Source organism: Nocardiopsis xinjiangensis YIM 90004, from assembly GCF_000341145.1.
In the GTDB taxonomy this organism is placed as follows: domain Bacteria; phylum Actinomycetota; class Actinomycetes; order Streptosporangiales; family Streptosporangiaceae; genus Nocardiopsis; species Nocardiopsis xinjiangensis.
Map to the genome: position 1 here is coordinate 1 of NZ_ANBE01000057.1, position 53,525 is coordinate 53,525.

Annotated in this window: 43 protein-coding genes, 1 tRNA gene and 1 pseudogene; 15 read left to right on the forward strand and 30 right to left on the reverse strand. The window is 70.4% G+C overall.

The window, feature by feature from the left end; translation table 11 throughout:
• The 6 genes from D473_RS27875 to D473_RS0122525 form a co-directional block, all read right to left on the reverse strand.
• The coding region (locus D473_RS27875; protein ID WP_033353865.1) for a hypothetical protein at positions 1 to 203 on the reverse strand (203 nt) is incomplete at its 3' end.
• 117 nt (positions 204 to 320) lie between these two features.
• Positions 321 to 1,709, reverse strand: a complete 1,389-nt coding sequence (locus D473_RS0122505) for a class II fumarate hydratase (protein WP_017611298.1) — start codon at positions 1,707 to 1,709, stop codon at positions 321 to 323.
• Between the two features lie 170 nt (positions 1,710 to 1,879).
• Positions 1,880 to 2,485, reverse strand: coding sequence for a DUF1707 SHOCT-like domain-containing protein (locus D473_RS0122510; RefSeq protein WP_017611299.1), 606 nt, complete (start codon positions 2,483 to 2,485; stop codon positions 1,880 to 1,882).
• Positions 2,486 to 3,865: 1,380 nt separating this feature from the next.
• Positions 3,866 to 5,251, reverse strand: a complete 1,386-nt coding sequence (locus D473_RS0122515) for a PhoH family protein (RefSeq protein ID WP_017611300.1) — start codon at positions 5,249 to 5,251, stop codon at positions 3,866 to 3,868.
• Between the two features lie 264 nt (positions 5,252 to 5,515).
• The gene (locus tag D473_RS0122520; protein WP_017611301.1) at positions 5,516 to 6,277 is read right to left on the reverse strand and encodes an isoprenyl transferase; all 762 of its coding nucleotides are present in this window, start codon (positions 6,275 to 6,277) and stop codon (positions 5,516 to 5,518) included.
• A gap of 92 nt (positions 6,278 to 6,369) precedes the next feature.
• On the reverse strand, positions 6,370 to 6,981 hold the full coding sequence (locus tag D473_RS0122525; RefSeq protein ID WP_193373314.1) for an RNA polymerase sigma factor: 612 nt from the start codon (positions 6,979 to 6,981) through the stop codon (positions 6,370 to 6,372).
• Positions 6,982 to 7,303: 322 nt separating this feature from the next.
• On the opposite strand from D473_RS0122525, the gene D473_RS0122530 reads away from it, so the two are divergent.
• The gene (locus D473_RS0122530; protein WP_017611303.1) at positions 7,304 to 8,677 is read left to right on the forward strand and encodes a serine/threonine-protein kinase; all 1,374 of its coding nucleotides are present in this window, start codon (positions 7,304 to 7,306) and stop codon (positions 8,675 to 8,677) included.
• 64 nt (positions 8,678 to 8,741) lie between these two features.
• On the opposite strand, the gene D473_RS0122535 is transcribed toward D473_RS0122530, so the two are convergent.
• From D473_RS0122535 to mca, 3 genes are all read right to left on the reverse strand, one after another.
• The gene (locus D473_RS0122535) at positions 8,742 to 10,787 is read right to left on the reverse strand and encodes a thioredoxin domain-containing protein (protein ID WP_017611304.1); all 2,046 of its coding nucleotides are present in this window, start codon (positions 10,785 to 10,787) and stop codon (positions 8,742 to 8,744) included.
• 115 nt (positions 10,788 to 10,902) lie between these two features.
• Positions 10,903 to 11,307, reverse strand: a complete 405-nt coding sequence (locus D473_RS0122540; protein ID WP_241474854.1) for a hypothetical protein — start codon at positions 11,305 to 11,307, stop codon at positions 10,903 to 10,905.
• A gap of 20 nt (positions 11,308 to 11,327) precedes the next feature.
• Positions 11,328 to 12,206 carry a mycothiol conjugate amidase Mca gene (mca, locus tag D473_RS0122545; protein WP_017611306.1) on the reverse strand — a complete coding sequence of 293 codons (879 nt, stop codon included), beginning with the start codon at positions 12,204 to 12,206 and terminating at the stop codon, positions 11,328 to 11,330.
• Between the two features lie 158 nt (positions 12,207 to 12,364).
• Here mca and D473_RS0122550 point away from each other — a divergent pair, with 158 nt between their 5' ends.
• Complete coding sequence (locus tag D473_RS0122550; protein WP_017611307.1) at positions 12,365 to 12,805, forward strand: DUF4307 domain-containing protein; 441 nt, start codon at positions 12,365 to 12,367, stop codon at positions 12,803 to 12,805.
• A gap of 147 nt (positions 12,806 to 12,952) precedes the next feature.
• Entirely contained in the window at positions 12,953 to 13,453 is a 501-nt protein-coding gene (gene greA, locus D473_RS0122555; protein WP_017611308.1) for a transcription elongation factor GreA, read from the forward strand.
• A 73-nt stretch (positions 13,454 to 13,526) separates the two neighbouring features.
• Here greA and D473_RS0122560 read toward each other — a convergent pair whose 3' ends face one another.
• Positions 13,527 to 14,843 (reverse strand): hypothetical protein, encoded by a 1,317-nt coding sequence (locus D473_RS0122560; RefSeq protein ID WP_017611309.1) that lies wholly within the window; start codon positions 14,841 to 14,843, stop codon positions 13,527 to 13,529.
• 141 nt (positions 14,844 to 14,984) lie between these two features.
• A complete protein-coding gene (locus D473_RS0122565) occupies positions 14,985 to 16,139 on the reverse strand; it encodes an FIST signal transduction protein (RefSeq protein WP_033353874.1) in 1,155 nt (384 codons plus the stop codon).
• Positions 16,140 to 16,273: 134 nt separating this feature from the next.
• Here D473_RS0122565 and D473_RS0122570 point away from each other — a divergent pair, with 134 nt between their 5' ends.
• Together D473_RS0122570 and D473_RS0122575 are read left to right on the forward strand one after the other, a co-directional pair.
• Entirely contained in the window at positions 16,274 to 17,734 is a 1,461-nt protein-coding gene (locus tag D473_RS0122570) for a sigma 54-interacting transcriptional regulator (protein ID WP_193373315.1), read from the forward strand.
• Between the two features lie 113 nt (positions 17,735 to 17,847).
• Positions 17,848 to 18,963: a VWA domain-containing protein gene (locus tag D473_RS0122575; protein ID WP_033353876.1), complete on the forward strand. Its 1,116-nt coding sequence runs from the start codon at positions 17,848 to 17,850 to the stop codon at positions 18,961 to 18,963.
• 90 nt (positions 18,964 to 19,053) lie between these two features.
• On the opposite strand, the gene D473_RS0122580 is transcribed toward D473_RS0122575, so the two are convergent.
• Together D473_RS0122580 and D473_RS0122585 are read right to left on the reverse strand one after the other, a co-directional pair.
• On the reverse strand, positions 19,054 to 19,866 hold the full coding sequence (locus tag D473_RS0122580; RefSeq protein ID WP_017611313.1) for a GntR family transcriptional regulator: 813 nt from the start codon (positions 19,864 to 19,866) through the stop codon (positions 19,054 to 19,056).
• Positions 19,867 to 19,874: 8 nt separating this feature from the next.
• A complete protein-coding gene (locus tag D473_RS0122585; RefSeq protein WP_017611314.1) occupies positions 19,875 to 20,606 on the reverse strand; it encodes a GntR family transcriptional regulator in 732 nt (243 codons plus the stop codon).
• Between the two features lie 272 nt (positions 20,607 to 20,878).
• On the opposite strand from D473_RS0122585, the gene D473_RS0122590 reads away from it, so the two are divergent.
• A complete protein-coding gene (locus D473_RS0122590; RefSeq protein ID WP_017611315.1) occupies positions 20,879 to 21,133 on the forward strand; it encodes a hypothetical protein in 255 nt (84 codons plus the stop codon).
• A 117-nt stretch (positions 21,134 to 21,250) separates the two neighbouring features.
• Here the strand turns inward: D473_RS0122590 and D473_RS0122595 are convergent, their stop codons facing one another.
• From D473_RS0122595 to D473_RS0122605, 3 genes are all read right to left on the reverse strand, one after another.
• On the reverse strand, positions 21,251 to 22,396 hold the full coding sequence (locus tag D473_RS0122595) for a cystathionine gamma-synthase (RefSeq protein ID WP_017611316.1): 1,146 nt from the start codon (positions 22,394 to 22,396) through the stop codon (positions 21,251 to 21,253).
• Positions 22,397 to 22,544: 148 nt separating this feature from the next.
• Positions 22,545 to 23,201, reverse strand: coding sequence for an acyltransferase (locus D473_RS0122600; RefSeq protein ID WP_017611317.1), 657 nt, complete (start codon positions 23,199 to 23,201; stop codon positions 22,545 to 22,547).
• A gap of 226 nt (positions 23,202 to 23,427) precedes the next feature.
• Complete coding sequence (locus D473_RS0122605) at positions 23,428 to 24,807, reverse strand: cystathionine beta-synthase (protein ID WP_017611318.1); 1,380 nt, start codon at positions 24,805 to 24,807, stop codon at positions 23,428 to 23,430.
• A gap of 246 nt (positions 24,808 to 25,053) precedes the next feature.
• Between D473_RS0122605 and D473_RS25275 the strand changes: the two genes are divergently transcribed.
• The 3 genes from D473_RS25275 (at position 25,054) to D473_RS0122620 (ending at position 27,866) form a co-directional block, all read left to right on the forward strand.
• The gene (locus D473_RS25275) at positions 25,054 to 26,109 is read left to right on the forward strand and encodes an SGNH/GDSL hydrolase family protein (protein WP_017611319.1); all 1,056 of its coding nucleotides are present in this window, start codon (positions 25,054 to 25,056) and stop codon (positions 26,107 to 26,109) included.
• A gap of 85 nt (positions 26,110 to 26,194) precedes the next feature.
• Entirely contained in the window at positions 26,195 to 27,415 is a 1,221-nt protein-coding gene (locus tag D473_RS0122615; protein ID WP_017611320.1) for an acetyl-CoA C-acetyltransferase, read from the forward strand.
• A gap of 199 nt (positions 27,416 to 27,614) precedes the next feature.
• Entirely contained in the window at positions 27,615 to 27,866 is a 252-nt protein-coding gene (locus D473_RS0122620) for a DUF4287 domain-containing protein (RefSeq protein WP_026127215.1), read from the forward strand.
• A 105-nt stretch (positions 27,867 to 27,971) separates the two neighbouring features.
• Here the strand turns inward: D473_RS0122620 and D473_RS0122625 are convergent, their stop codons facing one another.
• The 3 genes from D473_RS0122625 to pruA form a co-directional block, all read right to left on the reverse strand.
• The gene (locus D473_RS0122625; protein WP_026127216.1) at positions 27,972 to 28,811 is read right to left on the reverse strand and encodes a Bax inhibitor-1/YccA family protein; all 840 of its coding nucleotides are present in this window, start codon (positions 28,809 to 28,811) and stop codon (positions 27,972 to 27,974) included.
• Positions 28,812 to 28,927: 116 nt separating this feature from the next.
• Positions 28,928 to 29,854: a proline dehydrogenase family protein gene (locus D473_RS0122630; RefSeq protein ID WP_017611323.1), complete on the reverse strand. Its 927-nt coding sequence runs from the start codon at positions 29,852 to 29,854 to the stop codon at positions 28,928 to 28,930.
• Between the two features lie 179 nt (positions 29,855 to 30,033).
• Positions 30,034 to 31,662: an L-glutamate gamma-semialdehyde dehydrogenase gene (pruA, locus tag D473_RS0122635; RefSeq protein ID WP_017611324.1), complete on the reverse strand. Its 1,629-nt coding sequence runs from the start codon at positions 31,660 to 31,662 to the stop codon at positions 30,034 to 30,036.
• Between the two features lie 140 nt (positions 31,663 to 31,802).
• Here pruA and D473_RS0122640 point away from each other — a divergent pair, with 140 nt between their 5' ends.
• Positions 31,803 to 33,626, forward strand: a complete 1,824-nt coding sequence (locus D473_RS0122640; RefSeq protein ID WP_026127217.1) for a helix-turn-helix domain-containing protein — start codon at positions 31,803 to 31,805, stop codon at positions 33,624 to 33,626.
• A 39-nt stretch (positions 33,627 to 33,665) separates the two neighbouring features.
• Here the strand turns inward: D473_RS0122640 and D473_RS0122645 are convergent.
• From D473_RS0122645 to D473_RS0122660, 4 genes are all read right to left on the reverse strand, one after another.
• Positions 33,666 to 33,742, reverse strand: a tRNA-Leu gene (locus D473_RS0122645).
• A gap of 160 nt (positions 33,743 to 33,902) precedes the next feature.
• Positions 33,903 to 35,282: an NAD(P)/FAD-dependent oxidoreductase gene (locus D473_RS0122650; protein WP_017611326.1), complete on the reverse strand. Its 1,380-nt coding sequence runs from the start codon at positions 35,280 to 35,282 to the stop codon at positions 33,903 to 33,905.
• Between the two features lie 236 nt (positions 35,283 to 35,518).
• Entirely contained in the window at positions 35,519 to 36,493 is a 975-nt protein-coding gene (locus tag D473_RS0122655) for a Ppx/GppA phosphatase family protein (protein ID WP_017611327.1), read from the reverse strand.
• Positions 36,490 to 37,068, reverse strand: a complete 579-nt coding sequence (locus tag D473_RS0122660) for a DUF501 domain-containing protein (protein WP_017611328.1) — start codon at positions 37,066 to 37,068, stop codon at positions 36,490 to 36,492. Before D473_RS0122660 ends, D473_RS0122655 begins: the two co-directional genes overlap by 4 nt.
• A 188-nt stretch (positions 37,069 to 37,256) precedes the next feature.
• Here D473_RS0122660 and D473_RS0122665 point away from each other — a divergent pair, with 188 nt between their 5' ends.
• Positions 37,257 to 38,915 carry a catalase gene (locus tag D473_RS0122665; protein WP_017611329.1) on the forward strand — a complete coding sequence of 553 codons (1,659 nt, stop codon included), beginning with the start codon at positions 37,257 to 37,259 and terminating at the stop codon, positions 38,913 to 38,915.
• 108 nt (positions 38,916 to 39,023) lie between these two features.
• Here D473_RS0122665 and D473_RS0122670 read toward each other — a convergent pair whose 3' ends face one another.
• From D473_RS0122670 to D473_RS0122685, 3 genes are all read right to left on the reverse strand, one after another.
• Complete coding sequence (locus tag D473_RS0122670) at positions 39,024 to 39,383, reverse strand: FtsB family cell division protein (RefSeq protein ID WP_017611330.1); 360 nt, start codon at positions 39,381 to 39,383, stop codon at positions 39,024 to 39,026.
• Between the two features lie 183 nt (positions 39,384 to 39,566).
• The gene (gene eno, locus D473_RS0122680) at positions 39,567 to 40,850 is read right to left on the reverse strand and encodes a phosphopyruvate hydratase (protein ID WP_026127219.1); all 1,284 of its coding nucleotides are present in this window, start codon (positions 40,848 to 40,850) and stop codon (positions 39,567 to 39,569) included.
• Positions 40,851 to 41,049: 199 nt separating this feature from the next.
• On the reverse strand, positions 41,050 to 41,604 hold the full coding sequence (locus D473_RS0122685; protein WP_017611332.1) for a TetR/AcrR family transcriptional regulator: 555 nt from the start codon (positions 41,602 to 41,604) through the stop codon (positions 41,050 to 41,052).
• Positions 41,605 to 41,760: 156 nt separating this feature from the next.
• Here D473_RS0122685 and D473_RS0122690 point away from each other — a divergent pair, with 156 nt between their 5' ends.
• Both D473_RS0122690 and D473_RS0122695 read left to right on the forward strand, forming a co-directional pair.
• The gene (locus D473_RS0122690; protein WP_017611333.1) at positions 41,761 to 42,975 is read left to right on the forward strand and encodes an FAD-dependent monooxygenase; all 1,215 of its coding nucleotides are present in this window, start codon (positions 41,761 to 41,763) and stop codon (positions 42,973 to 42,975) included.
• A 119-nt stretch (positions 42,976 to 43,094) separates the two neighbouring features.
• Positions 43,095 to 44,534, forward strand: a complete 1,440-nt coding sequence (locus D473_RS0122695) for an FtsW/RodA/SpoVE family cell cycle protein (protein ID WP_026127220.1) — start codon at positions 43,095 to 43,097, stop codon at positions 44,532 to 44,534.
• A gap of 115 nt (positions 44,535 to 44,649) precedes the next feature.
• On the opposite strand, the gene D473_RS0122700 is transcribed toward D473_RS0122695, so the two are convergent.
• Entirely contained in the window at positions 44,650 to 45,387 is a 738-nt protein-coding gene (locus D473_RS0122700) for a MazG family protein (protein ID WP_017611335.1), read from the reverse strand.
• A 59-nt stretch (positions 45,388 to 45,446) separates the two neighbouring features.
• Positions 45,447 to 46,967: an adenylyl-sulfate kinase gene (gene cysC / locus D473_RS0122705; protein ID WP_017611336.1), complete on the reverse strand. Its 1,521-nt coding sequence runs from the start codon at positions 46,965 to 46,967 to the stop codon at positions 45,447 to 45,449.
• Positions 46,968 to 47,315: 348 nt separating this feature from the next.
• Between cysC and mfd the strand changes: the two genes are divergently transcribed.
• The gene (gene mfd / locus D473_RS0122710) at positions 47,316 to 50,912 is read left to right on the forward strand and encodes a transcription-repair coupling factor (protein ID WP_017611337.1); all 3,597 of its coding nucleotides are present in this window, start codon (positions 47,316 to 47,318) and stop codon (positions 50,910 to 50,912) included.
• A gap of 183 nt (positions 50,913 to 51,095) precedes the next feature.
• Here mfd and D473_RS0122715 read toward each other — a convergent pair whose 3' ends face one another.
• Positions 51,096 to 52,748, reverse strand: coding sequence for a cell division protein PerM (locus tag D473_RS0122715; protein ID WP_033353869.1), 1,653 nt, complete (start codon positions 52,746 to 52,748; stop codon positions 51,096 to 51,098).
• A 124-nt stretch (positions 52,749 to 52,872) separates the two neighbouring features.
• Here D473_RS0122715 and D473_RS0122720 point away from each other — a divergent pair, with 124 nt between their 5' ends.
• The gene (locus D473_RS0122720; protein WP_017611339.1) at positions 52,873 to 53,376 is read left to right on the forward strand and encodes a DUF1707 SHOCT-like domain-containing protein; all 504 of its coding nucleotides are present in this window, start codon (positions 52,873 to 52,875) and stop codon (positions 53,374 to 53,376) included.
• Between the two features lie 34 nt (positions 53,377 to 53,410).
• Here the strand turns inward: D473_RS0122720 and D473_RS27355 are convergent.
• Positions 53,411 to 53,525, reverse strand: a pseudogene (locus tag D473_RS27355) (succinate--CoA ligase subunit alpha); the annotation flags it as partial.

Here is a 53,525-nt window from a genome sequence, read left to right on the forward strand (position 1 = left end):
CCGGCGTCGAGCGGTTCGAGCCGGCCCGAGACCCACACCTGCTGGTCATGGCCGGAGGGGTAGAACATCACTGTGTTCTGGTCGATCTCGGCGTCGTCGACCTGCCGGCCCCGCGGGTAACCGACCTTCTCGAAGCGGCCTGGGGAATGGTTTTCCGGTACCCGTGTCGGATGCCTTCCGGAGCGGATCGGTTCCCGCGGCAAGGGTGGTCGCAGCCGTCCTCGTCGATGCGGTCGCAGCTCCCGTGGCGAGCGCAGGGCCCACGGCACACGACGGGGCACGCCGCGAGTGTGCGGCGTGCCCCGTGCGTATGGGACGGACTACTGGGAGTTGGTCATCTTCAGGACGTCGAGGGCCTCGTCGAGCTGGGCCTTGGTGAGCTTGCCGTCCTCGATGTAACCGCGCTCGAGGACCACCTCGCGGATGGTCTTCTTCTCCTTCAGCGACTGCTTGGCGACCTTGGAGGCCTCCTCGTAGCCGATGTAGCGGTTGAGCGGGGTCACGATCGAGGGGGAGGACTCCGCGTAGGTACGGCACTGCTCCTCGTTGGCCTCGATGCCGGCGACGCAGCGGTCGGCGAAGACCCTCGAGACGTTGGAGAGCAGGCGGATCGACTCGAGCACGTTGCGCGCCATCATCGGCAGCTGCACGTTGAGCTCGAAGTTTCCGCCGGCACCACCGAAGGCGACGGCGGCGTCGTTGCCCACGACCTGCGAGGAGACCTGGAGCATGGCCTCGCACAGGACAGGGTTGACCTTGCCGGGCATGATCGAGGAGCCGGGCTGCAGGTCGGGGAGGAAGACCTCGCTCAGTCCGGTCGTGGGGCCAGAGCCCATCCAGCGGATGTCGTTGGCGATCTTGGCGTAGCCGGTGGCGATGGTCCGCAGCTGACCGGAGAGCTCCACCAGAGCGTCGCGGGCACCCTGCGCCTCGAAGTGGTTGCGGGCCTCGCTGAGCGCAAGACCGGTGTTGGCGACGATCTCGGCGATGACCCGGCCGGCGAAACCCTCGGGGGTGTTGATGCCGGTGCCCACGGCGGTGCCGCCCAAGGGCAGCTCGGACACGCGCGGCATGACGGCCTCGAGGCGCTCGACGCCGTAGCGCACCTGGGCGGCGAAGCCGGCGAACTCCTGGCCGAGGGTGACCGGGGTGGCGTCCATGAGGTGGGTGCGGCCGCTCTTGACCACGGAGGCGAACTCGATCGCCTTGCGGTCGAGGGCGCCTTCCAGGTGCCGCAGGGCCGGGATCAGGTCGTTGGTCACGGCGGCCGTGGCGGCGATGTGGATGGAGGAGGGGAAGACGTCGTTGGACGACTGCGAGGCGTTGACGTGGTCGTTGGGGTGCACGTCCAGGCCGCTGCGCTCCTTGGCGAGCGAGGCGACGACCTCGTTGGTGTTCATGTTGCTGGAGGTGCCCGATCCGGTCTGGAAGACGTCGACGGGGAACTCGCCGTTCCACTTGCCGCCGGCGACCTCCAGAGCGGCCTCGCGGATCGCCTTGCCGTGTTCGTCGGAGATCACGCCCAGCTCGGCGTTGACCTTGGCTGCGGCGGCCTTGATCTCACCGAGGGCGGCGATGTGCGCATGCTCCAGACCCTGGCCCGAGATCGGGAAGTTCTCCACGGCACGCTGCGTCTGGGCCCGGAACTTGGCCTCGGCAGGAACCTTGACCTCACCCATCGAGTCGTGCTCGATGCGGAACTCACTCATTGCTACCCAACTCTCCTGGGAAAATCTGTGGAACAAAGCCTGCCAGACACGCGCGGCGCGCCGGGAACTCACCCGTGTTGCGCACGCCATGCCCCCATTCGTGCAGGTCACACCCTACGTACGGTATAGCCCCCGGGACAGGTGCCCGTACGCGGTCCCCCGCTACCGCCTCAGGCCCGTCCGCGGGAGGTGATGCGGCGCCTGCGGGCCAGGCCGAGGCGCCGGCGCCGACGGGGAGCGCGCACCCGCACCAGGCCGATCAGGGTCATCCCGGTGATCTCCAGGACGGGCGGCCGGGAACGGCCGGAGGCGCGCGCGGTGGTGGTACGCAGGCCGAGGAAGGATCGGCCGGTGATGCGCACCTCCACCCCCTCGGGCACGTCGATCTCCACCACGCCGAAGAGGGCGGTGATGTTGAGGCGCTGGTGGTTGCGCAGGAACAGGGCCTCGCGCAGGTCGATGTCCACACGTCCGGCCACCGCGACGACGTTCTCGTCGGGGTAGGCCACCCAGCGGCCCCGCCGGGTCAGGGTGCTCATCAGCGCCAGGACGGGTTGAGGGTCCAGCCGGATCGGTTGCCGGTCGGCGGGCAGCAGGTCGGCGGTGGCCTCCGGGAGTTCACCGAGGGTACGGGCGGTCTGGACCCGGTCGCTGCGTTCGGTGAACTCGTCCATGTCGATACGGCCGTCGGCGACGGCCTCACGCAGGGCGTCCAGGACGCGGGCACGGTCGCTGTCGGAGGCACGGAGCTGCTCGGGCGGGACTTGCTCACTCACAAGGCACCAGCTTAGGGCGTGGCGGTCGGGCACAGCCCGACCCGGTCCCTCTCCGCGAGCCCGTCCGGGGCTCCCCGCAGGCGTCGGGTCCGCTCAGCCACGCGAAAGGCTCAGCCCAGCACACGTGCACGGTGCAAGACCTCCCCCGCCACAAGAAACCCGGACGCCCAACCATGTGAAGGGCTCGGCCCCAGCGCACGTACACGGTGTTGGGACTCCCGGTCCACAAGAGACCCGGATGCTCAGCCACGTGAGGGGCTGAGCCCCAGCGCAGGTGCACGGTGCAGGTTCTCCCCTCCCCCACAGGTGACAGGTTTGCTCAGCCACAGCCCTCGCGCGGTGCGTCGCCCCTTGGGCCGAAGGCCCCCCTTGCGCGTTCCGCGCGGTGGTCTCCCCAGCCCTCTGTACGCGGTCTCTGGACGCCCGGAGCCCCTCGACCACTCATGCACGGGGGACGCGTGAGCCCGCGCCTTGTCCTTGGCCTGGCCCGGGGCAAGGCCCCTCCCCGAAGGAGTGGGAGAAGGCAGGCGCAGAGCCGCACGCCAAGGGGGGTTGGACCCCAGCCACAGACAGAGCCCGACCCCAGGAACGGAGGCACGGGGCCACTGACGGGAACCACGAACACCCCTGAAAAAGAGAAGAGGAAGAGCCCGAAGAGAAGAGAGCTCGGAGGCAGGGAGGCCTGGCACCGTGCACCTGCCTTGGGGCTGGGCCCCTCGTGTGGTTGAGCAGAGACACCCCCTGGGGCGGGGGTCCGTCTCTGGCTCTTCCCTCTCCTGTGGGGAGGGGCCCTCCCCCGGTCGAGCCCAAAGACACGGTGCGGGCTCACGCGCTTCTGTGCCCGGACGGCTGGTGGGCTCCGGGCGTCCAGAGACCGCGTACAGAGGGTTGGGGAGGCCACCGCGTGGTACGCGCGGAGGCTCCGGGGTTTCCGTGGCACCGGGGGCGCGCACCCCGCGTCGACTGTGGCTGAGCAAACCTGTCACCTGGGGGGAGGGGAGAACCTGCACCGTGCACCTGCTCTGAGGCCCAGCCCTTCGTGTGGCTGAGCATCCAGGTTTCTTATGGCGCAGGGGAACCTGCACCGTGCACCTGCCCTGGGGGCTCGGCCCTTCGTGTGGTTGGGCATCCGGGTTTCTTATGGCTCAGGAGACCCAGCACCGTGCACCTGCTCTGAGGCCCAGCCCTTCGTGCGGTGGAGCACGGACACCCCTTTGGAGCGGGGGTTCATCGAGGTGGGTCGGGTGAGTCCGGCGCCAAGGGTCGCAGCGCACCCCCGAGGCGCCCCACACTCCCCGCGAAGAAGCGTGTGTGGGGGTGGCGCCGAAACGGGGGCGGCCCGCCCCGAGGGTGCGCGGGGCGGGCCGGTCGGTGCGCCGATCAGTTCTCCAGCATCTCGGTGACCAGAGCGGCCACCGGGGAACGTTCGGAGCGGTTGAGGGTCACGTGGGAGAACAGCGGGTGGCCCTTGAGCTTCTCGATGACGGCGACGATCCCGTCGTGGCGCCCCACACGGAGGTTGTCGCGCTGGCCGATGTCGTGGGTGAGCACGACCCGCGAGTTCTCACCCAGACGGGAGAGCACGGTCAGCAGCACGTTGCGTTCCAGCGACTGGGCCTCGTCGACGATGACGAACGCGTCGTGCAGGGAGCGGCCGCGGATGTGGGTGAGCGGCAGGACCTCCAGCATCCCGCGGTCGACGATCTCCTCGATGACGTCCTCGTTGGCCACCGAGGACAGGGTGTCGTGCACCGCCTGGCCCCACGGGGTCATCTTGTCGTTCTCGGTCCCTGGAAGGTAGCCGAGTTCCTGGCCGCCGACGGCGTAGAGGGGGCGGAAGACCATGACCTTGCGGTGGCGGCCGCGTTCCATGACCGCTTCCAACCCCGCGCACAGGGCGAGGGCGGACTTACCGGTGCCGGCGCGGCCGCCGAGGGAGACGATGCCGACCTCCTCGTCGGTGAGCAGGTCGAGGGCGATGCGCTGCTCGGCGCTGCGGCCGTGCAGCCCGAACACGTCACGGTCGCCGCGCACCAGCTTCACCGACTTGTCGGGTTGGACCCGCCCCAGCGCCTTGCTGCGCTCGGAGACCAGCACCAGCCCGGTGTGGCAGGGCAGGTCGCGGGCCTCCTCCATGTCACTGGAGCCGGACTCGAAGAGTTCACCGATGTTGTGGGCCGGCACGTCGAGTTCGGCCATGCCGGTCCAGCCGTGCTCGATGGCCAGCTCGGCCCGGTACTCGTCGGCGATCATTCCGATGGAGGACGCCTTGATCCGCATGGGCAGGTCCTTGCTGACGAGCACGACCTCCCCGGCCTCACTGTCCTCCTCACCCTCGGCCTGCTCCTCCAGTTCGATCTGGAGATTGCGGGCCACGGTGAGGATGCGGGTGTCGTTGTCACCCAACCGGAATCCGGCCGGGAGCACACCCGAATCACTGTGGTTGAGTTCCACGCGGAGGGTTCCACCGTCTTCGTTCACCAGGACGGGAACGTCCAGGCGGCCGTTGTCGACCCGGAGGTCGTCCAGACGGCGGAGGGCCTCGCGGGCGAAGTACCCCAGTTCGGGGTGGTGCCGCTTGCTCTCCAACTCGGTGATGACCACGACGGGGATGACGACCTCGTGCTCTGCGAACCGGGTCATGGCCGACGGATCGGCGAGCAGGACGCTGGTGTCGAGCACGTAGACGCGTGCCCCCTCCATGCCTACCGGGTGGAGGTCGGCGACGGACTGGGTGTCACGGCGATCGGTCGAGGTACTAGCCACTCGTTCTCCCCTTGGGTGCCGCGGGGGCACCCCGCTGTCACGGGATCATGGAGGACCGGGACCGGGCCCACGAGGGCCGGGTCCGGCCCTCCTCGTCGAATATCCGCGTTGACGCAGGGATTCAATGAGACGGGGCCTCCCGAGCGGGTGGCCGCTCGCCACCCGCGCTCACCGACGCTACGCGCCGACCGACCCGTTTTCCAGTGTTCGATCCCCCGTCGCGGTGAACACCGTGTGAAGACGGGGGTGGGGAAAGGAAGGGGGTCAGTGGCCGTAACGCCGGTTGCGCGCGCCGTACGAGCGCAGTGCACGGAGGAAATCCACTCTGCGGAAAGCGGGCCAATAGGCCTCGCAGAAATAGAATTCCGAGTGCACGCTCTGCCACAGCATGAAGCCGGACAGACGTTGCTCCCCCGACGTGCGAATGAGCAGGTCGGGGTCGGGCTGGCCGCGCGTGTAGAGATGCCGGGCAATGTCCTCGATGTCCAGGCGCTCCGCGAGCTCCTGGACCGAGGTTCCTCGGTCGGCCTCGTCGTGGAGGAGCGACCGAACCGCGTCGGCGATCTCACGTCTACCCCCATACCCGACGGCGACGTTGACAACCAGCCCCGGATTACCGGATGTGGCCTCCTCCGCCTCTTTCAGGGCGCGGGCGGTGGAGTCGGGCAGGATGTCGGGGGCACCCACGCGCCGGGTGTTCCAACCCTCCTCGCGCAGACGGGCGATGGCCTTGTCGATGATGCGCACCAGCAGGCCGAGCTCGTCCTCGTCCCGGGAGAGGTTGTCCGTGGACAGCATCCACAGTGTGACGACCTGCACGCCGAGCTCGTCACACCAGCGGAGTACCTCGAAGATCTTGTCCGCGCCGGCGCGGTGGCCGAGCTCCGCGCCCCCCAGGCCACTGCTCTTGGCCCAACGCCGGTTCCCGTCCATCACGACACCGACGTGCCTGGGGATCTCCTGGCTGGTCAGGCTGCGTTCGAGCCGCTTCTCGTACAGCCAGTACAGGGGGTCACGGAGCCCCATTGGCGAAACCTCTCAGAGCTGGATCAAAGACGGCACGCCCGAGTCCTGGACGTGCCGGTGGGGATGTGTCCAGAGTAGTTCGCCCTGAGAGGTCACGAGACAGTCAAGGACTTCCGTACGTGTTTGCGGCCCTGATGAATTCGGGATTTGACGGTGCCCAGAGCCAGGTTCAGCTCCGAGGCGATCTCGTTGTAATCCATCTGGCACAGATCCCGCAGGACGAGCGGTGCCACCAGGTTGGGCCGGTCCTTCTCCAACTGGTCGAGCGCCTCGAGCAGGTCGATACGGGAACCGGCGATGACACTGGTGGTGCGGGGGTCGCTCTGGTTGGGCATGCGCTCGGCCTCGGTGGGGTACTCGGCCGAGCGGCGCTTCATGGAACGGTAGGTCTGACGCGCGGAGTTGGACACCACGGTGTAGAGCCACGTGGTGAACAAGGAGTCGCCCTTGAAGCTGCCGATCTTGCGCGCCACCCGCAGAAGGGCGTCCTGGCACGCCTCCTCCGCGTCCTGGCGGTAGGGCAAGAAACGCGAACAGCGGCGGAGCACCTCCGGCTGGATGCGCCGGAGCAGGTCGTCCATGGCCGCCTCGTCGCCGTCCTTGGCCCGGCGCGCGAGGTCCTCGAGCTCCTCGTCGACGTTGCTCGCCACCCGACGCTTGGGCGTGGGCCTCTTCGCGTGGTCTGAGTGGTCGCTACTTGGCATGACTGTTCTTCTCCCTGCTTCACAGGACGTCCGCCGGGTCAACTCGAAGTGCCTCGGGTGCCGGGGCCCGGCGGGGGGACACGTCCGGACGTCCACGGACCCCGGGGCCGATCGTTTTCCACGCACGTGTTCGTTTCCTGTCCCGTGTGTTATTCACAGGAGTGCGCGAACCATCATCCGGGATCTCCCACCAGTTTCCATGCCCGATGGGATGTGCGCCACCCGGAGTGGGGATCATATCCACAAGAGCCAACTCGAAGGCGTAGATGGTGTATTAGTGGGCAACGACCCCGTATTCACCCCCTGACAGACCGAGGCGCACATGAGCCAACCGGAGGCTTTCGGACGGTATCGCGTGATCCGGCGCCTGGGATCCGGCTCCTTTGCCACTGTCTGGCTCGCCCACGACGACCTGCTGAACTATCCGGTAGCGATCAAGGTCCTCGCGGAGAACTGGGCGCACCAGATGGACATCCAGCACCGGTTCCTGGAGGAGGCGCGCATCCTGCGCCAGACCGACTCCACGTGGCTGGTGGCGGTCCACGACGTCGATGTACTTCCCGACGGCCGCCCGTACATGGTGATGACCTACGCCGACCAGGGCAGCGTCGCCGACATGGCCAAGCGCGACCAGCTCCCGCTGGACGAGGCTCTGCGGCTGCTCACGGAGATCGGCCAGGGCATCACGGTCCTGCACAACCACGGCACGATCCACCGCGACATCAAGCCCTCCAACGTGCTGTTGCAGTCCTCGCCCGTGGGCCAGCGCGTCCTGGTGGCCGACCTGGGATTCGCCAAATCCATCGACGAGGCCTCGGGGTTCACCGCGGCTGCGGGCACCCCGGGGTACATGTCACCGGAGCAGAGCATCCCCGGCGGCGACCTGGACGTACGTACCGACGTCTATTCCCTGGGCGCGGTCGCCTACGAACTTCTCACCGGAAGGCAGGCCCCGCGTCAGCCGGTACGTACCCCGCCTGGCCGAATCCGGCCAGGACTGCCTCCGGCGCTCGACGAACTCATCATGTCGGCACTTTCGGCCGACCGGGAAAGCCGTCCGTGCGACGCCAAAACCTTCACGGACCGGGTCAGGACGATCCGGATGGAGCCCGGTATGCTCCCCCGCGAGGAGCCGTGGTGGCAGCGGAACCGGAGACAGTGGCGCCGCCTGACCGCACTCGGAGCAGCCCTGGCCGTGATGGTTCTCACCGCGACCTCGGCCTTCGGTGCCCCCTCCATGTCGCTGACCCCGATCTACAGTGCCGCCCACGAGCTGCGGGTGAACGTGCCCTCGGGCTGGGCCTCGGAACTGCACCTGGACATGGCCGCCCGTCCCGCTGCCGCCGAGGCAGGCGCGGGCCCGGGTCTGTTGGCAACGACCGACGCCGACAACTGGCACGCCACCGACAAGACCTCCTACGGGGTCTTCACCACGCTCATGCCCGGCGCCCGCGATCTGGGCCGGGTCACCGAGCCCGACCGGTGCGAGCACCCGCCGGTGGAGCGCCGGGTGGACACCTCCCGGTGGGAGGGCAAGATCCGGGAGTGGTCGGACTGCGACGACAACGGCGCGCTGTCCGTGGTCGCCGTGCACGAGCCGGGTGAGCCCCGAACGGTCTATCTGGAGATCCGCCAGCCCGATCACCGCCCCGATCTGACCGACACCATCATCGACGGTGTCCGGGTGTACGCCTGAACGTCCCCCGGTCGGTCGGCCGCCCCGGTCGGCCGACCGACCGGGGCGGGACAGGACCGGGGCCTCAGCCGAACCGGGCGCGCAGGTCCTCGACGGTGTTCACGGGAAGCTTGCAGGTGAAGCCCTCGCACACGTAGGCGGTCGCCCGGCCCTGGACCGGTTCCCGTCCGGTCAGCAGCGGCACCCCCCGGTCGTCGGTTCCGTCGCCGCGGGTGAACACGGTGCCCAGGGGCGCGCTCTCCAACGCCGCCCGGACCAGTTCGTCCACCGCCGGGTCGTCCGGAGCTCCGACCACCGCGACCGCACGCGGGCCGGACTGCAGCGTCTCCCCCGCGGCCAGCCCCCAACCGGCGAACCTGGGGGCCTTCTCCGCCAGGAGCGAGACCGGCGACAGCGCCGCCTCGGCCGCGGAACGGTGGCGTTCGGAGCCGGTGAGCGCCGCGTACGCCAGCAGCGCGGAAGCTGCAGCGTTGCGCCCGGCCGGGGTGACGTTGTCGGTGGGGTCCTGCGGTCGGGCGAAGAGTTCCTCGGCGTCGTCGGCCGTGTCGTAGAAGCCCCCGTCGCCGTCGCCGAAACGCTCCAGCACCGTGTCCAGGAGTGCGCCGGCCTCATGGGCGTATCGGGCATCGCCGGTGACACCGTGCAGGACGAGCAGGCCCTCGGCGACGTCGGCGTAGTCCTCCAGGACACCGGCGCTGTGGCCGGCGCGACCGTCGCGGGAAGTGCGCAGCAGGCGGCCCTCGCGCAGGTGCACCCGCAGCAGCAGATCGGCGCAGGCCCGGGCGGCCTCGACCAGGTCGGCGCGGCCCAGGAGGACCCCCGCCTCGGCCAGCCCGGCGATCGCCAGCCCGTTCCAGGCGGCCACGATCTTGTCGTCGCGGGCGGGAGCGGGGCGCGAGGCGCGGGCGGCGAAGAGCCTCTCGCGCACCCGCTGGTAACGCCACGGGTCGGCGGGTGTCTGCGGCAGCTGCAGGACCGAGGTGCCGTGCTCGAAGGTGCCCTCCTCGGTGACGGCGAAGACCTCCTCGGCGTAGGCGGCGTCCTCCCCCTCCAGCAGTTCCCGGATCTGCGCCGGGGTCCACACGTAGAAGGCGCCCTCCTCCGGGGTCCCGTCGGGGCCGGGACTGTCGGCGTCCAGGGCCGAGGCGAACCCGCCCTCGGGGGTGCGCAGCTCCCGCAGCATCCAGTCGGCGGTCTCCTCCGCGACGCGGCGCAGGAGCTTGTGGGTGTCGGCCTCGGCCAGGTCGGTGCCGACGGGGCGGCGGGCCATGCGGATGTAGGCGCGCAGGAGCTGGGCGTTGTCGTAGAGCATCTTCTCGAAGTGCGGAACGACCCATTCGCGGTCCACCGAGTAACGGGCGAACCCGCCTCCGAGCTGGTCGTACATGCCGCCGCGGGCCATCGCCTCGGCGGTCCCGGTGGCCATGAGCCAGGCCGGGACGGGCTCCTGGGCGGTCTGCAGGGGCGCGGTCCGTTCGCTCTGCGCGGTCAGGAAGGACAGCAGCATCGACGGCGGGAACTTCGGCGCGTCCCCGAACCCGGCGTGCGCCTGGTCGTAGTCGCGCACCAGGGCCCGTACCGCAAGGTCGAGGGTCTCGGCACCGGGTGCGGACGACTCGGGCAGCCCGCGGGGCGCGCCGAGCGCGGCGACCACCCGTTGCCCCTGGTCGAGGAGTTGGTCGCGCTGCTCCTGCCAGGCGTTGGTGACCCCTTGCAGGAGACGCTGGAAGTGGTCGCGCGGGAAGTAGGTGCCGCAGTAGAAGGGGGCGCCCTCGGGGGTGGCGAAGACCGTCATGGGCCACCCGCCGTGGCCGGTCATGGCCTGGGTGGCCTCCATGTAGACCGCGTCGACGTCGGGGCGTTCCTCACGGTCGACCTTGATGTTGACGAACATCGAGTTCATGAGGTCGGCGGTTGCGGTGTCCTCGAAGGACTCGTGGGCCATCACGTGGCACCAGTGGCATGCGGAGTACCCGACGGAGATCAGCACGGGCACGTCGCGGCGGCGCGCCTCGGCGAAGGCCTCCTCGCACCAGGGCCACCAGTCGACGGGGTTGTCGGCGTGTTGCAGCAGATAAGGGCTGGTCGCATCACTCAGTCGGTTCGCCATGTCCCCAACTGTGCCTGACCTGAGCCGTGTCGGTGAAGCGGCCTGCGGGCACGCACGGGGCCGCCCTCTCCCGGATGTGGGAGAGGACGGCCCCGGTCGGCGTGCGAAGGCGGGCTCAGCGCCCGGCTGTACCGCTGTCGTCTCCGGCGTGGGCCTCGGCGGGCCCGCCGGCGGAAGCGGCCTCGGAAGCGGCCTCGACGGATCCGTCGGCGGGGTCCTCGGAAGCAGCGGTCTCGGAAGCAGCAGCTTCGGAGGTGGAGGCTTCGGGGCCGGCCGCACCGGAAACAGCGGCACGCTCGGCGGCGCCGTCGACCGGCACGGCCCGGCCGGCCTTCTTCTCTCGGCGGAAAGCCAGGTCCTCCTCCTGCTCACCGCGCACCCGGGTGAGCTTGCCCGTCATGTTGCGCATGAGGAAGTACAGCACGAGGGCGATCACGAAGATGACCAGGAAGCCGAGGACACCCGGGGTCACCAGGTCGGTGTCCAGCTCGGTCGTGTCGGCCAACGCTGTCGCTGCCATGGAAGAGCTCTGCATACCGTTCATCTTCTCACTGCTTCTCGCACACCCGCGAACAGGTCCTTCTCAGGGACCTCGGTGTCCACGACCGAACGCACCAGGTGGTAGTCCTCCGTGGGCCAGGCCTCGGCGATGATCTCGTTGGGCACCGCGAACCAGAAACCGTTCGGGTCGACCTGGGTGGCGTGTGCGCGCAGCGCGTCGTGGGCGACCTCCAGGTGCTCGCTGCAGTGCACGCGCGTGGTGATCTCCCAGCGGGGACGTTCGCGCTCGCGGATGCGCTTCATCCAGTCCTCGAAGGGGTTGTCGAGGCCGCGCTCGGCCAGCGCCTCGGCCAGCGCCTCGAACCGCTCCGGCGGGAAGGACACGAAGTAGTAGAGCTTCAGGGGCTGCCAGGGGTCGCCGCGGCCGGGGTAGGCGTCCGGGTCGCCTGCGGCGTCGAAGGCGTGCATCGACACCTTGTGGGTCATGATGTGGTCCGGGTGCGGGTATCCGCCGTTCTCGTCGTAGGTGAGGATCACGTGCGGGCGGAACCGGCGGATCGACTCCACCAGGGGCGCGGCGCCCTCCTCCACGGGCAGGGTCGCGAAACAGCCCTCGGGCAGCGGGGGCAGGGGGTCGCCCTCGGGCAGGCCGGAGTCGATGAACCCGGCGAACTCCTGGTGCACGCCCAGGATCTCCCTGGCGCGATCCATCTCCGCCCGGCGGACCTCGGCGATGTTCTCGCGGACCTCGGGACGTTCCATCGCAGGGTTGAGGATGTCACCGCGCTCGCCACCGGTCATGGTGACGACGAGCACCTCTGTACCCTCATCGATGTAGCGGGCCATGGTGGCCGCACCCTTGCTGGACTCGTCATCGGGATGGGCATGAACGGCCATCAGCCGCAACGGCTCGGACAACGGAGGTCTCTCCTTGACTCTGTGAACGACGACGCCGGACGCCGGTTCCCGGCTACCCTGCACAGCACGGCTCGGACGACTCACGCCCGGGGCGCGTAGGGGGGCTGCCAGGTCGGGGATATCTTAGACAACACCGTCCCCTTGTTCGGAGATTCCCGATGCAGCCGACCCCGGAAGAAGACGCCGTGAACAGTGCCGAATCCCCGGCCGCGACCCCGGCCGACCCCGACCGCGTGCTGCGCAAGCGCCACGGCAACGGGCCCCTCTTCTTCATCATCGGCACCGTCTTCGCGATCGCGTGCAGCATCGGGTGGGGATTCTCGGTGATGAGCTACTCGGGTCTGAGCGGAAGCGTCTACCACCAGGTGGTCGCGTACGACACCGGTTCCGCGGAAGAAGCGAGCATCACCTTCGAGGTCAACAGCAAGGACGGCGCGGAGTGCCTCATCACGGCGTTGGACGATCAGCACGTCGAGGTCGGTCAGGAGCGGCTGGCGGTGGAAGCGGGGAACCGGATGTCCACCACGAGCGTTGAAACGATTCGACAGGCTTCCACGGTAGAGATCGCTTCGTGCAGGGAACAAGGTTCGCAAGACTGATCCACCACGGACGAGCCGTTCCCCTGTCCTGCACCGGCGTCGTGGGTGAACACGCGGGAAACCGTGCGCGAGCGCGCTCGGTGATATTCTCGTCAGTTCAGCTCTGGCCGCCTGGTGGCCTTTGCTACGAGTACACAAGGAGTTCCAGTGACCCAGACCCGCGATGACAACGTCACCTGGCTCACCCAGGAGGCGCATGACCGGCTCAAGTCCGAGCTGGACCACCTGACGGGTAGTGGGCGCGTCGAGATCGCGGAAAAGATCGAGGCCGCCCGTGAGGAGGGCGATCTCAAGGAGAACGGCGGTTACCACGCCGCCAAGGAGGAGCAGGGCAAGCTGGAGGCCCGCATCATTCAGCTCACCGAGCTCCTGCGCACCGCGAAGGTCGGCGAAGCACCGCGTACCGAGGGCGTGGTCGGCCCCGGCATGACCATCACGGTCAAGTTCGCCGGAGACGACGAGGAGATCACCTTCCTGCTCGCTTCCCGTGAGGAGAGCGGCGCTCCGATCGACGTGTACTCGCCCAAGTCCCCGCTGGGTGCGGCCATCAACGGCAAGCGCGTCGGCGAAGAGGTCAGCTACCCGCTGCCGAACGGCAAGACCCTGGGGGTCGAGATCATCGACGCGGTGCCCTACACCGGCGTCTGAACACACGAGCGACGACGGGGGCGCGGTCCGGTTTCTCTTGCGGACCCCGCCCCCGTCGTCGTGTCCGGGCCGCTCAGGGCCGGTGCTGCGCGTCGGGGCACTCGGGTACGTCTCCGGCCCCGTTCGCGACGGCGTCCGGGACGTAGTGGTCCTCGCCGATGCGGTACCACGTGCGGGCGGTTCCGTCGGGGCCGTAGGCCTGCCCGCCGGGGACGGAGCAGTGCACGTCGACGACGGCCCCGGCCGCGGCCAGACCGGCAGTGTCGTATCCGGCTCCCGGCCCTTCGTGGACGGGCACGGGTTCCCTGCCGGTCCCGGTGGCGATCTCGGCGCGGTGGCCGTGGTCGCCGGTCCACAGGTAGTCGACCTCGACCCACCCGTTGGTGGGCATCTGCAGTCCGTGGAAGGCGCCGTCGGCGAGGTCGATGCCGGCGGGGTTGGCGACGCGGCGGCCGAACCCGTCGAGGCCGCCGTTGTGGCCCGCGGTGTAGGCGGCCTGGGCCTGGGGAAGGCCGCGGTCGAGGTCGCCCCAGGACTCGCGGTCCTCGTTCCAGTGATCGTCGGTGATGTTCCAGGGGCCCACGTCCCACACGGGAACGTAGGCACACCGCGGGTCGTGGGTGCGGGGGTCGCCCACGGCGCCGGGGCCGAACTCGCCGGTGGTGCAGACCCGCACGGTGTACTCTCCGCCGCCGCGGGCGGCCAGCCCCCGGCGCGAGGGCAGGGCCGCGAAGTGGTCGTCGGGGGCGACGACGTGGCCGTTGGCGGTCCTCTCCCCCACCAGCCCGATGCGGGTGGCGAACAGGCGGGCGGAGTAGGGCTCGGGGCCGGAGGGGCCCTCGGGCTCCCCGAGCTCCCCGTCGCCTCCGGGGCCGGTCCCTGTGGAGGGCAGGGGACGCACCTCCAGTCCGGTGAGGGCGCTGTCGGTGCCCTCGACCTCCACGCGCAGTTGCACCTCGTCCACGTCCCGGGGCAGGCTCACCCGGCCGCCTCTCCCGGGGATGGTGCGCCATTCGGTCCACATACCGTCGACGCGCATGCCACGCGCTTCGATACGCAGGTCACGGGTGTCGCCGTCGGTATCGGGACGGACGTCGAGGCTGTCGGTGGCTTCCGCCAAGGGGCGGCCGGCAAAGACCGCGATCCCGTACGGCAGGCCGGTGTCCCTGCGGGACAGGGAGGCGCCCTCACCGCGCTGGGCCCGGCTCTCCTCCACACGCAGTCCCGTCTCGTCCGCGGTGAGGCCGACGAGGTCGCCGGAGACGAGCTCCTGGTCGAACCGGCCCTCCTCGGCGTACGCGGTCGCGGGGGCCGAGGGGGAGAGCAGGGCCGCAGCCCCCAGGGCGGCCAGGGTCCGGGCCGCGGGGCGGCCGCACCGGTGGTTCGACATGGAAACCTTCCCCAGAAAACACGCAGAGTACGAAAAATAAACACTCTCAGTAAGTATTCTGGCGAAGGCCCACTCAAGGAACGAACGTCAAGGTGTTGTCGATGAGGGGGCAAAAGTCCGGATTAAGGTCCGGAACGGACATCAAGGGGCGAATGCCAGCAAACAGGCGGTAAAGGTGTGCACGTGGTTGACCCCGCCGACCGGGCCGATCTCCCCCGCCGCGAAGAAACCCGCGACCGCGCCGTCACCCAGCGCCCGGCGCACAGCGAGCGGGTCGTGGTCCGGATGCGGGAACATCGCCTCTCCGCGCCCGTTGCAGGAGAACAGCAGCCCCGCGCCCACCCGGTGGCGTTCACCGAACTCGGCCAGGCGCTCGGCGAAGTCCTCGTCGGCGGTGCCGGCGTCGCGCACCTGGAAACGCACCGTCTGGCCGACCTCGACCATGTCGCCGACGGTGAGCGCGCCCGTGTCCGGTTCGGCCCCCGCCAGGGTGCGCACCAGGAAGTCGCCCTGGTCGTGCTGGTCGGCGTACTCGTCCATCGCCACACCGATGTGCAGGCCCCGCGCCGCGAGGAGGCGGTCCTCCTCCGACAGCGACTCCACGAGCTCCTCGAGCTTGCCGTAGGCACTGCTGCCCGCCAGTTCCAGGAGCACGTTGCCCTCGGCCTTGGTGACGGTCATGTTCTGGCCGATGGGCCGGCACCCCTGGCTGACCACGGTCCCCAGGACTCCGACGCCGCCGAGCAGAACGCCGATCGCACCGTTCTCGGCGACCTCGCCGTCGCAGAACAGGCGCACCGACTCCTCACCACGCATCCCGTCGGCCATCCCGCCCACGACCGGGAGACCGTCGAGGGCGTCGGTGGTCTCGCGCACGAACGCCTGGGTGGGGAACTCGTAGGGGTTGGCGAGCATGATCGCGACGCGGTCGGTGGCGTCGGGCTCGCGCATACCGACCACGGCCAGGTGGTCGCCCTCCACGACGGTGTCCAGACGGAACGGGGTCAGGCCCACGTCGGGCAGGCTCGCGCACCAGACACTGACCGCGCCCTGGCCCTCCACACCGCGGCCGCCGCCGATGACCCCCGTGGCCGAGCAGCCCAGGGTCGTGGCGTCGCCGGCGATCTCCATGACCCGTTTGCCGGCGAGGGTGACCTCTTCGGGGTCGGGGCCGGAGACGAAGAAGCAGACCAGGTCCACGGGGCCCTCGACCTGTTCCAAAGCACCCGTGACGGCGCGTTCGGCCGCGTTCACGAGGTCGGCCCCCGTTGTCAGTGCATCGCCGAACCGAGCCACCTGCTGACACCCCCGTCTCCCGCCGGCCCCTCGACCGGCCACAGAGTCCACGTCCTCGTCCATTCTTCCACCCAGCCGCGCTCCCGACATCTCTTCGTTGATCGATCTGCCCGCACGGCGGATAGGTTCGAGGAGTGAGTGACGTTTCCCCTCCCACGAACGGGCCCTCATCGTACGGCTCCCCGGCGCCCCCGACGCACGGACTCCCGCGCACGCTCGCGGAACTGCGCGCCTCCGGGCACATCAGGCGTCCGGTGGCCGCGGAAGTACGCGAGAACCTCGTGCGGCACATGGCCGAGGGCACCCCGCGCTTCCCCGGGGTGCACGGGTTCGACGACACGGTCCTGCCCGCGCTGGAACGCGCGCTGTTGGCCGGCCACGACGTGGTGCTGCTGGGCGAGCGGGGCCAGGGCAAGAGCCGGCTCCTGCGCTGCCTGACGGGGCTGCTGGACGAATGGACCCCGGTCGTCGAGGGCTGCCCCGTCAACGACCACCCCTACGCGCCGGTGTGCCCGACCTGCCGCCGCCGGACCGGGCCGGAGGGCGAGGACCTGCCGGTGGCCTGGCTGCACCGCTCCCACCGTTTCACCGAGAAGCTCGCCACCCCCGACACCGGCGTCGGCGAACTCGTCGGCGACGTGGATCCCGCGCGCCTGGCCGAGGGCCGTTCCCTGGGGGACCCGGAGACCCTGCACCACGGCCTGGTACCCCGCGCCAACCGCGGGGTGTTCTGCCTCAACGAACTTCCCGACCTGGCCCCGCGGGTACAGGTGGCCCTCTTCGACGTACTGGAGGAACGCGGCGTGCAGGTGCGCGGGTACGACCTGCGCCTGCCCCTGGACCTGCTGCTGGTGGCCAGCGCCAATCCGGAGGACTACACGAGCCGGGGACGGATCGTCACCCCGCTCAAGGACCGCTTCGGTTCCCAGGTGCGCACCCATTACCCCACCCGTGAGGCGGACGAGATCGCACTGATCCGCCAGGAGGCCGACCTGTCCGACGGCACGGTCGTGCCCGCCCACCTCCTGGAGGCCGTCGCCCGCTTCACCCGCCTGGTGCGCCGGCACAAGAAGGTCGATCCGCGCTCGGGGGTATCGGTCCGTTTCTCCGTCGCCGCCGCCGAGACCGCGGCCGCCTCGGCCCTGCGGCGCGCGGCCGTGTCCGGGGAGGAGGCACCGGTGGCCCGGGTCGCCGACCTGCCGTCCGTGGTCGAGCCGGTGCTGGGCAAGGTCGAGTTCGAGCTCGGAGCGCAGGAGGAGGGCACCGAGCTGCTGCACGCACTGCTGCGCCGGGCCGTCTCCGAGGTCTACCGGGCACGCCTGGGCCACCTCGATCTGGGACCGCTGACCGAGCGTTTCTCCGGGGGCGCCACGGTGGAGTCGGGCGACCTCGTGGGTGCCTCCGCCCTGCTGGAGGAAGTGGGCCCGGTCCCGGGACTCGCAGCGATGATCGAGACGGCCGCGCCCGAGGCCGAGGACGGCCCGCCCGGGCCCGGGCTGGCCGCCGCCGTCCTGGAGCTGGCGTTGGAGGGGCTGTACCTGGAGCGGCGCCTGTCGAAGGACACCCGGGCCGAGGGCGGCACCTACCGGTTCTGATCGGTCCCGGCCGTTCCGGCGCTGTGCACAAAAGGGGCGCCTCGGACGGTTCGCCGCAGTGCCGGGAGGGGATCACAGGGACGGACGACCCCCCGAGCACAGAGGCGGTGCGTGTGAGGTTCCGCTACCGGGAGTACCTGGGTGGCCCCGACCCGTTGGCCGAACCCGACCCTCCCCCGGAAGAAGCCGTGGCCGCGTCCCGGGAGCTGCTCGCTCTCGTGGAGGCCGCCGAGGTCGGGGACGAGGCCGACCGGATGGCGCTGGCGGCCGCGGAGAAGGCCTTGGTGCGCTACGGCGACGGCGACCGGGTGGCGGTCACCGACCTCGACCCGCGTCTGCTCGCCCGGATCCTCGGGTCCCCGGGGAGGGAGGCGGCCGACCGGTTGGACGCAGCCGACCACACCCTGTCCCCGCGGGAGCTGCGCCGTTTGGCCGATGTCGCCCTGCGCGACGTCGAACGTGCACGGCGCGGGCGTGGGAGCGGTTCCCACCGCGGCGGCCACCGGGACGGCGAACCGGACGGCACGGCCCGCGCGGCGGCGCCCGGCAGTGTCGTGGACGCGGTGGCCACCGTGCGCGCGGCGACCCTGCGGCGGGCCGAGGGCCGTGGCCGGAACGAGGCCCTGCGTGCGGAGGACGTACGGACGGCGGGCACCGAGCCCGCGGCGTCCTCGGCGGTCTCGCTCCTGGTGGACCTGTCGCACTCGATGGCCACGCGTGAGCTGCACGAGAGCGCGACCAGGACCGCGCTGGCGCTGCACTCCCTGGTCGGCTCCCGCTATCCCGAGGACCGGCTCCAGCTGGTGGGTTTCGGTGAGGTGGCCCGGGAGATGACCCCGGGATCGCTGGTCGCCCACGGATGGGGGCGGGTGCCCGGCACCAACCTGCATCAGGCGCTGCGGCTGGCGCGGGGCCACCTCGCACGCCATCCGGACCTGCACCGCCACGTCATGGTGGTCACCGACGGCGAACCGACCGCGCACACCGGGGCCGACGGTGATCCCCGGTTCTCGTGGCCGGCCGGCCCGCGCACGGTGGAGGCCACGGTCGGGGAGTTGGACGCGGTGTTGCGCGACGGCGCGGAGGTGACGTTCTTCCTGCTCGCCGAGGATCCCCGGCTGCGGGCCTTCGGTGATCTGGTGGCCCGCCGCCGGGGTGTGCGCGTGGTGCGCGCCGACGGCGGTGAGCTGGGACCGCTGCTGTTGGACCGGTTCCGCGCGGCCCACTGACGGCCGGGCCCGTGGCGGACCGGCCGACCGAGGGCACTCGGTGTGCGGTCCGGCCCTCCCGGCGTGCTGTCGGGTGCTCGTCGCGGACGGTCAGGGGTCGAAGACGTTGAGGCGGGAGGCCCGGTCGATCAGGTCCTCCGGGACCTCTCCCCCGGCGTAGAGAAGTTGGTGCCGGTGGGCGGGCATGACGGTCTCGGTCCAGCGCACTGCCCGTTCCTCGGTGTTGCCGACACGTTCCTGCACCAGGAGCGGGATACCCGGCCCCACGTCGTAGTCCCGCGCCTCCTCCGAGTCGGGCATGCGCGCGCCGACGACGTCCCAGTGCCGGCTCTCGTGGTGGCCGTGTTCGGCCAGCACCACGTCGATGCCGCGGTCGATGGGCTCGGGTGCCATGAGCGGGGTGTCGCGGGCGATGTCGTAGGGGAACCAGGTGGTCTGGGTCTGCCAGAGCGTGCCCTGGACGTAACGGCGTGAGGAGCGCACGACGACGAGTCCGCCCGGGCCCGCGTCACCGCCGTCCGTCCCGTAGAGGCGTTTGGCGATGCGGGCGCGCAAGGTGTCGAGGCCGACCTTGGTCTGCTCCTCCACCGGCCCGTAGCCGGCGCGGCGTACGTGCTCGCGGTAGCCCTCGGCGAAACGCTCGGAGTCGGTGCCCCCGGGTCCGGGCGCGGCCAGGTGCAGGGCGGGCCGGTGGTCGGAGGCGAAGGCGCCGCGCCCGGCGACGATCTGCAACCGCCCTTCCTCCTGGAGGATGCGCATGCCCAGGCGGGCGGTGGCCTTGGAGACGCCGAGATCGCGTGCGACCTCGTCCTCGCCGGGCAGGCGCTGCCCGGGTCCGTAGCGCCCCTGGCTCAGGGCCTCGCGCAGACGGTCGGCGACCTCGGTCTTCCTCGACGTGCTCATGTGTGCTCTCAGTCCCGGTGGTAAGCGGCGACATCGCCGTGTTCGAACTGGTAGCGGATGCTGTGGCCCGCGTAGACGGTGTGGACCATGCGGAGGGCGCGGTCCTCGGAGTAGTCGGTTCGGTGGACCTCCAGGACCGGCACCCCGGGCGGGAGCTCGAGCCGGGTGCCCTCCTGCGGGGTGGGCATGCGGGTGGTGAGCTCGTCGACGTAGCCGGACTGGCAGTGGCCGTGCGCCTTCAGGACCGACAGGGCGCTGCCGAGGTTCTCGGGCAGCATGAGCGCGGTGTCCTCGGCGAGGTCCGCGGGGTAGTACGCCGAGCTGACCGACACCGAGGTCTCGCCGGAGAACCGGTACATACGGCGGACGACGACCATGGAACCCTCGGTCACGCGCAGGCGCCCGGCGAGGTCGGGTGTGGCGCTGAGGAGTTGGAGTTCTTCCAGGACCTGGCCCTTCAGCCCAGACTCGTTGAGGCCCTCGGGGCTTCCGGTGGTGCGGGTGGCGTGGAAAGTCTCGGGGACGATGTCCTGCACGAAGTGCCCCCGGCCGGGCCTGCTGACGACGAGTCCCTGGTTGCGCAGCATGCCCAGGGCGAGCCGGACGGTGTTGCGGGAGGCGTCGAAGTCCAGCTCGAGCCGTTTCTCGGAGGGCAGGCGGTCCCCGCGCGCCAGGCGGCCCTCCTGGATGTCGCGGCGCAGTGAGCGGGCGATCTGTCGATATCTGCTCTCGGCCCGCATGACCACGCTCCTCCGGGGGTATGGCCCCACTCACACAACCTGTACCAACAAGTTAAGCACTTCAACCGCAGAACCGGATCAACCGGTTCCACCGGACCATCCTAGAGCAGCATCACCGTGCGTACACAGACACCGATGAGCAGAAGGGAGGGGGAAGCCCGATGAGCCGCCGACCCGGTCGTGCACTCGACCGATCCCGGCCCCACATCCCCCGCACGGCGCCGCCCAAGTGGCCCCCGACCGAGTGAGGCCCCGACCCGAGAGGAGCAAACATGATCTTCGTACTGATCGCCGTCACCGGCCTGGTGCTCATGGGCCTGTCCGCCGTGTTCTTCCTGGCCGTGTCCATCGGCATCCAGCGTCAGGACAGGTTCAGCGGCTACCGCGCCCTCCGCGACGAGGACGAGCACAGCCGGCTCTCGCGCACCGGCAGCCGAGTCGTGGGGCTGGGATACTACGGCCCCTCCTCCGACGACTCCGACGACGCGGACGGGCACGGAGCGGAACGCGCACCCACCGTGTTCTGACCCCCGCCCGCGAAGAGACCGGACACGGGTCGGGGCCGTGCGCCCGGCGCACGACCCCGTCTGTTCGTCCGGAGGCCCTCGGCCCCCGATCATCCTCTTTCGGCGCTCCCCTGCGCCTCAGCCCTCCAGGGCCCCCGTCAGGTCGGCGATCAGGTCGTCGGCGGACTCGATCCCCACCGACAGGCGCACCAGGTCCGACGGCACCTCCAGGGCCGACCCCGCGGTGGAGGCGTGGGTCATGCGGCCGGGGTGCTCGATCAGCGACTCCACACCGCCCAGGGACTCGCCCAGGATGAAGACTTCGGTGCGCTCGCACAGCTCCAGCGCGGCCTTCTCCCCACCGTGAACGGCGAAGGAGACCATGCCGCCGAAGGAACGCATCTGCCGTTCGGCGACCTTGTGGCCCGGGTGGGTGTCCAGCCCCGGGTAGAAGACCTTGCGCACCGCCGGGTGCCCTTCCAGAGCCTCCACGATCTTCTCGGCGTTGGCGCTGTGGCGGTCCATGCGCACACCCAGGGTCTTGGCCCCGCGCAGGGTCAGCCAGGAGTCGAACGCCCCGGGGGTCGCCCCCATGGTGTTCTGGTGGAAGGCCAGGCGCTCACCCAGCCCGGCGTCTGCGACCACGAGCGCACCCCCGACCACGTCGGAGTGCCCGCCCACGTACTTGGTGGTCGAGTGCACGACCACGTCCGCGCCCAGGGTCAACGGCTGCTGCAGGTAGGGCGAGGCGAAGGTGTTGTCCACCACGTGCAGGGCACCGCCGTCGTGGGCGATCTGCGCGACCGTCTCGAGGTCGGTGATGTTGAGCAGCGGGTTGGTGGGCGTCTCGGTCAGGACCATCTTGGTCTCGGGCCGCATCGCCGCGCGCACGGCCTCGGGGTCGGTCTGGTCGACCGCGTCCCAGCTCACGCCCCAGCGTTCCACGACCTTGGAGACCAGGCGGAAGGTACCGCCGTAGGCGTCGCCGGGGATGATCATGTGGTCGCCGGGCGAGAGGACCGTACGCATGAGGGTGTCCTCGGCGGCCATGCCGGAGGCGAAGGCGAGGCCGCGCACGCCCTTCTCCAGAGCGGCCAGGCACTCCTCCAGCGCGGCACGCGTGGGGTTGCCCGTGCGTGAGTACTCGTATCCCTGGCGCAGACCGCCCACGCCGTCCTGGGCGTAGGTACTGGTCTGGTAGATCGGCACCACCACGGCCCCGGTGCCCGCCTCCGGCTCCTGGCCCGCGTGGATGGCCAGTGTCTCAAACCCGTCGAACTTCATGGGCCCACCATAGCCGCCCCGGGCCACTCGGGCCCCGCCTTCACCAGGCCGGTCTCGGTATGCGGACGCCCGTACGCGGCGGTTCCTGCGGCCGGAGCCAGGACCGTCACCGCCGGCGCCCCCGGCCCAGCCACCGACCGGCCGCTTCCTACGCGGGCGGGAAGCGGGTCGCCGAACCGGGGTCGGGCGGATCGGCGGGCACCCCGGACGTCAGGCCCGTGGAAGGGGTGGGCACCCGGGTGGGGACACCGGCCTCCTTGAGCGGCGGCTCCCAGCCCAGCTCGTCGTCGTAGGTACGAACGACCCTGCCGGGGATACCGGCGATGACACTGTGGTCGGCGTAGGCACCCGGGCGCACGACGGTGCCGGCGGCCACGACGCAGTTGCGGCCCAGGTGCACACCGGGCAGGACCACGGAGTTGGCGCCCAGCCACGTCCCCGGGCCGATGCTGACCGGGTCGTCGACCGGCCACTGCAGGCCGATGGGCACGTCGGTGTCGGCGTAGGAGTGGTTCTGGTCGGTGATGTAGACGTAGGGGCCGGGGGAGACGNCCGATCCGATGCGCACCACGGTCTCGGGTCCCAGGTCGTAGCCGGGCCCCATTCCGGCGGCCAGGGTGATGTCACCGCCCAGCACCGTGTGTACGCCGATCTCGATCCAGGGTTCCCCGTACAGGGTCGCGGTGGGGAAAGCGATCGCCGAACCCTCGCCGAAACGTGCGAACCTGCGTGCGGCGCGGGTGTCCGAGCGGACCTCTGCGCTGCTCCGCGCATATGACCAGAGGGTGCGAATGATCCACGACATCAGCCTCCGCACGCCGACCCCCTTGAGCTACCCGCAAGTAATACCGTCGCGAACATTAGCAGTCGTACGAGTATGCGATGCTTCGTCCCATTCACCGGAAGCGGGGCCCGAACCCCGCTCGGTTCCGTGCGCTTCCCCTCCCCGTCTGCACGGACACCACGAACGCAGAAGACCCCCGCCGCAGCCCCGGAAAGGGGCCGCGTGCGGGGGCCTCGGCCCTGACGGATCAGGACACGGACATGTGCGCGAGCAGGTCCTGGCGGGTCAGGATCCCCAGGGGCTTGCCGTCACGCAGCACCACGAGCGCGCCCGCGGTGCGCAGCAGACGCGCGCAGTCGCTGACCGGCTCGCCCATGCCGACCGTGGGCAACGGGCGGCCCATGTGCGCCTCGACCGGGTCGGGGAGCTGGGCGCGCCCCTCGAAGAGCGCATCGAGCATGTCGCGCTCTGCGATCGATCCGACGACCTCGGCCGCCATGACCGGGGGTTCCTCCTTCATCACCGGCAGCTGGGAGACGCCGTACTCGCGCATGATCGCCACCGCGGTACCGACCGTCTCGTCGGGGTGGGTGTGCACGAAGTCGGGCATCTCGCCGTTCTTGGCACCCAGCACGTCCCCGGCGGTGGCCTCCTCGGTGTGTGCGGACAGGAACCCGTAGTCGGCCATCCACTCGTCGTTGAAGATCTTGCCGAGGTAACCGCGCCCGCCGTCGGGCAACAGCACGACGATCACGTCCTCGGGACCCGCGTCCTTGGCCACCCGCAGCGCCGCCTCCACGGCCAGGCCGCAGGAGCCGCCGACCAGGAGAGCCTCCTCCTTGGCCAGGCGGCGGGTCATGAGGAAGGACTCCTTGTCACTGACCGCGACGATGTCGTCGCACACGGAGGTGTCGTAGGTGCCGGGCCAGATGTCCTCACCGACACCCTCGACCAGGTAGGGGCGGCCCGACCCGCCCGAGTAGACCGAACCCTCGGGGTCGGCACCCACGATCTGCACGCGGCCCTCGGAGGCCTCCTTGAGGTAGCGCCCGGTACCGCTGATGGTGCCGCCGGTTCCGATGCCCGCCACGAAGTGTGTGAGGCGCCCGTCGGTCTGCTCCCAGATCTCCGGCCCGGTGTCGTGGTAGTGCGACTCGGGGTTGTTCATGTTCTCGTACTGGTTCGGCTTCCAGGCTCCGGGGAGCTCCGAGGCCAGACGGTCCGAGACCGAGTAGTAGGACTCGGGGTGGTCGGGCGCCACCGTCGTCGGGCAGACCACGACCTCGGCACCGTAGGCCCGCAGCACCGAGAGCTTGTCCGGACCGACCTTGTCGGGACACACGAACACGCACCGGTAGCCCTTCTCCTGGGCGATCATCGCCAGGCCGATCCCGGTGTTGCCGGAGGTGGGCTCCACGATGGTCCCTCCGGGCTTGAGGGCACCACTCTTCTCGGCCGCCTCGACCATGCGCAGAGCGATACGGTCCTTGACCGAACCGCCGGGGTTGAAGTATTCGATCTTGGCCAGCACCGTCGGCGCATTCGGCCCCAAGGCCTCGGTGACCTTCTTCAGGCGGACGAGCGGGGTGTTCCCCACCATGTCGATCAGTGAGTCGTGTACCCGCACTTGGCTGCTCCCTCGCGTCGTTGCGTCGTGGCGGCCGGGTTCTCGGTCCGCTGTCCGGCCGGTGCNATTCCGGCACCGCCCCCACCGGTGAGCAGGCGAAGATCACGCACACGTCCGACTTCGCTGACCCGCGGGCCGCACTTGTCCACCGCGCCGTGACGTGACCGGATTGTTCACCGACGGTAATCTCGATGGGGACCGGACCGCCGGGGGCACGGCGGGTCCACAACGCTTCAGGAGTGGCCCATGCTCCGTGCCGCGCGCGCACGCCGCATCGCCGCCGCCACCGCGTTCGGCGGGGGCGGTCTCACCCTCGTCGGGGCAGGCACGGTCGCACTGCTGCACCTCCAGGCCAGACTCGCGCGCAACGCCATCGGCAGAGTCCGTTGGGCGCGTCCCCGGGTCGACGGCACGCACGGCGGGGGCGCGGGGCCCCCGATCCGGATGCTCATGGCCGGCGACTCCACCGCGGCCGGGTTCGCCGTGGAGGAGGCCGCCCAGACACCGGGGACCGTACTGGCGCGCGGGATCTCGGCCGCCGCCGAACGCCCGGTACTGCTGCGCTGCACCGCGGTGCCCGGCGCGACCTCCGCCGACCTCGAACGGCAGAGGGAACGCGCCGGGGCCGGCGAGGGCCGGAGCCCGTACGACCTGGCCGTGATCTTCATCGGCGCCAACGACGTCATCCGGCGCGTGAGTCCCAACGAGGCCGTCTCCCACTTGCGGGCGACGACCGAGGCACTCGTGGGCCTCGGAACCGAGGTGGTCGTGGCCACCTGCCCGGACCTGGGGACCGTGCGCCCCATCGGCTGGCCGCTGCGTTCGGTGGCCCGGCGCGCCTCCCGGCAGCTGGCGGCCGCGCAGACCATCGCGGTCACCGAGGCCGGCGGCCGCACCCTCTCCATGAGCGACGTGCTCTCCGGCGAGTTCACCGCCGACCCCACGACGATGTTCGGGCCCGACCACTTCCACCCCTCGGCGGCCGGGTACGCCCAAGCAGCCCTGTCCGTGCTGCCCTCGGCGTGCGCGGCCCTGGGTCTGCTGCCGGACCCGGTGGAGTCCCGGAGCGCCGGCGAGGGGCTCCTCCCGGCCGACCGCGCCGCAGTGGTGGCCGCCGAGACCGCCGGGACCGAGGTCTCCCCCTTGGAGCCCACCGAGGAGGAACGCCCCTTGCGCGGACGCTGGATCACCAGGGTGCGTCTGCCGTTCCGACGCGCTTCCCGGGGCGGGTCCGCCGAGGGCGCGCCTANCCTAGCCGGACCCCGGGTGGTACGAGATGACGCAGGAGCGATTAACTGGTGAGTAACAAGTCATGTTCGGGGCCGGGCGCCACGGCAGGCGCCGTCCCCGGTCCCGCACCACGGCACCATCACAGAGGACGAAGAACATGCCCGAAGCAGTCATCGTCGCCACCGCGCGTTCCCCGATCGGCCGTGCCTTCAAGGGTTCACTCAAGGACATGCGCCCCGACGACCTGACCAGCCAGGTGATCGGCGCCGCGCTGGCCAAGGTCCCCGAGCTCGCCCCCGAGAACATCGACGACCTCATGCTCGGGTGCGGCCTCCCCGGCGGTGAGCAGGGCTTCAACATGGCCCGCATCATCGCTGTCCAGATGGGTCTGGACTCCGTCCCGGGAACCACCGTCACCCGCTACTGCTCCTCGTCGCTGCAGACCACCCGCATGGCCTACCACGCCATCAAGGCGGGCGAGGGCGACGTCTTCGTCTCCGCCGGTGTGGAGACCGTGAGCCGCTTCGCGCACGGCAGCAGCGACAACCCCCAGAACGAGAACCCGGCCTTCGACGACGCCAAGGCCCGTACCGCCGAGCGCGCCGAGGGCGGGGCCGGGGCCTGGACCGATCCGCGCGAGGACGGCAAGCTTCCCGACCCCTACATCGCGATGGGCCAGACCGCCGAGAACGTCGCCCATATCACCGGGATCTCCCGCGAGCGCCAGGACGAGTTCGCCGTCCGTTCGCAGAACCTCGCCGAGAAGTCCCTGGACAACGGTTTCTGGGAGCGTGAGATCGCCCCGATCACGCTGCCCGACGGCTCCGTGGCCTCCACCGACGACGGCATCCGCCGCGGCACGACCTACGAGAAGGTCTCCCAGCTGCAGCCGGTGTTCCGCCCCGACGGCACCATCACCGCCGGCAACGCCTGCCCGCTCAACGACGGCGCCTCCGCGCTGGTCATCATGAGCGACACCAAGGCCAAGCAGCTCGGCCTGACCCCGCTGGCGCGCATCGTCTCCACCGGTGTGACCGGCCTGAGCCCGGAGATCATGGGCCTGGGCCCGGTCGAGGCCTCCAAGCAGGCTCTGGCCCGCGCCAACATGTCCGCCGGCGACATCGACCTGGTCGAGATCAACGAGGCCTTCGCCGCCCAGGTGCTGCCCTCGGCCGACCAGCTCGGCGTGGACATCGACTCGAAGCTCAACGTCAACGGCGGCGCCATCGCCGTGGGCCACCCGTTCGGCAGCACCGGTGCCCGCATCACCGGCACTCTGCTCAACGGCCTCCAGTTCCACGACAAGACGTTCGGTCTGGAGACCATGTGCGTGGGTGGCGGCCAGGGCATGGCCGCGGTCTTCGAGCGCCTCAACTGAACCGGGACCGCCCGCGCGAGTATGGGGGCCCGGCGCTGGACAGCGCCGGGCCCTCCGTCATTTCCATCCCGTACCGGGATGAAGCGACATCTTCCACCCCGGGCGAGGTAAAAGCTGGTGACCAGGTCTTGTCCGAACCGTGATCCTGGTGCAGGGTCGCAGGTACGTGCATGATCTCTACGCACTGTCGGAGGTGCCTATGCCGGTAACCCACTCGCCGGAGATCCACGCCAAGCTCGTCGAACGTGTCCCGACCGTCACCGGGCGCGGACTCCACGAGTGGTTCGCGGCGCTCGATCGGGGGCCGGGGCTGGTCAAGCGCTCGGAACGGTCCCGCTGGCTCGCGGACGAGTACGAGCTGCCCCACTGGTACGCACAGGCCATCGTCACCGAGTACGACCGCAGGCGGCGCGACAGGTCCATCCCGGTCCCACGGGGCGGGGCCACCTGAGCCGGCCGGCCACACCGTCCTACGGAGAAGGGGTCACCCCCGGGCCGATGCCCGGGGGTGACCCCTTCTCCGTGTGCGGGGGGAACGCGCCCCGGTGCACGACGACTACTCGTCGAACATCATCTTGAGCATCCACAGGAGACGGAGGATCTCGATGTAGAGCCAGACGAGGGAGACCGTCAGGCCGAAGGCGAACTGCCAGGCGAACTGGTTGGGCACGCCCGCCTGGATACCCTCCTCGATCCCGCGGAACTCGATGGCCAGCGTCAGGGCCGCGATGACCACGAACACCAGGCCGATGCCCAGGCCCAGGAAGCTGGGCTCGCGCAGCCCGAGGCCGCCGGGGAGGAAGAAGCTGGCGAGGAAGTTGACCAGGATCAGCGCACCGGCGGCCAGTGCGGCGTAGGTCACGGCCTTCACGAAGCCGTCGGTGACCTTGATGATCCGGAACTTGTACAGGGCCAGCATGACCCCGAACACCGCGACGGTCGCCACGACCGCCTGGGTGATGAGGGTGCCGTCGCCGCCGGGGGCCACCGACATCGCCAGGACGGCGGAGATACCGCCGACGAGCAGGCCCTCGAGGGCGGAGTAGGCCAGGATCGCGACCGGATTGGTCATGTTCTTGAACGCGATGACCAGGCCGAGGACCAGACCGCCCAGCGCGCCGACCAGTGTCAGGCCCATGGCCAGGCCGGGGCTGGACATGTACGTGAAGTAGTTCACGACGGCCAGCAGGACGACGACGCCCAGCGACATGCCCGTGCGGACGACCACGTCGTCGATCGTCATGGGGGCGGTGCCGACCTGCGGGGGCGCGGCCGGGTAGCCCTGCTGCGGGTAGCTCTGTTGGGGGTGGCCCTGCTGGTAGCCGGCTCCCTGAGCCTGCCCGGCGTGCTGCTCGAGCGCCCGCTTCACCGCGGGGTTGGAACTGCGCATTCGCATGTTCGGTTCAGGCCTTTCCTGCGTGGATTGATGCCCACAAAGTAACGCACGGGCACGATCACGAGTTCCGCCCCGGCCCGCCTCCGGGACACGTGTCGAAGGCCGGCCCACCCGTCTCAGCTGCGTGTCAGCAGCGAGCGCGCCAGGAAGAGCATGTTCGCGGGGCGCTCGGCCAGGCGGCGCATGTAGTAGCCGAACCACTCGGTCCCGTAAGGCACGTACACCCGCATCGTCCGGCCCTCGGCGGCCAGGCGGGCCTGTTCCTTCTCCCGGATCCCGAAGAGCATCTGGTACTCGTGGTCGTCGGCGGAGCGGCCCGCGGCGGCGGCCAGCTCACCGGCGATGGCGACCATACGGGGGTCGTGCGTGGCCACCATGGGGTAGCCGTCGCCCTCCATGAGGATGCGCAGCGCCCGCACGTAGGCCCGGTCGACCTCGTGCTTGTCGCGGTAGGCCACGGAGGCCGGTTCGTCGTAGGCGCCCTTGCACAAGCGCACCCGGGAACCGGCGTTGCTCAGGTCCCTGCAGTCGGCCTCGGTCCGGTACAGGTAGGCCTGCAGGACCGCGCCCACGAACGGGAAGTCCGCACGCAGCTCACGCAGGATCCCCAACGTGGAGTCGACCGTGGTGTGGTCCTCCATGTCGAGGGTCACCGTGGTGCCCACCGCCTTGGCGGCCTCGGCGATGCGCCGGGCGTTGTCCAGGGCGATCTGCTCACCGTCGCCGCCGAGGAACTGGCCGACCGCCGACAGCTTGACCGAGACCTCCGCACGCTGGGCCAGCCCGGCCTCGCCCAGCGCGGCGAGCAGCCCCTCGTAGGCGTTGACGGTCGCGGTGGCCTGGGCCCGGTCGGAGGTGTCCTCGCCCAGGTGGTCCAGGGTCACGTGCCGGTCCGTGGTCACCTCGGCCACGGTCGGAAGGGCGCTCTCCAGGTCGGCACCGGCCACGAAGCGCTCGACCATGGCGCGGGTCATGGGGGTGCGCTCGACGACGGTCCGCGCGGTCTGCGACCGGGCGGCGAGCAGCAGGGGTTTGCGAAGCATGGCGACCTCGAGGAAGACGTGCGCGAGCCGATGGGCCGGCGCGGCCGGTGGGGGCGGCGGAACAGAGCCGCCCCGTGGATTCCTACGGGGGGCGGCGGGCGGACGCGGGGCCGGGGCCGCGCGTCCGCCCGGGACCGGTGCCCCCTCAGGACGGCGGAGGGGGCACCGGGACGGCGGTCCTAGGACTCCTGGTGCGGGTAGGAGGACTTCGTCGCGGCGACGAAGGTCTCCTTCACCGCACGCGGGCTGGACCAGCGCGCCAGGTTCTGTGCCGAACCGGCCTTGTCGTTGGTACCGGAGGCCCGGGCACCGCCGAAGGGCTGCTGACCGACGATGGAGCCGGTGGGCCGGTCGTTGATGTAGAAGTTGCCGGCAGTGAAGCGCAGCGCCTCCTCGGCCTTGGCCACGGCCCCGCGGTCGCGGGCGATGACGGCACCGGTCAGGGCATAGGCCGAACCCTGGTCGACGGTCTCGAGGATCTCCTCGTACTCGGCGTCCTCGAAGACGTGCACGGCCACGATCGGGCCGAAGTACTCGGTGCTGAAGACGTCGTTGGAGGGGTCGGTGCCCTCGATGATGGTCGGGCGCACGAAGTACCCGACGGAGTCGTCGGCGGTACCGCCCGCGATGACCTTCAGGGTCGGGTCGGCCTCGGCCTCCTCCAGCACCCGGCTGAGCTTGTCGAAGGAGCGGCGGTCGATGACGGCGCCCACGAAGTTCGACAGGTCCGAGACGTCGCCCATGCTGAGGGCCTCGGTCTCGGCGACCAGGCCGTCGCGCATCTGCTCCCACACCGAACGGGCGACGAAGGCCCGCGAGGCGGCCGAGCACTTCTGTCCCTGGTACTCGAAGGCACCGCGCACGATCGCGGTGCGCACCACCTCCGGGTCGGCCGAGGAGTGGGCGACGATGAAGTCCTTGCCGCCGGTCTCACCGACGATGCGCGGGTAGGAGCGGTAGGAGGCGATGTTCTCGCCCACGCTCTTCCACAGGTGCTGGAACGTGCCGGTGGAGCCGGTGAAGTGCACGCCGGCCAGGTCGGGGTCGTTCAGGGTGATGTCGGAGACCGCGCGACCGTCACCGGTGACCATGTTGATGACACCGGGCGGCATACCGGCCTCCTCCAGCATGCGCATGGTCAGCTCGGCGGCGAACTGCTGCGTCGGGGAGGGTTTCCAGACCACGACGTTGCCCATGAGGGCGGGCGCGGTCGGCAGGTTGCCGGCGATGGCGGTGAAGTTGAACGGAGTGACCGCGTAGACGAACCCCTCGAGCGGGCGCTGCTCCATGCGGTTCCACACGCCCTTGACGCTCAGCGGCTGCTGCGAGATCAGCTCACGGGCGTAGGAGACGTTGAAGCGCCAGAAGTCGATGAGCTCACAGGCGGCGTCGATCTCGGCCTGCTGGATCGTCTTGGACTGGCCGAGCATCGTGGCGGCGTTGATGGTCGCGCGCCAGGGGCCCGACAGCAGCTCGGCGGCGCGCAGCAGGATCGCGGCGCGGTCGTCGAAGGACATCGCGCGCCAGGCGGGGGCGGCCTTCTTCGCGGCGGCGACGGCGTCTCGGGCGTCGTCGTGGGTGGCGTTGCGCATGGTGCCCAGGACGTGGGCGTGCTTGTGCGGCTGCACCACGTCGATGGGCTCGCCGCCGCCCATCCGGCTCTGCCCGTCGATGCGCATCGGCAGGTCGATGCTCTCCCGACCGAGCTCGGACAGCTCGGCCTCGAGCTCTGCGCGCTCGGTGCTGCCGGGCGCGTAGGAGAAGACGGGCTCGTTCACCGGCACGGGCACGTTGGTGACGGCGTCCATGGGCACCTCCCTGAAGGTTGTCCCTGTGACTCACAGGGTTCGATCCACCGCCAGAATCTCAGAGTCCGGACAACGAAGCCTTGTGGGCCGAGCCACTCTTTGCCGCACTTCTTTGTTCTGTAGGACAAAATGGAACAACCATGAACAATGACGCCCCAGCACCGGACCCGACCGGACACCAGCCGACCGACGGCCCCGCCCTTCCCGATGTCCCGCCTGGCCACAGCAGACCTGTTCCCGAGAGCCGCCCCGGGCTACCGCTGCGCCGCCTCCTGGTGTCCCTGGGTGATCCCGTCGTGGACGTGGCCGCCGCACCCGACGGTCTCGATGTGCAGGTGGACAACGTCGTCATCGTCGACCCCGAGGACCGTGTCGAGTCGCGCCCCGGCGACCTCGCGCTCCTCATCGGCGCACGGGGCGGCGCGGCCCGCAGGCTCGTGCGCTCCCTGGCAGAACAGGGCACCACCGCGGTCGCGGTCAAGGCCGGCGGTTCCGGTGAGGAGGTCCTGCCCCCGCCCCCGGGCGGCCGCAACCGGCGTCCCGGCGGTGACGAGCTGCAGGCTCTGCGCACAGAGGCGGAGGAGGCCGGGGTCGCGCTCCTCTCGGTGCGTTCGGAGGTGCGCTGGGACCAGCTGCAGTCGGTGTGCCGCAGCATCGTCGACAACGCGCGCCTGTCCAGCGCCGACGATCTCGCCGAGTCCAGCGGCGACCTGTTCTCCATGGCACAGACCATCGCCCAGCTCACCGGCGGCCTGGTCAGCATCGAGGACCCGGCGAGCCGGGTGCTGGCCTACTCCAGCGGCGCCGAGGTCGACGAACTGCGCCGCTTGTCGGTCCTGGGGCGGCGGGGCCCGGAGTCCTACCTGGCGATGCTGCGTGAATGGGGGGTCTTCGCCCGGCTGCGGTCCGGTGAGGAGGTCGTACGTATCGATGAACACCCCGAGTTCGGGCTCCGGCGCCGCCTCGCGGTCGGTATCCACGCGGGCGACCAGCCCCTGGGAACCATCTGGGTACAGGAGGGGGACCGACCGCTGACCGAGCGCGCCGAGGAGGCCCTGCTCGGCGCGGCCCGCACCACGGCACTGCAGATGATCCGGCAGCGCACACGCACCAGCGCGGGGCTCCGCCTGCGCGAAGACCTGCTCTCCAGTCTGTTGGAGGGGCGCATCGACGCAGGGGCGCTGGCCGACACCGTCGAGGTGCGCTCCGATCGCGGCGCCCTCGTGGTCGCCTTCTCCCTCACCCCTGCCGCGTCGGCCGAGGCCTCTGCGGAGGAGCGCCCCGACCGGCCCGAACGGGAACTGCGCCGCCGCCGGCTCATCGACCTGGTCTCGGTGCACACGGCCGCCTACCGGCGCAGCTCCCTGGTCACCGAGTTGGAGGGACGGGTCTACGTCCTGCTGCCCGACCTCGTGCCGGGCCGGGAGGGGCGGCGCGGGGCGGAGCAGTCCGTGCTGTCGCTGACCCGCAAGACGGTCGCGGCCGCGCGTTCGGGCCTGGAGTTGGAGGTGCAGGCCGCCATCGGGTCGCTGGTGGACCGGTTGTCCGAGGTGCCCGACTCCCGTGCCGAGGCCGACCGGGTCCTGGACGCCATGCGCCGCGATCTGGACCGCGACACCGACTGGGAGGTGGCCACCATCTCCGACGTGCGCTCGCGTGTGCTCATCAGCGAGACCCTGGCGCGCCTGCGGGAGGACCCCTCCCTGCGCGACCCGAGGGTGGACCGGCTGTTGGAGTACGACCGGGCCGGGGGCGCAGACCTGGTGCATTCCCTGCTGACCTACTTGGAGGCGTTCGGGGACGCACGCGCGGCGGCAGAACGGTTGCACATCCATCCCAACACCCTGCGCTACCGGGTGCGCCGCGCGGCAGCGGTCAGCGGGATCGACCTGGGCGACCCGGGCGAGCGCCTGTTCACACAGTTGCAGCTGCTGATGGAGCAGCAGCCCCCGGGCACGTCCTGACCCGGAACACCGGCCGACCTGGAAGGCCGGTACCGGCCCTGGTACCCCCGGTCGGATTCGAACCGACACTTGTGACCCTTTTAGGGGGCCTGCCTCTACCGTTGGGCTACGAGGGCGAGCCCATCCTACCGGCCGGGAGGATGACCCACTTTGACTCGCGTTGGCCGAAAGGGGACACAAGAGGTCCGGACCTCCCTCGGGAGGGCCGGACCTCTTGTGTCAGCGGCGGTCCGCGCTGTTCGGTCCCGCGCGCGGCACCGGGGTTTCGTGAGCGGGTCAGCTGGCGCGGCGCAACAGGCGCCCGTCCTCGACCTGCGGGTGGGCGGCCTCCTCGAACGCCTGGCGCGGCTCGGCCATCTCCGGCAGCGCGGCGATCTCGCGGCGCAGGAACAGCCCCAGGGTCCAGTCCGCCAGCACCCGAAGCTTGCGGTTGAAGGTCGGAACGGCGCTGAGGTGGTAGCAACGGTGGGCGTACCAGGCCAGACGCCCGTTCAGCTTGATCTTGCCCATGAGCTGGGCGGCGCCCTTGTGCATGCCCAGGCCGGCGACCGCACCGAGATTCTTGTGCTTGTAGGCGGTCATGTCACCGCCGCGCAGGGCCGCGATGACGTTGTCGGCCAGGACGGGGGCCATCCGCACGGCGTTCTGGGCGTTGGGCGGGTAGAAGCCGCCCTCGCCGTCGGGCACCTGGGCGTTGTCGCCGCCCGCGAAGGCGTTCTCGACACCGTTCACGGTCAGGTACTCGCTGGTGTCGACGTGTCCCTTGGGGCCCAGCGGCAGGTCACTGGCGGCCACGACGGGGCTGGGCTTGACGCCGGCGGTCCACACGAGGGTGGCCGAGTCGAACTCGGTGCCGTCGCTCAGCTTGATGTGCTGGTCGGTGGCCGACTCCAGGAAAGTGCTGAGCCGCACGTCGATGCCGCGGCGGCGCATCTGGTTGAGGGCCTTCTCCCCGACCTCGGGGCCGACCTCGGGCAGGACCTTGTCGGCGGCCTCGATGAGGTAGAACTGCACCTCGTCCTGCTCGATGGTCGGGTGCAGCCGCACTGCGTCGCGGACCATGTCCTCGAGCTCGGTGACGGCCTCGGCACCGGCGAAACCGCCCCCGACGAACACGAAGTTCAGGGCCTTGCGCCGGGTCACGGGGTCGCTGGTGGAATCGGCGATGGTGAGCTGGTTGAGGACGTGGTTGCGCAGGTGCGCGGCTTCCTCGACCGTCTTGATGCCGATACCCCACTCGGCGAGGCCGGGGATCGGCAGGGGGCGCGAAACGGCGCCCGCGGCCATGACCAGATAGTCGTAGTGCAGCGTCTCGGGTTCGCCCGCGTTCGGCTCGTAGCGCACGAGGCGGTCCTCGTGGTCGATGCGGACCACACGTCCGCCGAGCACACGCACGCGGTCGAAGACCTTGCGCAGCGGCACGACCACGTTGCGCGGGGAGATGCTGCCGGCCGCGGCCTCGGGGAGGAAGGGCTGGTAGGTCATGTAGGCGTTGGGGTCGATGACGGTGATCCGGACCTCGCCCGCACCGAGCTTCTTCTCCAGCCGCCTCGCGGTGTACAGCCCGAGGTAGCCGCCACCGACGACGAGGACGTGCGGGATCTCCGCGTCGTCCCCTCCGCCGTGTACCAGCCGGTAGTTCCTGCTCTCGGTCATCGCATATCGCCCTAACGGTTCCTCGGTCGCCCGGTCACTGACTGCTTGTGCATTCTTTCACAAGCATCTACCGACAGAGAAGGTTCACAAGGGATCACCTTTCGACCATCTCGCGACCGTAGCTTCTGATGTTTTTGCAGCTCACGAGGGTTGTGAATGCCTTCACAAGGACCTCACGGGGTGATGCGTCTCACCCGGAGGTCCCGCGGAGCCCCCCTGAAAGACCCTTGTGGGGTTCAGGGAACGAGGCTCCAGGCGACCCCGTCGAGGATGTCCTGCTCACTCGCGGTGAAGTGGTCGGCGCCCGTGCGGGCCACCACCCTCGACAGCACCAGTGCGCCCGCCCCGATCACGTCCACACGTCCGGGGTGCATGACCCCGATCGCGGCCCGCTCCTCGTGCGTGGAACGCAGCAGCTCAGCGGTGATGCGCTCCAGGTCCGCCACCCCGACACGGGTGTGGTGGATGCGCTCGGAGTCGTACTCGGGCAGGTCGGCGGCGATCCCGGCGACCGTGGTCGCCGTTCCGGCCACGCACACCACCGAACCGGCCTCACGCAGCGGCACGGTGCGCTCGACCTCGTCCAGGGCCGCCTCGATGTCGGCGGTGGCCGCGTCGATCTGCTCCCGGGTGGGCGGGTCCCCGTGCAGATGGCGCTCGGCCATGCGCACACAACCCGTGTTCACCGACAGCGACGCACGGATCAGCTCGTCCTGCTCCGACTCGGCGCCCAGCACGAACTCGGTGGAACCGCCACCGATGTCCACGACCAGGAACGGGGGCGCGTGCGCCTCCCGGCCGTCCTCGACGTCGAACTCGGCGGTAGCGCCCACGAAGGACAGCTCCGCCTCGTCCAGACCGGTGACCACCTCGGGCTCCACGCCCAGGATCTCCTGCACACCCTCCACGAACTCGTCGCGGTTGGCGGCATCGCGTGTGGCGCTCGTGGCCACCATGCGCACCGCCTCGGGCCCCGGTTCGATGCCGTGTGCCCGGATCGCCTCGGCGTACCCGCGCAGAGCCGTGAACGTGCGCTCCAACGCCTGGGGCGCAAAGGCTCCGGTCTCGTCCACGCCTTCACCCAGGCGCACGATCTCCATCCGGCGGTCGAGGTCGACCACCTCGACCTCGTCACCGTCCATGTGCACGATCTCGGCGATCAGCAACCTGATCGAGTTGGTCCCGCAGTCGATCGCAGCGACCCCGCTCATGAGCCACTCCCCTCACTGGCTTCGGAGGTGTCCTCGTCCATGCACACACAAGCGCCCTTGGCCCACCACTCGGGCAACTCCTCCAGCGCCTCGGCACCGAAGGGGTTGGAGCCCGGGACCGCCAACTCGTGGGCGACCAGGGCGTGCAGGCACTTGACCCGCTCGGGCATCCCGCCGGTGCTCTGCATCCCCTCCGGGAGGGGGGCCGACCCGTCCACGCGCGCCTGCTCCGAACGCTCGGCGACGTAGGACTCGTGCGCCTCGGTGTAGGCCTCCCGCAACTGCGGGTCCTGCCCCAGACGCTCCTGCATGCGCCGCATCACGCCGTCGTTCTCCATCCGTCCGATGGCCGAGGCGGCGCGAGGGCACGTCAAGTAGTACAACGTCGGGAACGGAGTCCCGTCTTCCAAGCGGGGAGCGGTACGGACCACGTCCGGCAGCCCACAGGGGCACCGGTGGGCGACCGCGCGCACCCCGCGCGGGGCACGGCCGAGCTGGTGTTCGACGGCGGCGACGTCACGGGCGTCGACGGGGCCGTCCTGCGGAGTGGAGGCGGGCTGTTCTGCGGAAGTCATGACCGATCCAGCATAGGCCCCGTAACGGACCACCGCGGTCCCGGACCTGGTCGGAGGCCCCGCCGGACGGGACCTCCGGTACGCCCGCGAGCAGGGCGAGAACCCCTCGAACCAGGAGTCACACGGAGCGCCCCGGGGCAGGTGGGTACCGAAGGCACTCAGAGCGACACGTTGGGGGAACGAGTCGTATGACTGACGTATCCAGCCAGGGGTCCGGCCCCGGTGATGACCGTGAGATCCTCACCAACCGCCAAGGCCACCCCGTCTACGACAACCAGAACCAGAGGACGGTGGGCAACCGCGGACCCGCGACCCTGGAGAATTACCACTTCCTGGAGAAGATCAGCCACTTCGACCGGGAGCGGATCCCGGAGCGGGTGGTCCACGCACGGGGGGTCACGGCCTACGGTTTCTTCGAGGCCTACGGCACGTGGGGCGACGAGCCGATCAGCCGGTACACGCGCGCCAAGCTCTTCCAGGAACGCGGCAAGCGCACCGACATCGCTCTGCGCTTCTCCACGGTCATCGGGGGACGCGACTCCTCGGAGTGCGCGCGGGACCCGCGGGGGTTCGCCGTCAAGTTCTACACCGAGGACGGCAACTGGGACCTGGTCGGCAACAACCTCGCGGTGTTCTTCATCCGCGACGCCGTCAAGTTTCCCGACGTCATCCATTCCCTGAAGCCGGACCCGGTGACCTTCCGCCAGGAACCCAACCGCATCTTCGATTTCATGTCGCAGAGCCCCGAGAGCTTGCACATGCTGGTCAACCTCTTCAGCCCGCGCGGAATCCCGTCCGACTACCGGCACCAGCAGGGGTTCGGCGTCAACACGTACAAGTGGGTCGACCAGGCGGGCGAGACGGTCCTGGTCAAGTACACCTGGATGCCCAAGCAGGGTGTGCGCAGCATGACCGAGGAGGACGCCGCCAACGTCCAGGCGCAGGAGACCGGGCACGCCACCAAGGACCTGCACGAGGCCATCGACCGCGGTGACCACCCCGAGTGGGAACTGCTGGTGCAGATGATGAGCGACGAGGAGCATCCCGAGCTCGACTTCGACCCGTTGGACGACACCAAGACCTGGCCCGAGCAGGACTTCCCGCCCAAACCCGTGGGACGGATCGTTCTCGACCGCAACGTGTCGAACAACTTCGCCGAGAACGAGCAGATCTCCTTCGGCACCGGTGTGCTCGTGGACGGTCTGGACTTCTCCGACGACAAGATGCTGGTCGGACGCACCTTCTCCTACAGCGACACCCAGCGTTACCGCGTGGGACCCAACTACCTGCAGCTGCCGGTCAACCAGGCCAAGCACAGCGACGTGCGCACCAACCAGCGCGACGGCCTGATGGCCTACTACCAGGACACCGCCGGGGAGAGCCCGCACGTCAACTACGAGCCCTCCATCACCGGCGGGCTCCGGGAGGGGCAGTACCCCACCAACGACGAACAAGGGCCCGAGATCCGGGGACGGCTCACCCGCTCGCGTATCCCGCTCACGAACGACTACAAACAGGCCGGCCAGCGCTTCCGGCTCATGGAACAGTGGGAACGCGACGATCTGGTCACGAACTTCACGAACATGCTCCTGCAGTGCGACCGGCCGATCCAGGAACGCATGGTCTGGCACTTCCTCCTGGCCGAGGACGAGCTGGGGCTGCGTGTCGGCGAGGGTCTGGGGATCGGCCCCGGCGACGTCTCGCATCTGGAGCCGTTGCAGAGTCAGGACCTGACCGGTGAGGACCGCGAGCGCCTGGGCCGTCTGGGCGAGAACGGCCCCCGGGACGTGGAGGGCCTGGACATGACCCACTGCGTACCCGACGAGCGGTACGTGGCCGAGCGCTGAGGCAGACAGGACCGAGCGGACCGCCGTTCCCGCCGGCAGGCGCCTGTCGGCGGGAACGGCCCCGGTCACACCGTTGTCCGGCCCTCGCCCCGCGCAACGTGACCGCCCCTACGAACGGGGATCGTCGGCCTCCTCCACCGAACCCCACAGGGTCGAGAACCACGGCTCGTCCGGCCCGCCCTCGTCCTCGGCGCCGGACTCCTCCTCGGGCCTGACCACGATGTAGGCCGTCTCCTCCGGGTACTGGTAGTGCAGCCGTGCGCGCGCCTCACGCTCGACATACTCGTCCTCGGAGAGCTCCTCCGCCCGCTGCTCCAGGTGGGCGACGTTCTCCTCCGTACGCTCACGCTCCTCCTGGAGCTGAGCCACCTGGGCGCGCTGCGCCACGTACTCGCGCAGCGGATAGGCCAGGGTCAGCGCGATGCCGCACACCACCACGGCCAGGATCGCCGCACGGCTGGTGAGCATGGGCCGCACCCTCCGCCGGGTGCGGCCCGTGCTCCTGCTCGCGGGTCCCGCTTTGCTGCCCCCGGGCGACCGTGCGGTGCCGGCCTTGGTGCCCGCCTTGCCCGATCTGACACGTTCAGCGGACTTTGCGGTCTTCTTGCCTTTTGCTGGGGACTGCTTGGATTCGCGGGACACTGGGGCAGACTAGCCGCGCCCGCGGAACCTCGGGAAGGCCGACACGCCCGCATACACCGCGGCTTCGGCGAGCTCCTCCTCGATACGCAGCAACTGGTTGTACTTGGCCACACGCTCGCTGCGCGCGGGGGCACCCGCCTTGATCTGGCCGGCGTTGGTGGCCACAGCGATGTCGGCGATCGTGGTGTCCTCGGTCTCGCCGGAACGGTGGCTGATCATCGCCGTGTAACCGCTGCGCTGGGCCAGGGAGACGGCCTCCAGGGTCTCGGTGAGGGTACCGATCTGGTTGACCTTCACCAGCAGCGAGTTCGCCGTGTCCTCGTCCACCCCGCGCTGGAGCCGCCCCGGGTTGGTGACGAACAGGTCATCGCCCACGAGCTGGACCTTGCTGCCGAGCTCGGCGGTGAGGGTCTTCCACCCCTCCCAGTCCTCCTCGTCGAGCGGGTCCTCGATGGAGACCAGCGGGTAGGCAGCGACCAGCTCGGAGTAGTAGGCCGCCATGTCCTCGGCCGAACGCGTCTTCCCCTCGAACGTGTAGACACCGTCGGAGAACAGCTCCGCGGCGGCCACGTCCAGAGCCAGCGCCACGTCGGTGCCCGGGGTGTAACCCGCCTTCTCGATGGCCTCGACGATCAGGTCCAGAGCCGCACGGTTGTTGTCCAGGTTCGGGGCGAAGCCGCCCTCGTCACCCACACCCGTGCCCAGGCCATACGACTTCAGGACCTTCTTCAGGGAGTGGTAGACCTCGGTGCCCCAACGCAGCGCCTCGGCGAAGGTGGGGGCGCCGATCGGCGCGACCATGAACTCCTGGATGTCGACGTTGCTGTCGGCGTGCGCACCACCGTTGAGGATGTTCATCATCGGAACCGGGAGCACGTGCGCGTTCGGGCCGCCCATGTAGCGGAACAGCGGGAACCCGGCCTCGGCAGCGGCCGCCTTGGCCACCGCCAGGGAAGCACCCAGGATCGCGTTCGCGCCCAGGCGCGACTTCTCCGGGGTGCCGTCCAGGTCGATGAGCGCACGGTCGATGATGCGCTGCTCGTCCGGGCTGTACCCCAGCAGCTCGCCGGCGATCTCGTCATTGACCGCCACGACCGCCTTGGTCACACCCTTGCCGCCATAGCGGTCGCCGCCGTCGCGCAGTTCGACCGCCTCGAACTGTCCGGTGGAGGCACCGCTGGGCACACCCGCGCTCACCAGGGTGCCGTCGTCGAGCAGGACCTCGACCTCGACTGTCGGGTTGCCCCGGGAGTCGAGGATCTCCCGCGCCTGTACTGACTCGATGGACGCCACGGTCATCTCCGTCTCTTCGGTTACTGCTTGGCAGTGGGTCGGAACCCGCCGAAAGCCTAGCTGGTGTGCTGTGCCTCCTCCGGGCCTCGCTCCGCCTCGGCCCGGGTTCGGGACGGGCTCCACGGCCCGGCTGCTCGGCGACGGGCCCCACGATCCGGGCGGGGCTGCTCCACGGACCGGGTTTCTTCGGGGTGTGGTGTCAGTTGGCGTGGCCGGGTGCGGTGCCGCTGCGCAGGGCGGCCATGGCGATCTGCACGGCGCGGGACCGGTGCTCGGCGGCCTCGTGGGCGGGGAGCATGACGGCGATGTCCTGGATCCCGCCGAGGGCGATGACGGCACCCATCTTGGCGGGAGTGCCGGGTTCCACGCCGACCAGGAGTGCGTCCAGGCGGCGGCGCACGGAGACCACACTCTCGACCAGCCCGGACTCCGAGAGCGCGGTGACGTCGTTGAGCACGGCCGTCAGCAGGGCCCTGTGGCGCACGCACAGGTCGAAGTACTCACCCAGGAGCTCTTCGGCGCCGGCCCCGCCCGCATGGCGTTCCAGAAGCCGCTCGGCCTCGGCCACCAAGGGCTCCACGAGGGCGGTAAGCAGGTCGCGCTTCGAAGGGTAGTGGTAGTAGAGCGCGGCCTTGGTGATGCCGAGTCGTTCGGCGATCTCCCGCAGGCTGGTCCTCTCATAGCCCTGCCGGCCGAACAGCTCCATGGCCACGTCGCGGATCTCGGCCTTGGTGTCGCTCTGTGCCCTGGGCACGCGGACGTCCTTCCCTTCCTCGCGGGTTTCCTGAGCAACGAGTCTAACGGCGACCGTCCGCACGGTAAGTGGACGGCCGCTCGGAAAGTTACTTGGCGGCCGACAAGGGACCGATCTACCGTGAGGGCTCGTGCGAACGCAAGGAGCTGAACGGCCATGACCGCCGTACGCACCGTGCTCGTCTCCGGCGCGAGTGTTGCCGGACCGACCCTCGCCCACTGGCTCCACCGCCGCGGTATGCGGGTCACCGTGGTCGAGAAGGCACCCGCTCCACGCCCGGGCGGGCACGCCGTCGACGTCCGGGGCGCCGCCGTCGACGTCGCCGAGCGCATGGGGATCCTCGGCACCATCCGCGAGCACCTCACACAGACCTCACGGGTGCACTTCGTCGGCCCCGACGGGCGGACGCGCGCCGAGATCTCCCCCACCATGGACACCGGCCACGGGCGTTCCCTGGAGATCGTGCGCGGCGACCTGGCCCGGATCCTGCGCGAGGCCACGCCCGCGGACACCGAGTACCTCTACGGCGACACCGTCACCGCCCTGGAAGAGGGCCCGGACGGGGTGCACGTCACCTTCCGCCACCACGAACCCCACACGTTCGACCTGGTTGTGGGCTCCGACGGCCTGCACTCCACCACACGCACGCTCGCCTTCGGCCCCGAGGAGGACTTCGCCCACTACCTGGGCGCGCTCATCAGTATCAGCACGGTCCCCAACCACCTCGGAATCGACCGGGAGGCACAGCTGTACAACACCCCCGGTCTGGGGTGCGGGCTCATCCACTCGCCCCGTTTCGAGGGCGCAAAGGCGGTCTTCCTCGCGCACGAGACGGAGCCGGGCGGGCTCGACCGCGCTCCGGAAGAGGACCAGAAAGATTACCTGCGCAAGCGTTTCACCGGTGCCGGGTGGGAGAGCGACCGCCTCCTGGAGGAGCTGGCCCAAGCCCCGGACTTCTACTTCGACTCGGTCACACAGATCCACATGGACCGCTGGCACCGGGGACGGATCGCGCTGCTCGGCGACGCCGGCTACTGCCCTTCCCCCATGTCCGGGCAGGGCACCACACTGGCGATGGTGGGTGCCCACGTGCTCGCCGAGGAGCTGGGGCGGCACACCACGCCCGAGCCGGCTCTGGAGGCCTACGAGGCCCGCATGCGCCCCTACGTGCGCGCAAACCAGGGCATCGCCGACACCGGGCTCGGGTTCCTCGCGCCGCGCACCCGCCTCGGGCTCGCCACACGCAACGCCATCCTGCGCCTGGGGCCCCTGCTGACCACGCTGTCCCGCCTGGACACCAGGGTCGCGCGGGCCGCGGAGGCCATCGACCTCGACGCTCCCGCCCCACAGGACCCGCCCCGGCACGCCTGAGCGGCACACCGGTCCCGGGCGGCCTATAGTTCCTCGGGAGAGCTCCCCCGATGGCCCGGTCGCCGCGGTCGCCCGAGGACGGCCGCGGCACACAGGCGGATGGTGGGTACATGGCGCACATGGCTGAGCCCCGAACCGAACCGACCGCCACCGACGGTGTCCTGCCACCGGTACCCAAGCGGGCCCAGGAACTGCGCCTGCTCGTGGCCTCGGTGATCTTCATCGTCCTCACTCTCGGAACGGCCTCGCTCACCGTCACCGGCGGCCTCGACCCCACACTCGCCACCCCCGCGCTCGTGCTCGGCGGCGCCGGGGCCGCCCTCCACGTGCTCCTGCGTTTCGTCACCCCTTACGCCGATCCGATCGTCATGCCGGTGGCCCTGGCGCTCACCGGTCTGGGCCTGACCATGATCTGGGTCCTGGAGACGACCGGCCCCGGCGACCCGGACGGCACCGGGACACAACGGCAGATGCTGTGGGCGGTGGCCGGGACGGTCCTGTGCGGGGCGACGGTCGCCCTCGTGCGCGAACCACGGCGGCTGAGCCTGTACACCTACCTCCTCGCCCTGGCTGCCCTTTTCCTGCTCCTGTTGCCCCTGTCACCACTGGGCCACGAAGTGCTGGGCGCGCGCCGGTGGATCCAAGCCGGCGGGTTCACGATGCAGCCCTCGGAGTTCGCCAAGATCCTGCTCGTGGTCTTCCTCGCTTCCTACCTGGGGCGGCAACGCGAGGTGCTGGCGACCGTCTCACGCACGGTACGGATCGGCCGGTTCAAGATCTTCAGCGTGCCCCGGGCGCGCGACCTGGCACCCATGGCGGTGGGTTGGGGGATGGCGATCCTGCTGTTGGTCGGCACCCGCGACCTGGGCACGTCGCTGCTGCTGTTCGGCACGTTCCTGGCAGTGCTCTACGCCGCCACGGCCCGCAAGTCCTGGGTCCTCATCGGGCTCGTGGCCTTCTCCGCGGGTGCCTACGCCGCCTACCTGCTCTTCGGACACGTGCAGAACCGGGTGGAGATCTGGCTCGACGCCTTCGACCCGGAGGTCTACAACCGGGTCGGCGGCAGCTTCCAGGTCGTGGAGGGCATGTTCGCGCTGGCCGAGGGCGGTGTCTTCGGGACCGGTTTCAACGACGGGTTCGCGCAGGAGATCTTCGCCGCCGACAGCGACCTGATCCTCGTCTCGATCGGGGAGAAGCTCGGCGTGACCGGGCTCATCGCGGTACTGGCGCTGCTGTTCCTGCTCGCCCAACGGGGGTTCCGCATCGCCCTGGGCGCCAAGGACCCCTTCCTCAAACTCACCGCGTTCGGCTACGCGTTCCTGATCGCCTTCGACGTGTTCATCGTGCTCGGCGGCGCCACCCTCCTCATCCCGCTCACCGGCATGACCACACCGTTCCTGTCGGCGGGCGGCTCGGCCCTGATGGCCAACTGGCTCATCATCGGGCTGTGGTTGACCATCAGCGAGAGCGCCCGTCGCCCGCAACAGACTTTCGCCCCGGGCACCGCACCCGGCGACCCGGCCACCGAGGTCATCGACGTACGGGAACGCGGTCGCTGACCCCCGGTGCCGGGGCGGCCGCTGCGTGCCCGCCGGCGTAGGGCCCCGGACACCGAACGCCGCCGGGGCGTGGCCCGGACCGCGCAGGGCCGCCCGCACGGTGAGGGGCTCGGCCTCAATCCCCGGTCCGGGCCCAGTAGGTACGCCACTGCCCCTCGTCGAGCTCACGCGGCTCGTGGCCGTCGGCACGCGCGGCCGCCTCGGTCCGCCGGACCCGCGCGTCGAACCGGCGGGCCGCCGACCTCAGGTCCGTCTCGGCGTCGTGGCCCGCGGCACGCTCGCCGGCGACCTCCGTGAACAGGCCACCGCCCGCACCGCCGTCATCGTCGATCAGGTCGGCCGGCACCCCGTTGCGCACGGCGCGGCGCTGGAGTTCGTCGGCGAGCAGCACCGCCGGCTGGGCGAAGGGCACCCCGTCCAGGACCGACGTGGGTCCTGTCCCGGAGGCCTCGGCCGCGGCCGCGCGCTCGGCCGCCTTGATCGTCTCCCAGTTGGCCTTGACCGCGTCCGGATCGGCGGCGTCGACCCCACCGAACACGTGCGGGTGGCGGCGGGTCATCTTGTCGACGATCGCGTCGGCGACGTCGTCCACGGTGAAACGGCCCGGGTCGCCCTCGGGGCGTTCCGCGGCCACCGCGGAGTGGAAGACCACCTGGAGCAGCACGTCGCCGAGTTCCTCCGGCAGGGTCGCGTAATCACCCTCCTCGATGGTCTCCAGCGTCTCGTAGGCCTCCTGAACCAAGTACTTGGCCAGGGACTCGTGCGTCTGCTCGCGGTCCCAGGGACACTCGCGGCGCAGGGTGTCCATCACCTCGACCAGGCGCAGGACACGGTGCCCGGGCACCTCACCCATCGATGCGTTCCTCCTCGTTCCGTCCTCGGAGCGGGGGCCCTCCCCGGCCCGGTTCCCGTTCACTGCGGCAGCCACCCGCCCTCGCGCAGGGCCGCCAGGACCTCGGCCACGGACTCGGCCGGATCGGTGTCGGTGGTGTCCACGACCAGATCCGGGCCGGCCGGGGTCTCGTACGGGTCGGAGATCCCGGTGAACACGGGGATCTCACCCGCGCGTGCCTTGGCGTACAGACCCTTGCGGTCGCGGTCCTCGCACACCTCCAAGGGTGTGGCCACGTGCACCAGGAAGAAGTCGCCGAACTCCTCCACCATCGCCTGCACCTCGGCCCGGCCCGCCTCGTAGGGGGCGATGGGCGCGCACACCGCCACACCGCCGTGCCGGGTGATCTCCGAGGCCACGTAACCGATCCGGCGGATGTTGAGCTCACGGTCCTCGCGGGAGAACGTCAGCCCCTTGGACAGCAGGCGCCGCACCACGTCGCCGTCGAGCAGGGTCACGGTGCGTCCCGAACGGCTGATGCCGTCGCGGACCCCTCGGGCGATCGTGGACTTGCCCGACCCCGACAGGCCCGACAGCAGCACCGTCAGGCCTCGGCGGGTACGGGCCGGGCGCATACGGGCCATCTCGGAGGCCACACGCGCCGGGGTGAACCAGGCCGGGAGCTCGCGCCCGTGCGCCAGTTCGGTCTCGACCTCGTCGTCGGTGAGCTCGGCCCGGGCGGTCCCCTCGGGGACCTCCTCGGCCGGCGACCACAGCTGCCCGTCCTCGTCGAAACACCAGGGGCCGGGCACGACGTACTCGGCCCCGCCCTCGGCCGCCTCCGGTTCCGTACCGCCCTCCACGAGCACGTGCGTGGCGCCGTAGGCGGCCGCCACGTGTGCGGCCAGGCCGGTCTGGCGCGGGGTCCAGCGGCCCCCGAAGCCGTCGCCGGAACGGTCCCGGGGCAGGGTGAGGGCCACGAAGATCGTGCGGGGCGGCAGGAGCGGTTCGGCCGCCAGCACCGCACCGGCCGTGTTCTCCTCCAGCAGTCCCGTGTCGATCAGGACCAGCACCTCCGCACGCCCCAGTTCCTCGGCGCACGTACGGATCTGGTGCAGGACCCGGTGGTGCAGCGGACGGTCGGTCACCACCGCCATCAGCGGACGGTCCGGGAAGGGTCCGACCTCGTGCTGTCCACGCACCTCGGCGGGGGTCAGGCGCAGTTCGCGCAGAGCCCCGTACATGGGAGGGCGCACCAGCTCCACCTCACCGGCGGCGCGCCGGGAGCCGTCCTCCGCCGTCCACTGCTCGGAGACCTGCAGCTCCGCCAGGGGGGTGCCCTCGGGATCGGTCAGGAGCACACGCTCGGCCCCGGTGAGGGACTCGGGGACCTCCAGGGTGACCGGAACCGGCCACGCACGCCCGTCCGGCAGGCGACCGTGGCGCTCCACGGATTCGGCCTCGGCCCGGGTCATGAACCCGGAGAGCGGACACGCCCCGCTCAGAACGAGTTCCAGGTGCGCGAGGGCCTCCGGTCCGGGGGTCAAGGTGGGTGTCCCCTCCCCGCCGGTCTCCTCGGGCTCCCTGTCCTCTCTCACCACGTGTGTCCTCTCCAAGCAGCTCGACGGAAACGGACCCAAGCGTATGCCGACACCCGCTACCCGCGTTCCCTGCACTCCCAACAGAGGAATAACCGCAGCTCATCGGCGGTTTTCACCAGAGCTGGCCCACGGACGGCCGGCCTGAGGGCCCGTGGCGCGGGGGCGCGGAGACGGCGTCCGGCGATCCCGGCCGACGGCTCTGTCCACAGGGCCGCCGCGCGAACGATCCGATCCGGATAAGCTGGAAGGAGCCGGGCGGCCTCTACGCACATCTCTTCGCGCAGCCGTCTCGTTCCTCGGGCCACGACCATCCGCCCGTCAGCCGGACCACTCCCACTTTCTGGTGCTATGAGCCTTTTTGGACTTCTCGCCGACGTCGCCAAGGACCCGGCGCTGCACAGCGCGATCGAGACCGCCCGCCGCGGCGACGATCCCCACCTCGACCTGGTCGCCCCTGCGGCGCTACGCCCCTTCACGGTCGCAGCTCTGGCCGCCGACGCCCCCGAGGGCGCCGGCCGCCCCCTGTTGGCGGTGACCGCGACCGAGCGGGAAGCCGCCGACCTCACCGACGCGCTGGGCTCACTGCTGCCCGAGAACTCCGTCGCGCTCTTCCCCGCCTGGGAGACCCTCCCCCACGAGCGCCTCTCCCCCCGCTCCGACACCGTCGGCCGGCGCCTGGCCGTCCTGCGCCGCCTGGCCCACCCCGACCCGGACGACCCGCTCACCACACCCCTGCGTGTGGTGGTCGCGCCGATCCGCAGTGTCCTGCAGCCGCTCGTGGGCGGACTCGGCGACCTCGAACCCGTGCGTGTGCGCCCCAATGACGAACAGCCCATGGAAGAGGTCGTGGGCGCCCTCACCGACGCCGGGTACGCCCGTGTCGACCTCGTCGAGAAGCGCGGCGACATGGCCGTGCGCGGCGGCATCCTCGACGTCTTCCCGCCCACCGAGGAACATCCGCTGAGGCTGGAGTTCTGGGGCGACACCGTCGAGGAGATCCGCTACTTCCAGGTCGCCGACCAGCGCTCCATCGACCCCGCCGCCGACGGCACCGGCGACGCCGCCTCCGGGCTGTTCGCCCCGCCCTGCCGCGAACTCCTGCTGACCGACACCGTGCGCTCACGCGCCCGCGCCCTCACCGAACAACACCCCTCCCTCGCCGAGGTCCTCGGCAAGATCGCCGACGGCGTCGCGGTCGAGGGCATGGAGGCCTTCGCCCCGGTCCTCGCCGACCACATGGAACCCCTGCCGGCCTACCTGGCCGAGAACGCGATGGTGGTGGGCTGCGACCCCGAACGCATCCGCACCCGCGCCCTCGAGCTCGAGGCCACCAGCGCCGAGTTCCTCGACGCCTCCTGGATCAACGCCGCTTCCGGTGGGGAAGCCCCCATCGACCTGGGCGGGTCGGCGTACATGTCCATCTCCGAGCTGCGCACCACCGCCGCCGAAGCCGGGCTGCCCTGGTGGGGGCTGACCCCCTTCACCTCCGGCGACGCCTCCGTCCCGGAGGAGGAGGACGCCGTCACCATCGGGGCCGCGGCCGCCGACTCCTACCGCGGCGACACCGAACGCGCCCTCGCCGACATCAAGGGCTGGCTGCACGACAGCTGGAGCGTCGTACTCGTCACCCAGGGGCACGGGCCCGCCGAACGGCTCGTGTCCATGCTCCGCAACGCAGGGCTCGGCGCCCACCACACCGAGGACCTCACCGAACCCCCGCGCCCGGCCGTCGCCACCGTCACCACCGGGCTCGTCGACCACGGGTTCCTGCTGCGGACCGTGCAGACCGTCGTACTCACCGAGACCGACCTGGCCGGGCAGAAGTCCTCCACCCGCGACATGCGGCGCATGCCCAGCCGGCGCAAGGGCACCGTCGACCCGCTCCAGCTCAAGCCCGGCGACCACGTCGTGCACGAACAGCACGGGGTCGGCCGCTACCTGGAGATGGTCAGCCGCCAGATCCAGGGCGCCACCCGCGAGTACCTGCTCATCGAGTACGCACCCTCCAAGCGCGGCCAACCCGGCGACCGCCTCTTCGTACCCACCGAACAGCTCGGCGAGGTCACCCGCTACGTCGGCGGCGAGGCGCCCACGCTGTCCAAGATGGGCGGCGCCGAATGGAACAAGGCCAAGAGCCGCGCGCGCAAGGTCGTCCGGGAGATCGCCGGCGACCTCATCCGCCTCTACTCCGCACGCCAGGCCTCCCCCGGGCACGCCTTCGGCCCCGACACACCCTGGCAGCGCGAACTCGAGGACGCCTTCCCGTACGTGGAGACCCCCGACCAGCTCGCCGCCATCGAAGAGGTCAAGGCGGACATGGGCAAGACCGTTCCCATGGACCGCCTCATCTGCGGTGACGTCGGCTACGGCAAGACCGAGGTGGCCGTGCGGGCCGCCTTCAAGGCCGTGCAGGACGGCAAACAGGTCGCGGTACTGGTGCCCACCACCCTGCTGGTGCAGCAGCACATGTCCACCTTCGCCGAGCGCTATGCCTCTTTCCCCGTCAGCGTGAAACCGCTCTCGCGCTTCCAGACCGACGGTGAGGTCGAAGCGACCCGCGAGGGCCTGCGCACCGGCGAGGTCGACATCGTCATCGGCACCCACCGGCTGCTTTCCTCCGAGACCCGGTTCAAGGAACTCGGCCTCGTCATCATCGACGAGGAGCAGCGCTTCGGTGTCGAACACAAGGAGGAGCTCAAGCGGCTGCGCACCCAGGTCGACGTGCTCGCCATGTCCGCCACACCCATCCCCCGCACCCTGGAGATGGGGATGACCGGCATCCGCGAGATGACCACGATCCTCACCCCGCCCGAGGAACGCCACCCGGTGCTGACCTTCGTCGGGCCCTACGAGGAGAAACAGATCGCCGCCGCGATCCGTCGCGAACTCATGCGCGAGGGCCAGGTCTTCTTCGTGCACAACCGTGTCTCCTCCATCGAGAAAGTCACGGCGAGCCTGCGCAGGCTCGTGCCAGAGGCACGCATCGCCTACGCCCACGGCCAGATGAACGAGCAACAGCTCGAGAAGGTCATGGTCGACTTCTGGGAGAAGAACTACGACGTGCTGGTCTCCACCACGATCGTGGAGTCCGGGCTCGACGTGCCCAACGCCAACACCCTCATCATCGACCGCGCCGACACCTACGGCCTCTCCCAGCTCCACCAGCTGCGCGGACGCGTCGGACGTGGACGCGAGCGCGCCTACTCCTACTTCCTGTATCCGCCCGAGCGGCCGCTGTCCGAGACCGCCTACGAGCGGCTCGCGACCGTGGCCCAGCACACCGAGACCGGTGCGGGCATGTACGTGGCCATGAAGGACCTGGAGATCCGCGGCGCCGGCAACATCCTGGGCGCCGAACAGTCCGGGACCATCGCCGGGGTGGGCTTCGACCTGTACGTGCGGATGGTCGGCGAGGCCGTCGCCGAGCTCAAGGGCGACCCGTCCTCGACGGAGGAGGCCGTCGAGGCCAAGGTCGAGCTGCCCGTCAACGCCCACATCCCGCACGACTACGTGCCCGGCGAACGGTTGCGGCTGCAGTCCTACAAACGGATCGCGAGCGTGGGCAGCGAAGAGGACATCCACGCCGCCCACGAGGAACTCAGCGACCGGTACGGGCCCCCGCCCCAGCCGGTGGACAACCTCATGGCGGTCGCGCGCTTCCGTGTGCTGGCCACCGCGGCCGGACTCGGCGACGTCACGTTGCAGGGCAACCAGATCCGGTTCTCCGGGCCCGCCGTCGCCGACCTGCGGGAGTCGCAGGAACTGCGGCTGCGGCGCATGTACCCGAAGACGATCGTGAAGGAAGCCACGAAGACACTGCTGGTTCCCGTGCCCAAGGCCGGGGGTATCGGCGGCAAGCCGCTACGCGACCTCGAGTTGCTGAAGTGGTGCACCGACTTCGTCTCCGCGATCTTCGAACCGGACCTCAAGCCGGCCCAGGGGTGAGCGCGCACGGGTCCGGGCTCCGCGCGAGCGGACCCGGCCCCGAGGTCTCTCCTCCCCACACGGGCCCCAGCACCGTGCACCCGCCCTGATGCCCGGCCCCTCGCGTGGCTGAGCCGACCTGCCCCCAACGGGTGACAGGTCGCCAGTCCCCGAGCCGCTTCTGGCGTGAGGCGGGTCCCGGGGTCAGTCCTTCGGGGGGTCCCCGGCCTCGTAGGTGATACCGAACAGGTCTTCGCCCTCGTCCTCGGTCGGACGGCGCTTCCACCAGCGCCCGCCACGCGTGCGCCGCTCGGCCTTGTCGGCCTTGCGGTGCGAGCGCAGCTCCTCACGAGCCTCCCGGCGCGCGGCACGCTCCGTGGCGCGGTCGCGCCGGTGCCCCTCCCGGTTGCGGCGCCGCGCCTCACGGCTCTCGGCGGCCTCGGTCCCGTTCTCGGGACCGGCACCACCCCTCTGCGGGGGGTCTTCCTCTCGCCGGGGCAACGTGGTGACCGTGGCCAACCCTTCGCCGACGGGGACCGAAGAGGAAGGCTCGGCCGCGGTCTGTCCCTCGGACGGTCCGGTGACGGGGTCGGGCCCGGGTTCCTCAAGGCCGCGTGCGGTGGGGCGGGCGTTCGGCGATCCGGGTTCGACCCCGGCCAGACGCAGCTTGCGGCTGTACCACCAGTTGGCGATCCAGGCGGCGACGGCGGCGGACACACCGACCTCCAGGACCGCGACGAGACCGACCTGCCAGGCCGAGGGCCCCACCTCGGCCAGCCGTACGGACCCCAGGGACCCTCCGGTGACCAGGGCCAGCGCCGCCACGGTGATGCCGGTGATGATCCCGCAGACGAACCCCCACAACGGCGCGGCCTCGCTCACCACGTCAGGGGCACTGCGCTGGGTCAGTATCCCGCCCAGGGCCCCGGCGAGGAACGGCACCGCCAACGCCCCGAGCGACAGCATCGGCGCGGGACCGTTCTCCGGAAGCGCGGCGAGCATCGGAAGCAGCGGCAGCGGCCCCACCGACACCCCGGTGGGAGCCACGACGGTCATCTCTCCCAGCGCGAAGCCCGGACCGAGGGAGTAACTGGTCGCGTACACGACCGCGTTCGGCAGGTAGGCGAACTGGACCAGCAGCAGCAACGCCCCGCCCACGAACCCGGGGCCGAGGGCACTCGTGGTGTCGATCGCCTCGGGCATGCCCACGGCCAACCCGGTCAGGAAGAGCAACAGCCCGCCGAGCACGAGGGTTCCGGTCGAGGCCAGCGCACCCACCATGAGTGAGCGCGCACGAGGGGGCATCAGGTCCAACAGCGCACCGGCGGTGACCTCCTTGTCGCGCATGAGCTGGCGCAACACCCCGAGCCCACCGGCGACGAAGGCGATCACGAATCCCATGACGAGTGCCCACGGCATGCTCGGCTCGACGAGCTCGGTGCGTGCCAGCAGCGCCAGCGTGCCCGCGATCGCGGCGTAGGGACCGGCGATGGCGACGGCCGCCCGGGGAACGTGGCGCAGGCGCGCGACCTCGCAGTTGCGTGCCAGCCACCGACCGGCCCGGTACAGGAGGACCCCGGGGAGCAGGACCAGGCCCAGGGGCAGCAGGGAGACCTGAGCGCTCTCGATCCCGAACGGGACGAGGTGACCCACGAGCCAGGCCAGGACTGCGCCCTGCAGCAGCTCGGCGATCTCGTCGGCGAAGGCGTCGTGCGGGGCGGCCACCCAGCCGACGATGGTCAGGGTGATCAGCGCTGCGAGTCCGATACCCGCGGCGGATGCGGCAGCCACACCACCGGTGGAGTAGACGGGGCGCGGAAGTTCGGCATGGTCGGGGGGTGATCCTGGCGTACTCACCCGACTTATGCTGCCAGGCACCGGAATGCGCCAGGGGACCCTGTGCTCGCGTGTCGTCCGTGGGGGAACGGGGTTCGGGACGGGTACGTCACACAGGAGACGTTCATCCCCTGAAAGGCCCGCCATGAGTGACCCGCGCTACCTCATCTCCGACACAGAACGCGACGAAGCGCTCCGTCACCTGCGCACGGCCCTGGAGGAGGGACGGTTCTCCGTCGACGAGCACGGGCAGCGCACGCAGGAGACCTTGCAGGCCCGCACCAACGAGGATCTGCGGCCGCTCTTCGACGACCTGCCCCAGCAGCTCTGGCCGAGCACGGTCGGACAACCACCGGCGCCCACCGTCATTCCTCCAGCCACACTCGGCACAGAGGACACGGCCCATCACAAGAAGCGGAACGAGGAGGATGAGGACGAGGAGGACCGCGAGCGCGACACGAACTTCGCCTCGCTAGCCGGGCTCGGCGGGTTCTTCTTCCTCATCTGGGGCCTGCCCGCGATGGTCAACGGCAGCACCGGTTCGGTCCTGGCCTTCCTCGGGTTCTTCTTCGTGTTCGTTCTCACCCCGGCCGCCGTCCAGATCACCCGCTCGTTCCGCGACCGGCGCCGCGGTATCGAGGGGGCGTGAAACGACGGCGGCCCCGCNGAACGTGAAGCGGTCCCTAGAACTGCTCGCGCACCAGCTGAGCGGTTTCGCTGGGGGTCTTGCCGACCTTGACGCCGGCAGCCTCCAGAGCCTCCTTCTTGGCCGAGGCCGTACCGGAGGAACCGGAGACG

Coding starts and splice junctions, on each gene's coding strand:
- D473_RS0122540 (WP_241474854.1), bottom strand. CDS start 11,307: ATGGCAGCGACAGCGTTGGCCGACACGACCGAGCTGGACACCGACCTG.
- D473_RS0122535 (WP_017611304.1), bottom strand. CDS start 10,787: ATGGCGAACCGACTGAGTGATGCGACCAGCCCTTATCTGCTGCAACAC.
- D473_RS0122690 (WP_017611333.1), top strand. CDS start 41,761: ATGACCGCCGTACGCACCGTGCTCGTCTCCGGCGCGAGTGTTGCCGGA.
- D473_RS0122595 (WP_017611316.1), bottom strand. CDS start 22,396: ATGAAGTTCGACGGGTTTGAGACACTGGCCATCCACGCGGGCCAGGAG.
- pruA (WP_017611324.1), bottom strand. CDS start 31,662: ATGGACGCCGTCACCAACGTGCCCGTGCCGGTGAACGAGCCCGTCTTC.
- D473_RS0122695 (WP_026127220.1), top strand. CDS start 43,095: ATGGCTGAGCCCCGAACCGAACCGACCGCCACCGACGGTGTCCTGCCA.
- D473_RS0122640 (WP_026127217.1), top strand. CDS start 31,803: ATGAACAATGACGCCCCAGCACCGGACCCGACCGGACACCAGCCGACC.
- D473_RS0122630 (WP_017611323.1), bottom strand. CDS start 29,854: ATGCTTCGCAAACCCCTGCTGCTCGCCGCCCGGTCGCAGACCGCGCGG.
- D473_RS0122670 (WP_017611330.1), bottom strand. CDS start 39,383: ATGCTCACCAGCCGTGCGGCGATCCTGGCCGTGGTGGTGTGCGGCATC.
- D473_RS0122550 (WP_017611307.1), top strand. CDS start 12,365: ATGCAGCCGACCCCGGAAGAAGACGCCGTGAACAGTGCCGAATCCCCG.
- D473_RS0122660 (WP_017611328.1), bottom strand. CDS start 37,068: ATGACTTCCGCAGAACAGCCCGCCTCCACTCCGCAGGACGGCCCCGTC.
- D473_RS0122655 (WP_017611327.1), bottom strand. CDS start 36,493: ATGAGCGGGGTCGCTGCGATCGACTGCGGGACCAACTCGATCAGGTTG.
- D473_RS0122620 (WP_026127215.1), top strand. CDS start 27,615: ATGCCGGTAACCCACTCGCCGGAGATCCACGCCAAGCTCGTCGAACGT.
- D473_RS0122720 (WP_017611339.1), top strand. CDS start 52,873: ATGAGTGACCCGCGCTACCTCATCTCCGACACAGAACGCGACGAAGCG.
- D473_RS0122530 (WP_017611303.1), top strand. CDS start 7,304: ATGAGCCAACCGGAGGCTTTCGGACGGTATCGCGTGATCCGGCGCCTG.
- D473_RS0122525 (WP_193373314.1), bottom strand. CDS start 6,981: ATGCCAAGTAGCGACCACTCAGACCACGCGAAGAGGCCCACGCCCAAG.
- D473_RS0122625 (WP_026127216.1), bottom strand. CDS start 28,811: ATGCGAATGCGCAGTTCCAACCCCGCGGTGAAGCGGGCGCTCGAGCAG.
- mfd (WP_017611337.1), top strand. CDS start 47,316: ATGAGCCTTTTTGGACTTCTCGCCGACGTCGCCAAGGACCCGGCGCTG.
- D473_RS0122585 (WP_017611314.1), bottom strand. CDS start 20,606: ATGCGGGCCGAGAGCAGATATCGACAGATCGCCCGCTCACTGCGCCGC.
- D473_RS0122590 (WP_017611315.1), top strand. CDS start 20,879: ATGATCTTCGTACTGATCGCCGTCACCGGCCTGGTGCTCATGGGCCTG.
- D473_RS0122520 (WP_017611301.1), bottom strand. CDS start 6,277: ATGGGGCTCCGTGACCCCCTGTACTGGCTGTACGAGAAGCGGCTCGAA.
- D473_RS0122580 (WP_017611313.1), bottom strand. CDS start 19,866: ATGAGCACGTCGAGGAAGACCGAGGTCGCCGACCGTCTGCGCGAGGCC.
- D473_RS0122665 (WP_017611329.1), top strand. CDS start 37,257: ATGACTGACGTATCCAGCCAGGGGTCCGGCCCCGGTGATGACCGTGAG.
- D473_RS0122700 (WP_017611335.1), bottom strand. CDS start 45,387: ATGGGTGAGGTGCCCGGGCACCGTGTCCTGCGCCTGGTCGAGGTGATG.
- D473_RS0122560 (WP_017611309.1), bottom strand. CDS start 14,843: ATGTCGAACCACCGGTGCGGCCGCCCCGCGGCCCGGACCCTGGCCGCC.
- D473_RS0122505 (WP_017611298.1), bottom strand. CDS start 1,709: ATGAGTGAGTTCCGCATCGAGCACGACTCGATGGGTGAGGTCAAGGTT.
- D473_RS0122650 (WP_017611326.1), bottom strand. CDS start 35,282: ATGACCGAGAGCAGGAACTACCGGCTGGTACACGGCGGAGGGGACGAC.
- D473_RS0122615 (WP_017611320.1), top strand. CDS start 26,195: ATGCCCGAAGCAGTCATCGTCGCCACCGCGCGTTCCCCGATCGGCCGT.